We start from the raw sequence: 57,003 nt of genomic DNA, 5'->3' as shown, positions 1-57,003 counted from the left end.
CCGAACTCGTCGAGCTGGGCCTTCTGGGACTCCGACAGGTAGTTCAGGTCGGCGTTCTGCTCCAGCAGGCTCTCGGGGCCGTCGGAGGAGAGGATGTTGGACATGGAGTCCAGGTCGCCGGACTGGTAGGTGGCGCTGGCGAGCTCCTGCACCTTGGCGCGCAGCTCCTCGTAGCGCTCCTCCTCGTCGCCGACCTGCTCGTCGAGGTCCTCGTAGAGGGTCTCGGCGACGTCGTAGTCTTCCTCGGCCTGGTTGTACTCCTCGACCGCGGTGGAGACCTCCTCGCGCAGCTCCTCGATCTTGTCTTCGACCTCGTCCTGGGTCGGCTCCGCGTAGGCGGTGCCCGGGACGAGCATGGTGCCCGCGACGACCGCGCTGATTCCGGTCGTGGCGGCGAATCGGCGAGCCGTACGTCGTCCACCGGGGTTCTTCATGGCGGTCCACGCTCCTTGGGGTCGGGCAAGTCCGCATAGGGGTGCGGGGAGAACAGGGACGGGCCCGCGCGGGGGCGCGGGCGGGTGAGTGTGCGGGTCCCGACCGGCGGGCTCAGTCGCGGCCTTGCTGTCCGGTGGAGCACTCACGTTCCGGGAAGAACCTAGCGGACCGTCCTGCGCAGCTCAACCACGGGACCCCGTACGTGCCGGTGTTCACAGTGCGTGCCGCGGTCCGCGGCCGGTGTGTCGCTCCTGGGAGGGGGCCGTGGACCGAATGGGGTAACGAAGGGATAACGTCTGGGGCGGGGGCGTTCCCGCGACGCCCGGACCGGGCCGCGCCCGCCCGCGCGGCGGGCGCCCGGCCCCGTCAGCCGTGCGACTCCAGGCGGCGCAGGAAGATCGTCGAGGGCACCGCGCGGGCCCCCGCGCGGCGCACCGCCGTCACGATCTCCCGGTCGGAGGTGACCACCGCGATCGGCCGCCCCGGGGGTTCGGCGCGCACCAGCCGCACGATCAGCTCGTCCGCGGTCTCCCCGGGCGCGCTGAACAGCAGCCGCACCCGGCGCGCCGCCGCCATCACCGGCGGGGTGTCCACGTCCGCGCCGTCGAACACGCACGTGATCTCGGCCTTGGTCCGGCTGGCCAGCCCCTCCAGGGAGTTCATCAGCCGGGTGCGCTGGTCGGCCAGGGGGAGGGTCCCGTAGCCGGTCTTGGTGACGTTGTAGCCGTCCACCAGCAGGTGCACCCGGGGTGCGGTGAGCAGGTGCTCCAGCAGACCGGGGTCGTCGTCGGGCAGTCCGCCCAGCGACACCCGGCGCTGCTGCTCGGTCTCGGCCACCAGGTCGGCCGGGCTGTCCAGGACGGTGGGCAGCGCCAGTTCCCGGCGCAGGCCGTGGGAGGCCTCCACCAGCACGTCCAGGAGCACGCGCAGGCGCGCCTCGTCGGCGTTGCGTCCGGCGCGCACCGCACGCCGGGCGTTGTCCAGCTGGGCCTCGGCAGCGGCCAGCCGCGATCTCAGCCGCCGGTTCTGCGACTCCAGCGCGCCGACCTGAGCGGCCGACTCCGACTCGCGTCCGGCCGTCTCGCTCAGTGCCCGAGAGGCCTGTTCCGTGGCCTCCCTGGCGCGCTGCCGCTCGGTGTGCACCTTGCGGCGCAGCTCGGCGATCTCGGTGCGCTGGGCCTTGATCTGGGACCGCAGGCGCTCCAGTTCCTCCTGGTGGCCGTGCCGGGTCTCGTCCAGCTGGCGGCGGGCGGCGTCCAGTGCCTCCGACGCCAGGTCCGCCTCCTTGGCGCTGGTCTGGCGCTCCAGCTCCCGGTGGACGTCCTCGACGATGCCGGGCCACCCCGGGGGCCGCAGCAGGTAGGCGCAGGCCGCCACGGCCACGGGGTCGGCCGCGGGGGGCACCAGGCCCGCGCGCAGGCCCTCGGCCAGCTCGGGCCACACCTGGTCGACGCGGGCCGCGACCATGCCCCGGAAGGCCTCGTCGCTCTCCAGCTGGGCGGCGATCTGCGGTCCGGCGAGCCGGGCCCTGCGGCGCGGCTCGAACCTGGCGACCCTGCGCAGCAGCGGCGGCAGGTCGCTCGCGCGCATGCCGCCGAGCACGTCCGAGCCGTACTCGACGACCCGGGCGCGCACCGGCTCGGGCAGCGGCCGGGCCAGCCGCTCGCCGCCGTCGCTGTCACCGCCGCCGTCGCTGCCGTCACCGCTGTGGCCGCCGCCGTCATCGCTGACGCCGTGGCCGCCGTCGTCCGCCGGGCGGACGTCCCCGTCGAGCGGGTCGCCGCCGTCGGAGTCGCCGCCCGCACCGGGGCGGGCGCTCATGCCCGACCCGTCGGGCTCTCCGCCGAGGAACCGGGAACCGACCGGTCGGCGTCGGGGCGGGCGATGATCTCGACGCTGTCGGTGGCGCCGCACCAGCGGCACCGCACCCGTTCGATGGTCTCAGAGAGCACGGTGCGCTCCTCGACGCCGCCCTCACCGGCCAGGTCCAGGTGGACGTAGTCCTGGGAGCGCACGGTCCGGGTCACGTCGAACCGCGTGAGATTGCCGCATCCGGTGCACCGCCACCGCTCACTGTCACCCGGCATCGCGATCCCCACGGTTCCTCCCTCGTGTCGTGCTCTGGCGGGGCGGCGGTCCGGCCGCCGCCCCGATGACCCACATCTTTGCATGTCGGGCAGGTCAGACCGTATTCCGACGGGTTGTCCCCGCCGCCGACTACCCTGACCGGGTGATTCGACAAGCGGCGCCCGCCGGCGTCCAGACCAGCATCAGCGACCTCGGTACGCCGTTGGCCGCGGCGACCTTCGTGGTGCTGGACCTGGAGACCACCGGCACCAGCGCGAGCGGCTCCCGGATCACGGAGGTCGGCGCGGTCAGGGTGCGCGGCGGCGAGGTCGTCGGCGAGTTCACCACCCTGGTGGATCCCGGTACCCCCATACCGGCCAACATCACCCTCCTGACGGGGATCACCCAGTCGATGGTGGCCTCGGCCCCGCCGATGGAGGAGGTCCTGCCCCGGCTGTTGGCCTTCCTGGACGCCGAACCGGACACCGTGCTGGTGGCCCACAACGCGCCCTTCGACACCGGCTTCCTCAAGGCCGCGTGCGAGCGCCACGGGACGGACTGGCCGGGCTACCCGGTCGTGGACACGCTGCGCCTGGCCCGCGCCGTGCTCGCGCGCGGCGAGACGCGCAACCACCGGCTGGCCACGCTGGCCGCCTACTTCGGGGTCCCGGTCGCGCCCAACCACCGCGCCCTGGAGGACGCCCGCGCCACCGTCGGCGTCCTGCACGGCCTCGTGGAGCGCCTGCGCCCCATGGGCGTGTCCAGCGTGGAGGAGCTGCGGGCGGTCAACAAACCGCCCACCAAGGCCCAGCGCAGCAGGCGCCACCTGGCCGAGGGCCTGCCCGAGGAACCGGGCGTGTACGTGTTCACCGACGCCCGTGGGGAGAGCCTCTACGTCGGCAAGAGCAAGAACCTGCGCCGCCGGGTGCGCACCTACTTCACCGCGGCCGAGAGCCGCCAGCGCATCCGTGAGATGGCGGGCCTGGTGGCGGGCGTGACCCCCATCGTGTGCTCCAGCGAGCTGGAGGCCTCCGTCCGCGAGCTGCGCATCATCGCCGAACGCAAACCGCCCTACAACCGGCGTTCGCGCAACCCCGAGCGCGCCTCGTGGGTCCGGCTCACCGCCGACGCCTTCCCGCGCCTGTCCGTGGTGCGCGCGGTCAGCGGCGACGGCGCGGCCCACATCGGCCCCTACGCCTCGCCCCGCGAGGCCGAGCGCGCCAGGGAGGCGCTCCTCCACGTCTTCCCGCTGCGCCAGTGCGCACACACCTTCCGGCCGCCGAAGGCGACCGTCGGGGGAAGCGGCGGCGGGGGCCGCGCCGCCCCGGAGGTGGTCACCTCGGGCGCGCGGTGGACGGGCCCGTGCGTGCTGGCCCAGCTGGGCCGCTGCGGCGCGCCCTGCGACGGCAGCGAGAGCGAGGCCGAGTACGCGGTGCACGCCGAGGCCGCACACGTGGCGATGACCGGGGACCCCGCCGCCGTGGTGGACGCGCACACCGCGCGCATCGGCGAGCTGGCCGCCGACCTGCGCTACGAGGAGGCCGCGCACCTGCGCGACCGCCTCACCGCGTTCCTGCGCGGCGCCAGACGGGCCCAGCGCCTGTCGGCCATCGCCTCGGTCGCGCACCTGGTCGCCTCCCGCCGCACCGCCGCGGGCTGGGAGACCTGCGTGGTCCGCCACGGACGCCTGGCGGCCAGCGCCGTGCTGCGCCCGGGCACCGACCCAGCCGCGTTCCTGGCCTCCCTCGTGGCCACCGCCGAGTACGTGCCCGCCGGGCACGGGCCCGGCCCCGGCACCCTGCCGGGGGAGACCGAGCTGGTCCTGGACTGGCTCGCCGACCCCGCCACGCGGCTGGTCGAGATCGACGGGGAGTGGACATGCCCGTTGCGCAGCGCCGAGGCGCACACCGGGATGACACACTGGGCGCATGGCCGCGATTCCGCTCAATGACGACTACCCCGTCCGCCGCGTCCCCGTCGTCTCGTACACGCTGGTCGCGGTCAACGTCCTCGTCTACCTGGTGTCGCCGCAGGCGCTGACCGCGGTGTGGTACCCGGCGGACATGTTCGAGCGCTTCTGTGCGATCCAGGACTACTTCATGTACTGGGGGGCGGTACCCGCCGAGATCACGGGCCGCACCGACCTGGTCCCGCACGCGGTCCCCGAGTGCGGGCGGCTCGACGGCAAGCCGGTGTGGTTCTCGGTGTTCAGCTCGATGTTCCTGCACAGCGGGCCGGGGCACCTGATCGGCAACCTGGTGTACCTGTTCGTGTTCGGGCCCGTGGTGGAGGACCGGATCGGCAAGCTGCGCTTCACGGGGCTGTACCTGGCCACCGGGGTCGCCGCCGCCTACGGCTTCGCGCTGACCGACGTCGACGCCACCATGCCCATGGTCGGCGCGTCCGGGGCCATCTCGGGGGTGCTGGGCGCCTACCTGGTCGTGCAGTTCCGCAGCCGGGTGACCACGCTGGTGTTCGGGGTGATCCCGATGCGCCTGCCCGGGTGGGCCGTGGTGGGCAGCTACTTCGCTCTTCAGTATCTTCTCTACGTCACCACATCGAGCGCCCCCGGCGCCGGAGGCGGCGTCGCCTACGCGGCGCACGTGTACGGGTTCGTCGCGGGGGTGGTCGTGGGACTGGTGGTCTACCGGCTGCGATGGCGCTCCGGGACGCGGCTCTCCGACGTCTACTAGGCATACGCCCCGGTGCGCCCCGGCGGGGTCGTCGCGCCCGTCCCGATATTTTCCGAGGAACCGTCCTGGAGGCACAGTGATCACCGCGATCGTCATGATCAAGGCCGACGTCCACCGCATCCCCGAGGTCGCCGGGGCGATCGCGGAGATCGACGGGGTGAGCGAGGTCTACTCGGTCACCGGCGGCGTCGACCTCATCGCCATGGTGCGGGTCCGCAAGCACGAGGACCTGGCCGAGGTGATCCCCGGTCGGGTGAACAAGGTGCCCGGCGTGCTCTCCTCCGACACCCACATCTCCTTCCAGGCCTACTCCCGGCACGACCTGGAGTCGGCCTTCGCCCTGGGCTGGTAGCCGGTCGCGGCCGGTTCCCGGCCGGGGCGCACGGGCCCCCGTGGACTCCGAGCCCCGCTGCGGGCACACCACCGGACCCGCCGGGGAGAACACCGGGGGCGCGGCGCCGGACCCTCCCCGGCGCCGCGCCCCCGTTCCGCGCCTACAGCGCCTTGGCGTACTGCTGGCTGGTCTCCACCCAGCGCTCCAGCGCGCGCTCGGCGGCGCCGCTGTCCACCGCCGCCGCAGCCCGCTCGTAGCCGGTGCGCACCGCCTCCAGCAGGGAATCCCCGACTCCGTCCACGGCGGCCAGCGCGGCGCCCGCGTTGAGCAGTACGGCGTCGCGCACCGGGCCGGTGTGGCCCGCCAACAGGTCGCGCACGGCCTGGGCGTTGAACCCGACGTCGCCGCCGCGCAGGTCCTCGGGCCGGGAGCGGGCGATGCCCAGGTCGGCCGGGTCGAGCGTCTCGCGCCGGGCCCCGCCGTCGCGCACCACCCACACCGTGGAGGTGGTCGTGGTGGTCAGCTCGTCCAGCCCGTCGTCGCCCCGGAACACCAGTGCCGAGGAGCCGCGGCGGGCGAACACCCCGGCGATCACCTCGCACATGCGCTCGTCGAACACCCCGATGGCCGAGGTGGTGGGCTGGGCGGGGTTGGTCAGCGGGCCCAGGAAGTTGAACACCGTGGGCACCGCCAGCTCGCGGCGGGGCTTGGCGGTGAAGCGGAACGAGGGGTGGAAGACCGGGGCGAAGCAGAAGGCGATGCCCGCCTCCTCCGCCACCCGCACGGTCAGCTCCGGCGGCAGGTCCAGGACCACGCCCAGGCGCTCCAGCACGTCGGCGGTGCCGCAGGAGGAGGACGCCGCCCGGTTGCCGTGCTTGACCACGCGGGCGCCCGCGGCCGAGGCCACGATCGCCGCCATCGTCGACACGTTCACGGTGTGCGCGCGGTCGCCGCCGGTGCCGACGATGTCCAGGGTGGGGCCGGGGACGTGGATGCGCACGGCGTTGTCGAGCATGCCGCGGGCCAGCCCGGTCACCTCCGACACGCTCTCGCCCTTGGCGCGCAGCGCGATGGCGAACCCGGCGATCTGGGCGTCGGTCGCGGCCTCGGACATGATCTCGTTCATCGCCCACGCGGTGTCGTCGGCGCTCAGGGTCCGTCCGCCCAGCAGGGCGGTGATGAGGCTGGACCAGGTCCGCTCGGTGACGGCGGACCGCTCGTCGGAGCCCGCGGCTCCGGAGTCGGCGGGGGAGTTCGCGGCGGGGACGTTCATCTCGGTTGCTCCACGGTGAAGGAACGGGCACGGAGGGGCCTGGGCGCGGCGCGTGGGCGGACCGCCCTCAGGCGCTGGGAGGGAGGGGCGTGGCGTGCGTGCGCCATCGCCCGATGTCGGCGCCGTGGTGCAGGGCCGCGCCCACCGCGCGGCGGCGGCGCGGCTCCACGTCGCCGTGGTGACCCGTTCCGAGACCGTGTCGCACCCGTGTCACCCGCTCAGGGCCGCGACCCGCTGGCGCATGAGCTCGGCCAGGGCCTCGGCGAGCGCGACGGGGTCGATCGGGTGGCTGACGACCTGCTCGGCCTGGGACCAGGTGGCCAGCCAGCCGTCGTCGCGCCGTCCCACCAGCAGCAGGACCGGCGGGCAGCGGTAGATCTCGTCCTTGACCTGGCGGCACAGGCCCATCCCGCCGACGGGGGAGGCCTCGCCGTCGAAGATGGCCACGTCCACGCGCGCGGCGGGGTCGGTGTCCTCCAGCCTGCGCAGGACCATGGGCGCGGTCGCGCACTCGACGAACTCCACGCGGGGGACGTCGAGGGCCGGGCGGCGGCCGACCGCCAGCCGCACCTGCTCGCGGGTGTCGGCGTTGTCGCTGTAGACCAGCACGCGCATCCTGGCACCCGTGTCCGTACCGCTGACCACCATCGCGCAACCGTCCCATCGCGTCTGTCCGCGGCCGCCGCCGTGGGGGGTGCGGCCGAGGCGTTCGTTGGCTGTATGCCCTCTGACTGTATTGCCTCACGGCCCCGCTGCACAGAAGCGGCCCGGAGGCCGTGCCCGGCACTGAGACCTTCGACACCAAGGATGCCAGCACCCCGGGGCCGCCCGTTCACCCGCCCCCGGCTCGGCGTTATGCAACAGTGATGCTTTCGATGCCTGGGCGTTGACCGGCCGAGGTTGAGGCGTCATCCGCGGGGGTAGAGAAGGCCACAGAAGGCCTCAGCCGCCCCGGATCGCGATTTTCGGTCCTCCTCGGTGCGCCACGGGGCCCGGCGGGGCCGCCGGGCCGCTACAGTAACGTCCCAGTCACGGCGAACAGGACGTCAGCGGCGTCGAAAGCACCCCGAGTCGGTGCTGATCCGCCGCGTTACGGGGGGTCGGGTACGGCCCTCCGCGAGATGCCGTAATAATGCTCCCGTGGCGACAGCAACCGCGAACCCAAAATCAGCACCGACACCAGCACATGGTGCGGCAAAGCGTCCTGACCTGGTGAGCGTTGGCACCATCGTTTGGTTGGCCAACGAGCTCATGTTCTTCGCTGCGCTGTTCGCGATGTACTTCACCATCCGATCGGTGACCAACGGAAACCCCGATCTGGGGCAGTGGCCCGACACCCACCTCAACGTGCCGTGGGCGTCGGCCATCACCGTGGTCCTGGTGGCTTCCAGCTTCACCGCGCAGGCAGGCGTCTGGGCCGCCGAGCGCGGCGACGTCAAGAAGCTGCGCATGTGGTTCTTCATCACGTTCTTCATGGGCCTGTTCTTCGTCCTTGGACAGGCCTACGAGTACTACGAGCTCATCTTCCACGGGGGCCTGACTCTCCAGTCGAGCGCCTACGGGTCGATGTTCTACCTGACCACGGGCTTCCACGGACTCCACGTCATCGGTGGGCTGATCGCGTTCCTCATCATGCTGGGACGCACGTACGCCGCGAAGCGCTTCACCCACCAGCAGGCGACCAGCGCGATCGTCGTGTCCTACTACTGGCACTTCGTCGACGTGGTCTGGATCGCTTTGTTCTTCACCATCTACTTCATCCAGTAACCCGAAACGGGGAAACCGTGAAATGGATTACCGCGCGGCGGCGGCATCCCCTGGCGGGGTATGTCGTCGTCATCCTCGCGCTAGCCCTGTTCGGGGTGGGGTACGCCGCCCTGGCGCCCACCGCGGACCAGGCCCAGGCGCAGACCCTCGCCGCTGACACTCCTCCGTCGCCGGACGACGTCGACGTGGCCAACGGCGAGGACATCTTCAACCAGACGTGCGCGACCTGCCACAACTACGACGGCAGCGGCACGTACGGCGAGGACGGGGAGTACACCCGGGGTCCGGACCTCCGTGACTCCGGCGCCGCGGCCATCGACTTCCAGGTCAGCACCGGGCGCATGCCGTCCATGAACCCCGACGCGCAGATGCCGCGCAAGCCGATGGCGATGTCGGAGGAGGACCTCCAGGACCTGATCGCGTACTACAACGCGGAGATCAGGACCGGCGGGCCCGACATTCCCTACGACGTCCCCGGCGAGGCGCCCGAGCGCGACCAGTTCGAGGACGAGGCCGCCTACGAGGCCGCGCTCGAGGAGTACGAGGCCGAGTACGACGCCTTCGTCGAGGGCGCCGACGACACCGACATGGGCATGCGCCTGTACCTGACCAACTGCGCGCACTGCCACGGTTGGTCCGGCGGCGGCGGCGCGCTCACCGACGGCCGCTGGGCTCCCGAGATCCACGACGCGTCTCCGCGCCAGATCTACGAGGCCATGGTCAGCGGCCCCGGCGCCATGCCGATGTTCAGCGACACCGTCATCGAGCCGGAGGAGAAGCAGGAGCTCATCTCCTACATCAAGACCCTCCAGGCGGAACCCAACGCCGGAGGCATCTTCGACCTCGACCGTGTCGGCCAGGTCGCTGAGGGCTTCATCGGCTGGGTCGTCGGCCTTGCCCTGATCATTGCCTGCGCGATCTGGATCACCGCGAAGCAGCGAGCCCATGACTGAGAACAACACCAACGACAACAACGGGGGGGACCCCGCGCCCGAGCGCGTGGTCGGCACCCCCAAGGCCGGGGACCCCGTGGTCTCCGGCACCTCCACGACTTCGGAGGGGGGCCACGAGGGCCCGTATAAGGCCTCCGAGACGCACGCGCGGCCGGAGGAGACGCAGCGCCGGGGTGAGAAGGTCGCCTCGGTGTGGTTCGTGATCGCCTTCCTGGCCGGGATCGGCTTCCTGGTCGCCTACTTCCTGTTCGGCCCGAGCCAGATCGCCGACCCGCAGATCGCCCAGTACTCGAACATGCTGCTGGGCGGCACGCTGACGCTGGCGATGTTCGGCATCGGCGCGGGCATGACGGTCTGGGCCCGTCAGGTGATGCCGCACTACGAGGTGGCCTCGCCCTACGACGAGCTGCCCTCGGACGAGAAGGAGAAGGGCTCCTTCAGCGCCTTCTTCATGCGGGGCGCCGACGAGAGCGGCTTCACCAAGCGTCCCCTGATGCGTCGCACGCTCATCCTGGCGATGCTGCCGCTGGGCCTGGCCCCGATCGTGCTGCTGCGCGACACCGGCCCGCTGCCCGGCGACAAGCTCAAGACCACGCCGTGGCAGAACGGCCGCCGGATGTACGTCGAGGGCACCCACCGCGCGATCCGCGCGGAGGACTTCGAGAACGATCCCAACGGGATGATCTCGGCGCTGCCCGCGATCGACGACGAGCACCACCCGCACGGGATCAGCCTCGACGACCAGGCCAAGTCCGTCATCCTCCTGATCAAGGTCCCGGAGGAGGACTGGCAGGAGCGGATGACCGAGGAGATCGAGGGCACCGACGGCCAGACGCGTCTGAACTGGACGCACAACGGCGTCGTCGCCTACTCCAAGATCTGCACCCACGTGGGCTGCCCGGCGGCCCTGTACGAGCGCACGACGCACCGCATCCTGTGCCCGTGCCACCAGTCGACCTTCGACGCGTCCAACGCGGCCGAGGTCGTGTTCGGTCCGGCGCACCGGCCGCTGCCGCAGCTGCCGATCGGTGTCGACGACGAGGGTTACCTCATCGCGACCGGCGACTTCGTCGCGCCTCCCGGTCCGACGTTCTGGGACTACGCGAAGGACTAGTCGATGAGTAAGACCACGCAAGCACCCAAGGCGCTTCGCGGCGTCGGCAACTTCATCGACGACCGCTTCCACCTGGCCAAGACCGGCGAGAAGAACCTGCGCAAGGTCTTCCCGAACCACTGGTCGTTCATGCTGGGCGAGATCGCGCTGTACTCGTTCATCATCCTGCTGCTCACGGGTGTCTTCCTCACGCTCTGGTTCAAGCCGAGCATGGTGGAGGTCATCTACGACGGCTCCTACGAGCGCCTCCAGGGCGTTCCCATGTCGGAGGCCTACGCCTCCACGCTCCACATCACCTTCGAGGTGCGCGGCGGGCTCCTGGTCCGCCAGATCCACCACTGGGCCGCGCTGATCTTCGTGGCCTCGCTCGTCGTGCACATGCTCCGGGTGTTCTTCACCGGCGCGTTCCGCAAGCCGCGCGAGATCAACTGGCTGATCGGCGTCGCGATCTTCACCCTGGCGATGCTCGAGGGCCTCTTCGGCTACTCGCTGCCCGACGACCTGCCCTCGGGCATGGGCGTGCGCATCCTCCAGGGCGTGATGATGGCGCTGCCGCTCGTCGGCCCGTACGTGTCGATGTTCCTCTTCGGCGGGGAGTTCCCCGGCGAGGACATCATCACGCGGCTGTACATGCTGCACGTGCTGGCGATCCCGGCCCTGCTGCTGGGTCTGATCGTGGCGCACTTCATGATCCTGTGGCACCAGAAGCACACCCAGTACCCAGGTACCGGGCGCACGGACAAGACCGTGGTCGGAACACCCATGTTCCCGGCCTTCGCGGTCAAGGCCGGCGGGTTCTTCTTCTTCACGTTCGCCGTGATCGCCCTGCTGAGCGCGTTCGTCCAGATCAACCCGATCCACCTGTTCGGGCCCTTCACCCCGACGTCCATCACCTCCGGGCTCCAGCCCGACTGGTACATGGGCTTCATGGAGGGGTCGCTGCGCATCTTCCCGAACTGGTTCGACATCGCGCCCTTCGGTTACGCGATCCCGACGGCCGTGCTGGTGCCGGGCCTGGTCATCCCGGGTCTGGTCTTCGGCGGCCTGGCCGCCTGGCCGTTCATCGAGCAGTGGATCACCGGTGACAAGCGCGCGCGCAACGTCGCCGACCGTCCGCGCAACGCGCCGGTGCGCACCGGCGTGGGCGCCATGGGCATCACCTTCTACGGTCTGCTCTGGCTGGCCGGGTCCAACGACATCCTGTCGGAGACCTTCTCGATCAACCTGTACCTGACCACGTACATCTTCCGTGTGCTGGTCATCGTCGGTCCGATCGCGGCCTTCTTCATCACCAAGCGGATCTGCCTGGGGCTCCAGCGCCGTGACCGGGAGACCCTGGAGCACGGTTACGAGAGCGGCACGATCCAGCAGCTGCCCAGTGGTGAGTTCGTGGAGGTGCACAAGCACAGCTCCCCGGAGACGGTCCACGTCCTGGAGAGCAAGCCGGTCATCACCTCGACGGCGCTGGCCGACGACGCCGACGTCGACGACAAGGGTGTGGAGAACCCCGAGGCCCGCAAGGGCAGCGGCAGGCTCCGCAAGGCCCTGGCGCGTTGGTACACCAAGGACGACGTGTCCCTGGAAGGGGTGGAGGCGCACAACGGCCACCACCTGCACCACTCCTCCTCGTCGGAGGTTGAGAAGGAGGCGGCCCACTAGGGCTTTCTCCCTCTTGTCGACGGACCCGGTCGCGGTGCGGCCGGGTCCGTCGTGTTGCCGGTCCCTGTGGGGGGAGGGATCGGACTGCGGGGAGGGGAGGGTGCGGATCGTGAGGGGGAGGGAGCGAACTGCGGGGGGAAGGGCACGGGCTGCGGGTGTGTGGTTGTTGACGCAGGGATGTTCTACGCCGTCCCCGCTGGGTCCAGTGTCAGCCCGGGTTCTACGGGTGCGTGGTGCCCCGCCAGCCCGGGCTCTACGGGTGCGTGGTTGCTGACGCAGCGATGCTCTACAACGTGCGGGTCCCCTACGACGCGCGGTCACGTGCGGGGCTTGGTGGCTGATGTTGGTCTGAACCGTGTACCCCCCGCCCCCGGATGGCTGAGGGGTCACTCCCGGTGGGCGTTCCTCCTGGTGTTCTTCCGAACGCCTTCGTGACGCCCACCAGACCCCTGGAGTGACCGGAGTCAAGGGATCTCCTTCGCCAAGTTCGCTAGGCGAACTTGCCCTCAGTCGGTCCCCGCCCCCAGCACTGACTGTTGGAGCCAGTGCCCACCACGACCGCCCACCCCCCAGGGGCGGGCGGGGAACCCGCACGCTCTACGGGTGCCTGGTTGGGGTCGTCTGGAAAGGGTCACCCCCTGCGGCGGGCCGTCAGCCCGGGCTCTACGGGTACCTGGTTGAGGTCGCCTGCCCTCTGGTCAACCCCCGGGGGCCGTCACCGGACCGGTTTCCTCGACCCCACGGGCGTGTGGGTTCTGCAAACGGCGGGAGCCGGTCACCCCGAGGGGGACCGGCTCCCGCGGGCTCGGTGATCAGCCGGCGTAGATGTCGTCGATCTCGCTGCTCCACTGCTTGCTGACCACGTGGCGCTTGACCTTCAGGGAGGCGGTCATCTGACCGCTCTCCTCGGTGAAGTCGCTGGGCAGGATCTTGAACTTCTTGATCCCCTCGGCCTTGGACACCGCGTTGTTGGCGTTGTCCACGGCCTCCTGGATGGCGGCGTTCAGGTCGGCGTCCCCGGTCAGGTCGGCGATCTCGCCGCTCTTGCCGTTGGCCTCGCGCCACTGGACGAAGGACTCGGGGTCGATCGTGATCAGCGCGGCGATGAACTTGCGGTTGTCGCCGACCACCATGCACTGGCTGACCAGGGCGTGGGCGCGGATGCGGTCCTCCAGGACGGCCGGGGCGACGTTCTTGCCGCCCGCGGTCACGATGATCTCCTTCTTGCGGCCGGTGACGCTCAGGAAGCCGTCGTCGTCCAGCGCGCCGAGGTCGCCGGTGCGGTAGAAGCCGTCCTCGGTGAAGGCCTCCTTGGTGGCCTTCTCGTTCTTCCAGTAGCCGACCATGATGTGGTCGCCCTTGAGGAGGATCTCGCCGTCCTCGGCGATCTTGATGGTGGTGCCGGGCAGCGGCTGGCCCACGGTGCCGATCTTGTTGAACTCGGGGCTGTTCACCGACGTGGGGGCGGTGGTCTCGGTGAGGCCGTAGCCCTCGATGATGGTGAAGCCGATGCCGCGGAAGAAGTGGCCCAGGCGCGCGCCCAGCGCGGAGCCGCCGGAGACGGCGTACTCGGCGTTGCCGCCCAGGGCGGCCAGGAGCTTGCCGTAGACCAGCTTGCTGAACAGCGCGTGTTTGAGTTTGAGGCCCAGGGGGATCCGGCCGGTGGGCAGGGCCTTGCTGTAGGCGATGGCGGTCTCGGCGGCGGCGTTGAAGATCCTGCCCTTGCCCTCGGCCGTGGCCTTCTGCTCGGCCTTGGTGTAGACCTTCTCGAACACGCGGGGGACCGCGAGCAGGAAGGTGGGCCGGAACGCCGAGAACTGCTCGATCAGCTCGGGGCCTGTGGAGGGGAAGTGGCCGAGGGTGGCCTTGGCCTCGATGACCATGACCTGGACGAAGCGGGCGAAGACGTGGGCCAGCGGCAGGAACAGCAGCGTGGAGGGGTTCTCCTTGCTGCGCAGGACCTGGCGGGCCGGGCCCTCCAGTGCGTTGTGGGAGATGAACAGGAAGTTGCGGTGGGTGAGCTCGCAGCCCTTGGGGCGGCCGGTGGTGCCCGAGGTGTAGATGAGGGTGGCGATGTCGTCGGCCTTGACCGCGGTGCGGCGCTTCTCCAGCGCCCCGTCGTCCACCTCGGAGCCCGCGGAGCGCAGCGTGGCGTACTCGGGGTCGTCGAACCGCCAGACGGGGCCGAGCTCGGGGGTCCGGGCGCGGACCGACTCGACGCGCTCGGCGTGGGCGGCGTTCTCCACGAACGCGGCCTTGGCGCCGGAGTCGGAGAGGATCCACTCGATCTGCTCGGCGGAGGAGGTCTCGTAGATCGGGACGGTCACGCCGCCGACGGACCAGATGGCGTAGTCGACGACCGTCCACTCGTAACGGGTGCGCGACATCAGGGCGACGCGGTCGCCGTGCTCGATGCCCGCGTCGATCAGGGCCTTGGCGTACGCGGCGATGTCGGCGTGCAGCTCCGCCACGGTGACGTCGTGCCACTGGCCGGACTCCTGGCGACGGGCGGTGACGGCGTTGGGCTCGCTGGCCGCGCGCGCGTAGAGCGTGTCGGTCAGTCGCGCGTCGTCGGAGATCTCAGCCTTCGCGGGAGAGCTGTATTCGCGCACGTGGTGCTCCTGGACGTGTACGGGTTCGGGTAGTACGGGACGTGATGACCGTAACAACACCACCCTACTCATGAGTAGAACACGTTGTCGTTCGGTATCCAACGGTGACCCTGGGTCGTGGAGACGGGGATCCGGATCACTCCCCGTACGCACGCGAGACTATACGCCCGACGTAGCGTTTGCGCACGTCGTGAGATCTATGTGATGTATGTGCATTTTGTGGGGTTTAAGGGTTATTGCGGTTTCTCTCGGTACCGCGGCCCGCATCCCTGGTTCGCCCCTGAACCTGCCCTGAGAAACCTCCCCGGCGCCTGGGCGGCCGGTTACCGTGAAGCAGAACGCGGCGCGAAGGAGGAAGCTGACATGACGGAGAACACCGGTCGCAACGGCGGTCCGGGTGCGGGCAGGGGTGAGGACCCCGACCTCATCGACGACGCGCTGAAGCTGGTGACCACACTGCAGCGCAGGCTGCTGACGGCCGGAGTCAAGCGCGGGGTGAGCGCGGTGACCTCGCCGCCCCCGAGTAAGGGCGACGTGTGGGAGGAGGCCATCCGCCTGGAGACGGGCGACCGGCGCCCCCCGCTGGAGGAGCTCCTCGACATCGTGCGCACGTCCGGTCCCGAGGTCGTCGGACACCTCGGCCGCGCCGGACTGGCCGCGGTCGGCGCCCTGGGCCGTACCTGGGACGTGGTCGAGCGCTCCCTGGAACAGACCCGCGCCGACGACGCCGCCGGGCGCCGTCCGCAGGGTGGCGAAGGCAATGCGGAAGGTGAGGAACGCCAGGTCACCGCGGGGTGAACGGGAGGAGATCACGGTTCGACTCCGGGGGTGTCGGGGGTCGCCTCATGCCTGGTTTAATCAGATGGCACACATCATCTGAAAACACTTTGCCATGAACCTTGAGACTTATGTCAGAGTTCGGGCGTAAGTACGAAGGAGCTGCCCCCATGCTGACCATCGGCGTAGACATCGGCGGGACCAAGGTCGCCGCCGGGGTCGTCGACCCCGAAGGGCAGATCCTCGACAAGGTCAAGTACCCCACCCCCTCCAACGACCCGCAGGCCCTGGCCGACGTCGTGGCCAGGGCCTGCGGGGAACTGCGCGGCCGACAGGACGCCGACGCCGTCCAGGCCGTCGGGGTGGGTGTGGCGGGGTTCGTGGACGAGGACCGCGCCACCGTCCAGGTCGCCGTCAACCTCGGCCTGCGCGACGAGCCCCTCCGGGACCACGTCCAGGAGCGCGTCGGGCTGCCCGTGGTCATCGAGAACGACGCCAACGCCGCCGCCTGGGCTGAGGCCAGGTTCGGCGCCGGGCGCGGCAGCGACCACATCGTGTGCATCACCCTGGGCACCGGCATCGGCGGCGGCCTGGTCATCGGCGGCGCCCTGCACCGCGGCCGCTACGGCGTGGCCGCGGAGGTCGGGCACTACCGGATGGTCCCGCACGGGCGCCGCTGCGCCTGCGGCAACCACGGCTGCTGGGAGCAGTACGCCAGCGGCCGCGCCCTGGTCGCCGAGGCCCAGGACCTGGCGCTGACCGACCCCGTGGCCGCCGAGCGCATGCTCAAGCTCGCCGACGGCGTCATCGACCAGGTCGAGGGCCACGTCATCACCCAGGCGGCGCTGGAGGGGGACAGGGCAGCCCTGGAGTGCTTCGCCAAGGTCGGGGAGTGGGCCGGACACGGCCTGGCCGACCTCGCCGCCATCCTCGACCCCGAGTGCTTCGTCCTGGGCGGCGGCGTCTCCGACGCCGGGTCCATCCTGCTGGACCCGGTCCGCGCCTCCTTCGCGCGCAACGTCCCGGGCCGCCCCGGGCGCCGCATGGCCGAGGTGCGCCTGGCCGAGCTCGGCGGCGAGGCGGGCATCGTCGGCGCGGGAGACCTCGCCCGGCACTGACCCGGCCACCGGAGAGCGGACGGCCCCCGCGACCTCCCCAGGGAGGACGCGGGGGCCGTCCGGCGTGTCGGGCTACTCCTGGGCGGAGTCCGCGTCCTTGTCCCTGCGCGCGGCCCGCTTCTCCTCGCGTCGGGTCCGGCGGTCCTCCTTGCGCCGCTCGCGCTCGCTCCGCCTGCGGTCCTTGTCGCTGGCGTGCTGCTCGCGCTTGGCCTCCTTGGCCTCCGCCTCCAGCTCGGCCTTGACCGACTGCGCGTAGCGGTCCACGTACTCCTGGCCGGACAGCTCCATCAGCGCGTACATGATCTCGTCGGTGACGGCCCGCAGCACGCGCGGGTCCTTCTCCATGCCGTGGTAGCGGGAGAAGTCCAGCGGCTTGCCGAACTTGACCTTGGGGCGCACGCCCAGCCTGGGCACGGTGCGGCCGGGGGGCATGATCTTCTCCAGGTTGATCATCGCCATCGGTACCACCGGGGCCTTGGCCTCCAGCGCCAGCCGGGCCACACCCGTCCGGCCGCGGTAGAGCTTGCCGTCGGGGGAGCGGGTGCCCTCGGGGTAGATGCCCAGGAGCTCACCGCGCTTGAGCACCCTCAGACCCGTGCGCAGCGCCGCCTCGCTGGCCTTGCCGCCCGAGCGGTCGATGGGGATCTGCCCCACACCGGTGAAGAACGCCCGACTCAGCAGGCCCTTGACGCCCGTGCCGGTGAAGTACTCGGCCTTGGCCAGGAAGGTGATCCTGCGCGGCAGCGGCAGCGGACCGAAGAAGTGGTCGGAGAAGGACAGGTGATTGCTCACCATGATCGCCGGGCCGCGGCGCGGCACGTTCTCCACACCCTCGGCCCGCGGTTGCCACAGCACGGCCAGAACCGGCCCCAGGATCGCCTTGACCACCCAGTAGAACATCGCTCAGATCACCCCTGCACACGCGGGGAGCACTGGGCAGGGTCTGCCACGATTCACCGTCCCGCTCTGCCGACATTGCCAGGAGGGCTCGCGCCCGGAGAGTGGGGGAGGAGCCGCCGCCTGACGTGCGCCATCCTCCCACCGTGCGAGCGCAAGTGCCAAAGCGCCCCCGAACGGGCCGTCGGCCCGACGCAGAAGAGGATACTCAGTCGGCCCGCGTGGCGGGTGCCTGCCTCCGGTCGCGGAGGACGGGGACGTTACTGTGCACTCATGGCGAACGGACCGCCGAACGGCTAGCCTCACGGCAGGAGCCAGGGTTTCTCGTGCCTCCGCTCCTGCCACCGCAACCCCCGTTCCCGCGCACCGCACGACTCCTGGAGCCGCTCCGTGAGACCGACCGACGCCCCTCCCCTGATCCCGGGCGCTGAGCCGTTCAGTCACCGCGGGTCGGGCACGGGCGTCCTGCTCTGCCACGGTTTCACCGGCTCCCCGTACTCGATGCGCCCCTGGGGCGAGCACCTGGCCGCCGCGGGGCTCAGCGTCGAGGCGCCCCTGCTGCCCGGTCACGGCACGGTCTGGCACGACATGAACCTCACCACCAGCGACGACTGGCTCGCCGAGGCCGAACGAACCCTGCTGGACCTGGCCTCGCGCTGCGAGGAGGTGTTCGTCATGGGACTGTCCATGGGCGGCGCCCTCAGTCTGCGCCTGGCCCAGAGGCACCCCGGCCTCGTGCGCGGGGCCGTGCTCGTCAACCCCTCCCTGGCGGTGGAGGACCGGCGCCTGCCCGTCATCGCCCCGGTCCGCCGCCTGGTCTCCCGGGTCATGCCCTCCACGCCCGGTCTGGGCTGCGACGTCTCCAAGGACGACACCACCGAGGGCGGGTACGACCGCGTCCCCACCGCGGCCGCGGCGACACTCCCGAAGCTGTGGCGCGAGGTTCAGGAGGGCATGTCCGGTTTGCGAGCGCCGATCCTGGCCTACCGGAGCACCCAGGACCACGTTGTCGGACCGCGCAGTCTGCGTATCCTCGCTAGGAGAGCGGTCAACACCGGGCTGACGATCCACCTGCTCCACGACAGCTACCACGTGGCGACCCTCGACCATGACGCCGCCGTCGTCTTCGACGGGAGCCTCGCCTTCGTGCGAGAGCACAGTAGAAGCGGGGAAGGAGCCGACCGATGACGCAACGTCGGGGAAACGGCCTGCTCGCCGACGCCTACGTTCCGCTGATCCTGCTCGCGCCCTCGCACGCCGACCTCATGCTGGAGGCGCTCCGGCGCAGCGGTATCGCCGCCTACGCCGTGCCGCTGGACGAGGACGTCCTGGAGCCCGCGGGCAGCCAGGCCGACGACCCGCCCACCGACCACCTGTACGTGGACGCGGAGGAGCGGACCGCCGCCGAGAGGGTCCTGGGCACCGAACTGCCCGACCTGGACGGAGAGCCCGGGACGGCCCCCGACCTGCTGGCGTCGCGCGGCGAGCCCCGCTCCGACACCGACGCCGAGGAGGGCGGGGAGGCCGCCGCGCACGAGGCCTCCGACGCGCCGGTCGGCGGCGACCTGCTGGACGGCCCGCCCGCCAACGTCGACCCCGACGCCGCGCCCGCCCGGCCCGCGGACGAGGACGAGGTCTGGAACGACCTTGTCGCCCGCTTCTACGACGACGCCGACACCCGGGGGCAGCGCCGCCGCGCCGCCTGGCCCGACGCCGAGAACCTCAGCGCCTCGGGAGGGGACGCCTCCTCCGGCGGTGACCTCCTGGCCGGAGGGGCCGTCGGCGCCGGGGACGGGAAGGACCGCGACGCGGAGGGGGAGGAGGCCCGCCGCCGGACCGAGGCCGACCTGGAGGGCCACTACGAGCCGCCACCGCCGCCGCCCCTGCTCCAGGGCGACCGGGTGGGCATCGCCGCCTGGCTGTGCCTGCTGGGCGCGCCGGTGCTGGTGTTCGGGGCCGCCTTCGTCGGCGTCACCCTGCCCAACTGGCTGATGTTCGCCGCGGTGCTGGCCTTCCTGGTCAGCTTCGTCGTGCTCATCCTGCGCATGACCGACTCCCGTCCGCCCGGAGACGGCGGGCCCGACAACGGGGCGGTGGTCTGACCCCTGGGCTTCGACTTCCCCCTCTGGCGCGCCTTCGCCGTCTTCCGCGCAGCGTCCCTGGTCTACGCCCTGCTCCTCCTCGTCCAGCACCACGTGCACCTGACCCGGCCCTGGCTGGCCTGGACGGTGTTGGCGGTCATGGTCGTGTGGACGGTGTTCACCACCCGCGCCTACGCCCGTCCGCACCTGCGCGACTGGCGCCTGCTCACCGCCGACCTCGCGGTGGCCTTCGCGTGCCTGTTCGCCACCGCGCTGGCGGCCACGCCGTTCTACCTCACCCAGGCCCCGCCGCTGAGCGGCTACTGGTTCGCGGGCACCGCGCTGGCGGCCAGCGTCATCTGGGGCGGGCGCGCCGCCGCCGCCGTCGCCGTGCTCTACGGCATCGCCGACCTCACCCTGCGCACGGTCATGGACGCCGCCGTCACCGCCGCGACCGCACGCGGGGTGGTCCTGCTGCTCCTGGCCGGACTGGCGGTCGGGTACATGTCCTGGATGTCGGAGCGGGCCGAACGGCGTTTCGCGCAGGCGGTCGCGCTGGAGGCGCGCACCCGCGAGCGCGAGCAGCTGGCCCGCTCGATCCACGACTCGGTGCTCCAGGTGCTGTCCCTGGTGAGCAGGCGCGGCGCCGAGGCCGGAGGAGAGGCCGCCGAACTGGGCCGGATGGCCGGTGAACAGGAGGCGCGTCTGCGCGCGCTGGTCGCGATCGGGCTGTCGGAGGGCGCCCCCTCTGGGACGGACGGGGGAAGCGGGACCCGCGGGGCCGGTGGTGCGGCGCTGCCTCCTGCGGGGCGGGCCGCTCCGGGGCGCTGGGGCCCCGGACGCGCTGCCGCTGGGGCCGGGAGTTCCGGACGTGCGGCCGCGTCCGGGGCCGAGGACGCGGTGGACCTGCGCGAGCCGCTGCGCCGCGCCGAGTCGGTCCGCGTGTCGGTGTCCGCGCCCGCCACACCCGTCACCCTGCCCGCGCACACCGCCGACGAGCTGGCCGCCGCCGTCCTCGCCGCCCTGGACAACGTGGAGCGGCACTGCCCCGAGGGCACGCGCGCCTGGGTGCTGGTGGAGGACGAGGGCGACGCGGTGACCGTGTCCGTCCGCGACGAGGGCCCCGGCATCGAGTCCGGCCGTCTGGAGCGGGCCCGCGCCGAGGGGCGCATCGGCGTGGCCCAGTCCGTGCTCGGCCGTGTGCGCGACCTGGGCGGCACCGTCGAGTACGTGTCGGTCCCCGGCCAGGGCACCGAGGTGGAGATGCGCGTCCCGCGCCGCTGAGGCCCCGCACGGCTCACCGCTGCGGGCTCCGGCCCGGCTCCTCCTCTTCCTCCTGGTAGGAGAACCGCTGCTCCCGCCAGGGGTCGCCCCGGTTGTGGTAGCCGCGCTCCTCCCAGAAACCGCGGCGGTCCGCGGCCATGTACTCCACCGCGCGCAGCCACTTCACGCTCTTCCACCCGTACAGGTGCGGCACCACCAGGCGCACCGGCGCGCCGTGCTCGGGGGCGAGCGGCTCGCCGTCGCGGTGGGTCGCCAGCAGCACCCCCTCCGCCAGGAAGTCGTCCATGCGCAGGTTCGCACCGTAGCCGTACTCGCCCCAGGCCATCACGTGCGTGGCCTCCGGCGCGGGCGGGGCCGCGGCGACCAGGTCGACGGCGCGCACCCCGCGCCAGGGCACGTCCGGGGCGCTGAACCGCATCACGCAGTGGAAGTCGCTCACGAAGTCCGTGCGGGGCAGCCGCGCGAACTCCTCCCAGGTCCAGCGGTAGGCCCCCAGGCCCTCGGTCGCCCCCATGACCCGAAGGTCCCACCGCTGCGGGCGGAAGGCGGGCACCGGCCCGTAGTGCAGAGGCTTGTGCTCGTGGCGCACCGCCTGCCCGGGAGGCATCCGGGACCGGGTCCCGCCCGTATCGTCCTCGTCCGTTCCCTCGGACACTTCCGTCCCCCTGCTCGTCTCTGGGCCCCCGCGGCGCGCCCGGCCGGCCGGGCGGAGCGAACGCCCTCCCCGGGGGGAGAACGTGCGTCCGGCCATCCTGTCAGGCGCCGACGAGAGGCAGGTCACTCACCCCGGGTGTGCGGACACGCGGCGACCGTGCGCTATAGTTCCAGCCATGCAGCGGAACTTCTGGCGCTTTTATGGCTACCGGCCCGACACCCCGGTCGCCTGTAAAGCGCTGCGCTGACACAGACGACTTGAGCCCCGGGCCGGTAGAGCCCGGGGCTTTTCTCGTTCCGGGCGCCGGTCGGCTCGTTCACCCAACCGACAAGCAGCTAGGGACAACGCACATGGTCATCGTGATGGCGCCGGACGCCACCCCCGAGAACATCGACGATCTGGTCGAGCTGGTCTCCTCCGCAGGAGGCGAGGCCTACGTGACGCGCGGCGTGAGCCGCACGATCATCGGCCTCGTCGGTGATGTCGAGCGCTTCCAGGACCTGGGTCTGGCCGCCAAGCCGGGTGTCAGCGACGTCCTGCGCATCTCCGCCCCCTACAAGCTCGTCAGCCGCGAGAACCACGACAGCCGCACCGTCGTCAGCGTGCGCGGCGTGCCGATCGGCGGCGACAACGTCACCGTGATCGCCGGGCCGTGCGCCGTCGAGACCCCCGAGCAGACCCTGGCCGCGGCCGAGATGGCGCTGGCCGCGGGGGCGTCCCTGCTGCGCGGCGGCGCCTACAAGCCCCGCACCTCCCCCTACGCCTTCCAGGGCCTGGGCGAGGAGGGCCTGAGGATCCTCGCCGACGTGCGCGAGGAGACCGGCCTTCCCATCGTCACCGAGGTCGTGGACGCCGCCGACGTCGAGCTCGTCGCCTCCTACGCCGACATGCTCCAGATCGGCACCCGCAACATGCAGAACTTCGCCCTCCTCCAGGCCGCGGGCGACGCGGGCAAGCCGGTCCTGCTCAAGCGCGGCATGAGCGCCACCATCGAGGAGTGGTTGATGGCCGCCGAGTACATCGCCCAGCGCGGCAACCTCGACATCGTCCTGTGCGAGCGCGGCATCCGCACCTTCGAGAAGGCCACCCGCAACACCCTGGACATCAGCGCCGTCCCGGTCGCCCAGAACCTGTCCCACCTGCCGGTGATCGTCGACCCGTCCCACTCGGGAGGCAGGCGCGAGCTGGTGCTGCCGCTCTCCCGCGCGGCCGTGGCGGTCGGCGCGGACGGCGTCATCGTCGACGTGCACCCCCACCCGGAGAACGCCCTGTGCGACGGCCCGCAGGCCCTCCTGGGCGAGGACCTGGCCGAACTGCGGGACCTGGCGGGCACCCTGGCCGCCCTGACCGGCCGCACCCTCACCCCGGCACCCGGCCGCGAGCTGGCCGGTCTGTGAGACCGGGGGGCTGAACACGACGGCGCCCCGGCCCAGCCCCGCGTGCGGGGAGCGGCCGGGGCACCGTCGCCGTGTCCTCTAGGCGGTGGCGGCCACCGACGCGGACGCGGGCGCCACGCGCTTGGGCGCGGCGTCGCCCAGGAAGCTGGGCTTGTGCACCTGCGCGGTGGTGACCAGGTGCTCGGCCAGCTCCTCGGCGTCCAGGCGCTTCTCGATCTGGCGCAGGTCCGGGATCTTGGCCGCGGTCTCCACCTGGCGCGGGGTCAGCATGGTGCAGCAGTCCTCGTCGGGCAGCTCCGAGATGGCCAGGGTCCCGATCCGGCGGGCCTGGTCCATGATCTCGGTCTTGTCCATGCCGATGAGCGGACGCAGGATCGGCAGGTCCACCGCGTCGTCCAGGGCGGTCAGGTTGGTCATGGTCTGGCTGGACACCTGGCCCAGCGCGTCACCGGTGACCAGGCACTCCGCGCCCAGGTCGTCGGCCAGGGCCTCGGCGGTCTTGAGCATGAGGCGGCGCTGGGCGACGATCTGGAGCCGCTCGATCCCCGAGCTCTTCAGCTGCTGCTGGGCCTTGCCGAAGGGGATGACGAACAGCCGCGAGCCCACCTGGTAGCGGTCCAGCTGGCGGACGAGGCTGTAGGCCTTGTAGATCGACTCCGGGCCGGTGAACGGCATGCCGGAGAAGTGCAGGAAGTCGACCTTGAGCCCGCGCCGGATCATCCGGTGCGCGGCGACGGGGGAGTCGATCCCGCCCGACATCAGTACCAGGCCGCGGCCGCTCATCCCCGCGGGCAGGCCGCCCTGGCCGGGCACGCCGTCGGTGAACACGAACGCCTCGTCCTTGTCCACCTCGACGAACAGGGTGTTGTCGGGGCGCTTGAGGTTGACCTTGTAGCCGTGCGCCTCGATGATCTTCGAGCCCAGGTACCCGGCCAGCTCCGACGAGGTCATCTCGAAGCGCTTGTCGCGGCGCCGGGCGCGCACGGCGAAGGTGCCCTCGCGGCCCTCCATGACGCGCACGCCGATGTCGGTGACGGCGTCCAGGTCCTTGGGCACGCGGCGGACCAGGTGCACCCAGACCACGCCCATGACGTTGGCCATGCGGTCGGCGATCTCGGCGACCTCCAGGTCGGAGGCGCCGGGCTTGCGCACGATGATCACGCCCGCGCCGCGCTGGGAGAGGCGGACCTCGCCCAGGTCGCGCACGGAGGAGCGGATGTTGTTGTGCAGCCGCCGCTCGAACAGCTTGCGGTTGGAGCCCTTGAGGACGATCTCGCCGAGCTTCATGAGCACGCAGAGCTCGCCGAGCCCGGCGTCGGCCCCGGCCAGGGCTGCGGGGGGCGGCGCGGACTCAAGCGACGCGGACATGGTGCTACCTCCGGTGGATACCTTCGTGTCCCGGTGTGAGGTGGGAGTGGCGGTGACGGGGCCGGGAGCGTTCATCGCCACCCTCCAGTATCGAACATCCCGTCCACCGCTCCGTCCGTTTCCGGACGGGACGGGTGGGAGGCGGTGGGCACACGGCGGCAGCTCACCGAACGCGGCGCGCCCCCCTCCCTGGGAGCTGGGAGGGGGGCGCGGACCGTTCCGGCAGGGGTCGGCGCACGTGGCCGGTGGCCGGCGTCCGGGGGAGCCTCGGGAGAATCCGGTTCCCGGGCTCCGGGTCGCGGGGTGTGCCTAGGGTCTGTTTTTTTGAACCGGTCTCAGCTGTGGGGGGTTGGTTCGGGCGCCCACGGGGTTCTGGAGGTGGTGGAGGCGGGTTCGTGAGGAACGAGCGAACCCGCCGGAGACACCGAAGGTTCCCGTGCTTCGGGCGTCCGAACACGGACCGAAGCGGAGCGGAGGTCCAAAAAACACTGTCTAGCCGAAGAAGACCTCGGCCTCCTCGTAGCGCGCGGAGGGCACCGTCTTGAGGGTGTCGGTCGCCTCGGCCAGGTTCACGCGGACGATGTCCGTGCCCTGGAGGCCGACCATCTTGCCGAACGCCTTGTCGTGCACGGCCTCGATGGCGTTCACGCCCAGACGGGTGGCCAGCACGCGGTCGAACGCGGTGGGCGTACCGCCGCGCTGCACGTGGCCCAGGACCACCGAGCGGGCCTCCTTGCCGGTGCGCTTCTCGATCTCCTCGGCCAGCCGCTGGCCGATGCCGCCCAGGCGCACGTGGCCGAAGGAGTCCGTCTCCCCGGTGGCCAGTTCCATCTGGCCCTCCTTGGGGTGCGCGCCCTCGGCGACCACGATGATCGGCGCGTACTGGGTCTCGAAGCGGCTCTCGACGTGCTTGACGACCTCGTCGATGTCGAAGGGCCGCTCGGGGATGAGGATGACGTTGGCGCCCGCGGCCATGCCCGAGTGCAGCGCGATCCACCCGGCGTGGCGGCCCATGACCTCCACCACCAGCGCGCGGTGGTGCGACTCGGCGGTGGTGTGCAGGCGGTCGATCGCCTCCATCGCGATGTTCACGGCCGTGTCGAAACCGAAGGTGTAGTCGGTCGCGTTGAGGTCGTTGTCGATGGTCTTGGGCACGCCGACGACGTTGACGCCGCGGTCGTGCAGCTGGCGGGCCACGCCGAGGGTGTCCTCGCCGCCGATGGCGACCAGGGCGTCGACGCCCAGCCCGGCCATGTTGTCCTTGACCCGCTCGACGCCGCCCTCGATCTTCATGAGGTTGGTGCGCGAGGAGCCCAGGATCGTACCGCCCCTGGGCAGGATGCCGCGCACGGCGGTCACGTCCAGCGGCATGGTGTCGCCCTCCAGCGGACCGCGCCAACCGTCCCGGAAGCCGACGAACTCGTAGCCGTAGTCCTTGATGCCCTTGCGGACCACTGCACGGATGACCGCGTTCAGACCAGGGCAGTCCCCACCGCCGGTCAGCACCCCGACTCGCATACGAATTCTCCTCGACGTTGTGTGCTTTACGACGCATGGCGCCATATGGTCTAGACCATAGTGGGAGCGGTGATCCGGGTCCAACCCGGGGAGGCGAATAGGCCGTGAACGCTCCCGGCGCGTACGGGGCAGACGGCGCGGACCGCGCGAAGCGGACGCGCGGACGCGGCGTGGGGAGGCGCGGGTCAGTCGTCCAGGCCCCGGTCGATGGCGTACCGCACCAGTTCCACCCTGTTGTGCAGGTGGAGCTTGGTGAGGGTGTTCTGCACGTGGTTCTGCACGGTGCGGTGGGAGATGCCCAGCCGCTGCGCGATCTGCTTGTAGGCCAGCCCCTTGGCGACCAGGCGCAGCACCTCGGTCTCGCGGGGGGTCAGCTCGGGTGCCTCCGGCTCCCCGGAGTGGTCCGCCGACGAGAGCCTGCGGTACTCGCCCAGAACCAGCCCGGCCAGTCCCGGGGTGTAGACGGCCTCGCCCGCGTGCACCCGGCGCACCGCGTCCAGCAGTTCCTCCCGCCCCGCCGACTTGACCAGGTAGCCGGTCGCCCCGGCCTTCACCGCGGCCAGGACGTCGTCGCTGGCGCCGCTCGCCGACAGCACCAGCACCCGCGGGGGCGGGGACAGGGCCACCAGGCCCGCGGTCAGCTCGACCCCGCTCATGTCGGGCAGGTGCAGGTCCACGACGGCCAGAGTGGGACGCGCGGCCGGGGCGATGCGCAGCGCCTTGGCGCCGTCGCCCGCGGTGCCCACGACCTCGATCCCGGCCTCGCCGAGGTCGCGCGCGACCGCGTCGCGCCACATGGGGTGGTCGTCCACCACCAGTACCCGGACCGCCTCGCTCGTCATGCAGGTGACCTTATCCCGGGCGGACGGCGCCCACGGCACGGTCTGGGGCGGCGGAGCGGGTCGGGGCGGACGGGTCGTGCTCACCCGCCGGGCGGACAGCGCCCAAGGAACGGGTCGGCGGGCGGGGGCGGGCGGACCGCGCCGACCCCGCCGGGTGGGCGGCGCCCACGGCGAGGGGGCGGGACCGGACCCGGTCCCGCCCCCTCGCTTGTCCCTCAGGCGCCGGGCCCGGGCCGGTCAGTCGTCATCGTCGTCACCGCGGCCGTTGCCGTTGCCGTTGCCGAAGTCACCCAGGTCGATGCCGCCCGGGGTCGCGGTGATCGTGATCTCCGTGTCCCCGGGCGCCCTGCCGGTGTGCGACTGGTGAGCCACCTCGCGGCCGCCGAGGACGCGCTCGACCTTGACCTTGAAACCGGCCCCCTCCAGCGCCTCACGCGCCTCGTCCACACGCATGCCGACCACGTCGGGGACGTCCACGCCGGGCGGGCCGGTGGAGACGGTCAGGGTGACGGTGCCGCCGGAGCCGATGCTGGAGCCGCTGTCGGGGCTCTGCTGGATGACCTTGCCCTCCTCGACGTCCGCGCTCTCCTCCTCGACCACCTCGACGGACAGGCCCTCGCCCTCCAGCATCTGGCGGGCGGTGTCCAGGTCCTCGCCGACCACCGCGGGCACCGGGACGCCCTGGCTGACGGTGATGGTGACCGGTTCCTCCCGGTCGGCCTCCGCGCCCGCCTCAGGAGAGGTGGAGACCACCGCGCCGGGCTCGAACTCGGTGGAGCTCACGTCCTCCTGGACGATGTTGTCCGGGGCGAAGCCGAGGTCCTCCAGCTCCTTGAGGGCGTTGGCGGCGTCCATCTCGACCAGGTCGGGCATCTCCACCGTCTGCGGGCCCTTGGACAGGTACACGGTGACCACGTCGTCGGGGGACAGACGGGCGCCCACCTCGGGGTCGGTCTCGCCGACCGTGCCCGGTTCGGCGTCGCTGTAGACGGCCTCGGCGGACAGGTCGTAGCGCAGGCCCTCGTCGCGGATCATCTGGCTCGCGGCCTCGGGGTCGCGACCCACCACGTCCGGGACGTTCTCGTACTGGCCGACGAGGAACCACCAGCCCGCGCCGAGCAGGACGATCGCCAGGACCGCCGCGCCGATCCCGATCAGCAGGTTGCGTCGGCGCCGGTCGTCGGGACCGTCCCGGTAGTCGTCGTACCCGTCGTCGTCGCCGTCGTAGCCGTCCTTGTCGCGGTCGTACCCGTCGTAGCGGCCGCCGTCCAGGCCGGCGGAGGCCATGTCCACGACCATGGTCGCGTTCTCGGTGCCCGGACCGGCGCCCCCGGCGATGAGCTGGGGCGCGGTCACCGAGGCCGTGGCCGCCGCGGCCGGGGCGACGGGCGTCAGCGGGGCCTGGTCCGCGGCGGAGGCGGCGGGGGTCTCGGGCAGGCTGTTGAGCACCGCCAGGACCTTGGCCAGGTACTGGCCAGCGTTGCTGGGACGGTACCTGGGGTCGCGCTCGGTGGCCTTGGTGACCAGCGCGTCGACCTCCGCGGGCAGGCCGGGCAGGAAGTGCGAGGGACGCGGGACGTCCTCGTTGACGTGCTGGTAGGCGATCGCGATGGGCGTCTCGCCGGTGTGCGGCTGACTTCCGGTGAGCAGCTCGTAGAACATGATGCCCGCCGCGTACACGTCGCTGCGGGCGTCGGCGACGCCCTTCTCGATCTGCTCGGGGGCCAGGTAGGCGGCGGTGCCCATGAGGGTGCCCGTGCGGGTCAGCCCCTGGTTGGACTGCTCCACGGCGCGCGCCAGGCCGAAGTCGGCGACCTTGACCCGGCCGTCCTCGGTGATGAGGACGTTCTCGGGTTTGACGTCGCGGTGCACCATGCCCGCCTGGTGGGCGGCGCCGAGCGCGGCCAGCACCGGGGCCATGGCGTTCAGGGCGTCGCGGGCGCCGAGCCTGCCCCGGGACTTGAGCAGGTCGCGCAGGGTGCGTCCGGGCACGTACTCCATGGCCAGGAAGACGTGCCCCTGGTCCTCGCCCTGGTCGAAGACCTGCACGACGTTGGGGTGGGAGAGCTTGGCGACGGAGTGCGCCTCGTTGATGAAGCGCTGCACGAAGGTCGGGTCCTGGGCCAGCGAAGGGTGCATCACCTTCAGGGCCAGCCGTCGGTCCAACCTCAGGTCGTGGGCGACGTAGACGGTCGCCATCCCGCCTCCGGCGATCCTGGACTCCACGAAGTAACGTCGGTCCAGGGTGGCGCCTACGAGCGGGTCGGAAGTCGTCATGTCCACGGCGGAGTAGTGTCCTTGCTGCGGGGAGCGCGGGCTGTCGCGGCCGGTGGCGCGTACCCGACACCGGGTGTCGAACCGACACGATAGCGGAAGCCCACGCCAGGTCTGCCCCGCGGTTCGCGGTCGCGCCGTCCCGTTCCAGTGTCGGTGGGGCCCGTGGGGCCCCGGGGAGGCCTGCTCGGCCTCCCGGGGGGTGGGTCCGGTCCCCGGCCGGGGCTTTCCCGGTCCGGGTGGTGTGTGCTTCACCGGTCGGTGGGTCGTCCCGTTCCCGGTGAGGCCCGCTCTGTTAGCGGTGGGACGCTCGCGCCTGGGTTGTCGTGGTGTGTGGGGTGTTCCCTTCCGGGCCGCACACTCGTTCCACGGTAGAGGACGGCACCAAACGCCCCAGGTGGGACGCACCGGCCCGCGGGGATCCGGGAGCGGGACACGGGGTCGAGGTGGCCTAATTCACGGACGGCGAGGAGGCCTGGGCGTGGCGCCGCACCGGGATGCGCCCCGCCAGGCGGGCGCCGCGGCCCGCGCGGACGGCGTCGCGCATCGCGGCGGCCATGCGCACCGGGTCCTGGGCGCGGGTCACGGCCGTGGCCAGCAGGACCGCGTCGCAGCCCAGTTCCATGGCCAGGGCGGCGTCGCTGGCGGTGCCGATCCCCGCGTCCACGATGACCGGCACGCCGGCCCGCTCGACGATCAGCTCCAGGTTGTGCGGGTTGCGGATGCCCAGCCCCGAGCCGATCGGGGCGGCCAGCGGCATCACCGCGGCGCAGCCCACCTGCTCCAGCCGCCGGGCCAGCACGGGGTCGTCGTTGGTGTAGGGCAGCACGGTGAAGCCCTCGTCCACCAGCTGTTCGGCGGCGTCCAGCAGCTCGACGGGGTCGGGCAGCAGCGTGTGCTCGTCCGCCACCACCTCCAGCTTCACCCAGTCGGTGTCCAGCGCCTCGCGGCCCAGGCGGGCGGTGCGCACCGCGTCGACGGCGGTGAAGCACCCGGCGGTGTTGGGCAGCGCCCGGATCCTGTTGCGGGTCAGGACGTCCCACACCGACCCCTGGGTGCCGGGGGAGACCCGGCGCATCGCCACGGTGGTCAGCTCGGTGCCGGAGGCGATCAGGGCCTCCTCCAGGACCTCCAGGGAGGGGGCCCCTCCGGTTCCGGTGATCAGTCGGGACCCGAAGGAGGTTCCCGCGATCACGAGGTCGTCGTTCAAGTTCAGCCTCCCTGTACTGCGGTGAGGACGTCCACGCGGTCGCCCTGGTTGAGCGGGCTCGCGGCCCACGCGGCCCGGCGCACCACCTCGTCGTTGACGGCCACGGCGATACCGCCGGGGACCTCGGTGCCGGTCAGGTCGCGTACGACCGCTTCCACGGTCGTGTCGTCGGTGAACTCGCGGCGGTCGCCGTTGATGATCAGTTCCACTGCTACTACCTACTTGCGCGTCGTGCCGTGAAGCGGCGGGCGTACTCCGGCAGGTCTCCGTCGGTCAGGGCGCGGGCCATGGCCTCACCGGTCACCGGGGCCAGCAGCACCCCGTGCCGGAAGTGCCCGGCGGCCAGGTGCAGTCCCGGAACCCGGGTGGGTCCCAGGAGGGGTTCGTTGTCGGGGGAGCCGGGGCGCAGCCCGACGCAGGTCTCGGTGACCTCCAGCTCGCTCACCCCGGGGACGAGTTCGCGCGCGTCCCGCAGCACCTGCCAGAGCCCCCCGACGGTGAGGGAGGTGTCGTGGCCCAGCTCCTCCTGGGTGGCACCGATGACGACCTCGCCGTCGGCGCGCGGAACCAGGTAGGTCGGAAAGCCCCGGACCAGGCCGCGGACGGTCCGGCTGACGAGCGGCGGCCCGCCGTCGGGCACCCGGGCGCGCAGCAGCTGTCCCTTGACCGGGCGCAGCGGCGGGACCACGGGCTCGGGGACCCCGACGGCGTTGCCCCAGCAGCCCGCGGCCAGCACCACCTGGTGCGCGGGCAGGGTCTCCCGGGCCGTGGCGCCCGAGGCCGGGGTCTCCCCGGCCAGGAGCACGCCCAGCCGGGCGCCTCCGGGACCGGGGGAGAGGACCTCCTGGACCCGCCCGCGGACCTCGGTGACGCCCGCGCGCTCGCCCGCCGCCGTCAGGGCGCGCAGCAGCCGCCGCGGGTCCACGGAGTGGTCGTCGGGCGCCAGGACGCCGCCGCGCACGGACGGGGCGAGCATGGGCTCCAGACGGCGGCACTCGCGGCCGGTGAGGCGCTCGGCGGCGATGCCCAGCCGCTGCTGGAGCGCGTGCAGTTCGGTGAGGACGGCGAGGTCGTCGCGGTCGAAGGCGACCAGGAGCGTGCCGGTGGCGCGGTGGCCCACGTCCAGGCCGCTGGCCTCCTCCAGTTCGGCGACGAAGTCCGCGTACATGCGGGCCGAGCGGAGGCCCAGCTCCATGAGGGGCTCCTCACCGAACACCGCCTCGGTGGCGGGTGTCAGCATGCCCGCCGCCACGGTGGAGGCGGCGCGGGTCGGGTCGGACTCGACCAGGGTGACGCGCAGTCCGCGTTGGGCGGCGCGCCAGGCGGTGACCCGCCCGACGAGGCCGCCGCCGACCACGACGACGCGGTCGCGGTGGGAATCGTTGGAGGTGCGCACGGCTGTGGCTTCCACTCCCTTCGCCGGCATGATCCGGATCAGGTTCGTGCGGTCGGAGGCTCACAGCCTCCCTCTCAGCCGGGTCCCACCCGGCTCCCGCGGGATGTAGGGGTCTGTCCCCATTCTAGGACCCGTCCCCGACGCGCCCCCTGCCGGGGGGAAGGAGGTGCGCGGATGTGGCAGATTGGTGGTGTGACACAACGCGACATCGACACGCTCATCGGCGACTGGCTGACCCTCAAGGAGGCGGCTGCGCCGCTGGGCGTGAGCCCGAACCGGATCAAGACGCTGATCCGCGAGAACCGCATGATGGGTGTGGTCCGCGACGGCGAACTGTCCATCCCCGCCGCCTTCATCGACGGTGACGACCTGGTGAAGGGCCTGCCGGGAACACTGCTGCTGCTCACCGACGCGGGCTTCTCCTCCGAGGAGGCCCTGCGCTGGCTGTTCACCCCCGACGACTCCCTGCCGGGCACGCCGATCCAGGCCATGCGCGAGAACCGGGGCACCGAGGTGCGCCGCCGGGCCCAGAGCATGGCCTTCTAGTCCGCGGGCTCCGGTCCGCGACCTCGCGGATCCGGTCGGGGGCCGGGTGGGAACGGGGGGAGGGGCGCGCCGCCGCGTCCCTCCCCCTTGGGCCCGAACGCGCCAGGGCCTAGGGTGGACTGTGTGAGGACCAGCCACGGAACCAGCCTGCGCAAGCGCCTGGACGCATCGCTTCTGTACCTGTGCACCGACGCCCGGACCGGTCGGGGCGATCTCGCCGAGTTCGCCGACGCCGCCCTGGCCGGGGGAGTGGACATCATCCAGCTCCGGGACAAGGGCCTGGAGGCGCGCGAGGAGATCGCGGCCCTGGAGGTGATGAAGGAGGCGTGCGAGCGGTACGGCGCCCTGCTCGCGGTCAACGACCGCGCCGACATCGCCCGCGCCGTGCGCGCCGACGTCCTCCACCTGGGCCAGCGCGACCTGCCCGTGCCCATGGCCCGAGACATCATCGGCGCGGACCCCGTGATCGGCCGCTCCAACAACGACGTCGCCGCCGCGGCAGCCTCCGCCGAGGAGCCGGGCAGCGACTACTTCTGCGTCGGCCCGACCTGGGCGACCCCCACCAAGCCGGGCCGCCCGGCCGCCGGGCTGGAGCTGGTGGAGGAGGCGGCCTCGCTGGGCACCGACCGCCCCTGGTTCGCCATCGGCGGGATCGACGCCGACAACATCGACCGCGTGCTGGACGCCGGGGCCCGCCGGGTCGTGGTCGTGCGCGCGATCACGGAGGCGGAGGACCCCCGGGCCGCCGCCGCCGCTCTGCGCCAGCGCCTGGCGGCCCGCGCCGGGGACTGACGGGCGGCCGGCACCGGAGGCCCGTCGGAGCCGCTCCGCCGGGGCCCGGCCGCCCAGCGCCGCGCGGCCTTAGGGAAGCAGCAGGACCTTGCCGAGCACCGTGCGCCCCTCCAGCGCGGCGTGCGCCTCGGCGGCCCGCTCCAACGGCAGGGTCAGCCCCACGTGCGGGGTGATCCTGCCCATGCGGGCCATCTCCAGCGCCATCCGCAGGGCGTCCTGCCGGTCGCCGTCGGCCGCCTTGAGGTCGAACAGGCCCAGGACCTCGATCCCGCGGCGCCCGGCCTCCTCCGCGTCCACCTCGGTGAAGCTCCCGCCCGCGGAACCGTAGCCGACGAACCGGCCGCCGTCGGCCAGGGTCTCGAAGGCCGCCGCGCCCAGCGCGCCCCCGGCGCCGTCCAGGACCACGTCGACCCCGGCGCCACCGGTCAGCGCGCGCACCCGCTCCGGCCAGCCCGGCTCGGAGTAGTCCACGGTCTCCTGCGCGCCCAGTTCGCGGACCAGGGCCAGCTTGGCCCCGCCCCTGGCCGCGCCGATGACCCGGGCCCCGGCCGTGCGGGCCAGTTGGACGGCCAGGGTGCCCGCCCCTCCGGCGGCCGCGGCGACCAGGACCGTGGTGCTGGGGCCGAAGCCCGCCGCCCGCTCCAGCGCCAGCGCGGTCGGCCCGTCGTGCAGCAGGGCCAGTGCCGCGCGGGGGTCCACCTCATCGGGAACCCTGACCAGAGCCGACTCCGGGACCACGGCCCGCTCGGCGTAACCGTCCACGGGCAGGGTGGGCCCTTCCGGCGTCGCGTCCGTGTGCCCGGTGTCGGCGACCACCGTGGCCCCCTCCCAGCCCGGGTCCACGCCCTGACCGATCCGGACCACCCGCCCGGCCACGCCCGCGCCGGGGACGTAGGGGGGAGTCACGGGGAAGTAGTCCAGCCCCCAACCGCCGCGGACCAGGGTGTCCAGGTACATCACGTTCGCCGCGGCGACCTCCACCAGTGCCTGACCCGGTCCCACCCAGGGCTCGGGCACATCCCGGACCACCAGGACCTCCGGGCCGCCGAACCCCTCGACCTGTACCGCTCGCATGTCGTTCTCCCTCGGTGCGCACTGCCTGTCTCCAACACCGCCCAGCCTCTTACCTCAACATTTATTGAGGTCAAGGATCGGGTGGAGATGAGACCCGCGGCACAGGGAGGCCGCCGCGCGCGGGGCGCGGCGGAGGGGAGGGGACGCGGTCAGACCGCGACGTGCGACAGGGCGCTGGGATGGCGCCGCAGGAAGCCCTCGATGGACTGGGCGGGATGGCCGGTCAGGTCGGGGACGGCGGGCGAGACCACGTCGAGCTCCCCGGCGGCGATCGCGGCGTAGGAGGTCACCCAGCCCTCGACCGCCCAGTCGGGGGCACCGCTGGGGCGGCGCGACTCCAACGCCTCCTCCCGTGTCTGGGGCACGTAGCGCACAGAGCGCCCGGTGAGCACGCCCAGCCTCTCCGCCGTCGCGCCCAGGGACAGCGCCTCCGGACCGGTGACGTCGTGGCTGGTGTTGTGCGAGGCGAGCGCGGCCGCCGGGTCGGTCAGCACCGCCGTGGCCACGTCCGCCACGTCGTCGCGCGAGACCCACGCGATCCGGCCGTCACCGGCCGGACCCCGTACCGCACCCCCGTCGTCCACCCAGTCGGGCAGCAGGTCCAGGTACAGGCTGGGTCTGAGGAAGGTGTACCGCACCCCCGTCGAGCGGATGTGTGCCTCGGTGAAGAAGTGCGTGCGCGCGAACGTGAAGGTCGACGCCGGCCCCGCCCTCAGGAAGGACAGGTAGACGATCCGGGAGACCCCCGCCTTGACCGCCGCGTCCACCGCGCTCACGTGGACGTCGATCCGGTCCTCGGACTCGGTGGCCGAGACCAGGAACAGCGTGTCGACCCCCCGGCACGCCCGCTCGAAGCCCGTCGAGTCCTCGTAGGCCGCCATCGCCGCGCTGCTGCCGGGATACTCGGGAGCGCGGTTGATGTCGCGTACGATGAGCCGCTGGGGTCTGCCCAGCCGCGCGATCCGCGCGGCGACCCGCCCGCCCAGCGCCCCGGTCGCCCCCGTCACCCCTATGGTGTGGTTTGTCGTGTGATCGTCGCCCATGACACCCCATCCTGCGTTACGAGGGCCTGCCGGGCGCTGAGCGGCACGCGCCTTTTTGCGCCGCGGGGATGGGCGCGGTGCGGTCGGCGCTGTGGTTGCGCCGAGGTCAGGGCGCGGGGCGCTCGCCGCCCGCGGGCCCTCGGGCCGGTCCGTGCCCGACCCCCTGACCCGGTCCGCGCCCGGGCTCCTCCGCCTCCCGAGCCCCCCGCGCGACCGGGCGCCGGTAGGCCAGGCGGCGCAGCAGCGCCTCGGCCGGTCCGCGCCTGCCCGCGCGCTCCAGCGCGTAGGACGCCGCCACGGTCACCAGCCACACGCCCACCGCGAACAGGGCCATCGACCAGGAGGTGAGCTCGCCGCCCAGCCCCAGGCCCCAGGCCGCCAGGACCGGCGCGCACAGCACCGACTGGGCCAGGTAGGCCGACAGCGAGCGCTTGCCGGTCGCCGACAGAGCTCCGACCACCGCGCCCGGTGCGCGACCGCGCCCCTGGATCCGGTGCGCCGCCAGCGCGATCAGCGCCACGTAGCCCAGGCCGCAGGCCAGCCCGGTCACCATGTGCGGCATGGTCAGCATGCCCGCCTGCGCGGGGGACAGGTCCCAGACCCCGATCTGGGCCAGGGCCAGGGGGAGTCCGCCCAGCCAGCCCACGCCGATGCCCAAGGCCGCGGTCCAGCGCAGCAGGCCCAGGTGCCCGCCCGGCTCCTCCAGGGTCCGGTGGCGCGCGGCCCAGTAGCCGAGCAGGATCGCCGCGGGCACGACCATGCCCAGCAGACCCTGGCCCAGCGTGATCAGCGGCCAGTCCAGGACGCGGCCCAGCGCGGCGCCCAGGACCGAGGTGTTGCCTATGCTGTCGGCCATCAGGTCCGTGCTGAACGCGGCCGAGGAGGAGGTGTCCGCGGGCATGAAGGCCAGGCCCAGCAGGCTGAACGCCGCCAGCAGCGCGGCCAGCCCGGTGAACACGCCCGCCCACACCAGCAGTGTGACGTCCCTGCGCCGCAGGAACAGCCAGCCCAGGAGCAGTCCGGCCAGACCGTAGGCGCCCAGGATGTCGCCCATCCACAGCAGCAGGGCGTGGACGAACCCGAACGCGAGCAGCCACAGGTTGCGGCGGCGCAGCAGCGCGTTCACCTCCCGCACGGACGAGCCCGCCGCCTCCTGGCGCCGGGCCAGCTGCACCATGCCGTACCCGAACAGGAAGGCGAACATCGGATAACTGCGCATGTCCACCGCCATGACGACGAAGAACTGCGCGATCCGGTCCAGCGCGCCGCCCGGCTCGGGGTGGACGCCGCCCCCGCTCCCCGGAAGCGCCCACAGGTACCAGACGGTGTTGGCGAGCGCGATGAACAAAAGCATGAACCCGCGCGCCAGGTCCGGCGCGAGGGCTCTCTCGCCCGCGCCGACCGGACCGCGGGAAACGGTGTGCCCAGACATGGGAGACCCCCCGGTTTCGCGATATGTCGTGTCAGCGATTCAACCGGAGCGGGCAGCCGGGCACAATACGCCCCCGGCGGGCGCGGACCCGGGAAAGCCCCCTAGGGAAGGACCCTCAGAAGGAGCGCGAGGTGGCGGCCACCGCCAGTGCGCGCAGCGGCTCGCGGGCGGAGGCGTCCAGTCCGGGGCTCTCCAGGGCCGCGACGGCCCGGTCGGTGTACTCCGAGATCAGCTCCTCGCACGCGGACAGCGCGCCCGACTCCTCGATCAGGGAGCACATCCACTCCACCGAGGCCAACGACAGGTCCGGCGCACCCAGCAGCGAGCGGAACCGCTCGGCGTCGGCCGCCCCCGCGCGCGCCAGGGTCTCGGCCACGACCAGTGTCCGCTTGCCCTCGCGCAGATCGTCCCCGGCGGGCTTGCCGGTGGTGGACGGGTCGCCGAACACGCCCAGCACGTCGTCGCGCAGCTGGAAGGCGATCCCCAGCGGGATGCCGTAGGAGGTGTAGACCCCGGCCAGCTCCTCGTGGCGGCCCGCCAGGGCCGCGCCCAGGTGCAGCGGGCGCTCCACCGTGTACTTGGCGGACTTGTAGCGCATCACGCGCAGCGCGGCCTCGCGGGTGCCGGTACCCCGCACCTGCTCCAGGGTGTCCAGGTACTGCCCGGCCATGACCTCGGTGCGCATCGCGTCGAAGGGGCGCCGCCCCCGGCCCAGTACCTCGGTCGGGAAGCCGCTGGCCTGGTACATCTCGTCCGACCAGGCCAGGCACAGGTCGCCGATGAGGATGGCCGCGCCCTGGCCGAAGCCCTCGCTGTCGCCACCCCATCCCTGGTCGGTGTGCAGCTCGGCCAGCCGCTTGTGCGTGGCGGGCAGCCCGCGCCGGGTGTCGCTGTTGTCGATCACGTCGTCGTGGACGAGTGCGCACGCCTGGAGGAACTCCAGGGAGGCCGCAGCCCGCACCACCCGCTCGTCGTCGGCCGCGCCGCCCGCGCCCCGCCAGCCCCAGTAGCAGAAGGTCGGGCGCAGGCGCTTGCCGCCGGAGACCATCGCCTCCAGCGCGTCCATGGCCGGGGCCAGCTCCTCCCCGATCTCCAGCAGCTGGGCGCGGTGGTCGGCGCAGAAGGAGGTCAGCTCGCGGTCCACGCCGGAGCGGACCGCGGAGACGGCGGGGGCGGACGGGGAAGAGGAAGGCACCATGACCCGCAGATTATCGGCTGTCGGGCCCGGTCCGGTCCCGGTTCGTCCGACCGGGCCGCTTCCGGTCGGCCACCAGCACGGACGGCACCGTCACCAGCAGCGCCCACGCGCCCGGCCGGGACGGGGCCACGACGCGTCCTCGCACGTCGCGCCGCGCGCGTCAGGCGCGGGAGTGGCGCGCGCCACGGATCTCACAGGATGGGACGCAGCCCCCACCGCGTGGAGTGTCTGACCTAAGCTGGTGCGCATGCTGGCTGCACCGACACTCCCTGTGGCGCCCCGAGGCCCGGCCCCCAGGCCGCGCCATATCCGCGAACTCCTCGACGCGGGCGAGCCGATGTTCTCCTTCGAGTTCTTCCCGCCCCGCACGCCCCAGGCGCAGGAGCGCCTGTGGCGTGCGATCAGGGAGATCGAGGCCCTCGGCCCCGCCTTCGTCTCGGTCACCTACGGCGCGGGCGGCAGCACGCGCGGACTGACCGTGGAGACCACCGAGCGCATCGCGACCGACACCACACTGCTGCCGGTCGCGCACATGACCCTGGTCGACCACTCCGTCGCGGAGCTGCGCCACCTCGTCGGCCGCCTCGCCGACGCGGGCGTGTCCAACATGCTCGCCGTGCGCGGCGACCCGCCCGGCGACCCCGACGGGGAGTGGGTCTCCCATCCCCAGGGGCTGACCTACGCCGAGGAACTGGTGCGCCTGATCAAGGACAGCGGCGACTTCTGCGTGGGTGTGGCCGCCTTCCCCTTCAAGCACCCGCGTTCGGCCGACGTCGAGACCGACACCGACCACTTCGTGCGCAAGTGCGAGGCGGGCGCCGACTACGCCATCACGCAGATGTTCTTCGACCCCGAGGACTACCTGCGCCTGCGCGACCGGGTGGCCGCGCGCGGCTGCGAGGTGCCGATCATCCCCGAGGTCTTCCCGGTGGTGCGCACCTCGTTCATCCCGCGCTCGGAACAGCTCTCCGGCGCGCCCTTCCCCGCCGACCTGGCGGAGAGGTTCGCCTCCTTCGGCGACGACGCCGAGTCCGTGCGGGCCTTCGGCATCGAGCACGCCCAGCGCATGTGCGAGCGGCTGCTGGCCGAGGGCGCGCCGGGCATCCACTTCATCACCTCGAACCGGTCCACGGCCACCAGGCAGATCTACCGGGAGGTCTCCGGCCACCGGAGCCCGTCAGAGGGAGCCGGGCGGCCATGATCGAGAAGGGCTGACCGGGGCTGCCGGGGAAGCGGAAGTCCTCCAGCACCTCGGTGAACCCGCAGGAGCGGTACAGGTGGCGCGCCGCGGAGGGTCCCGAACGCGTGGACAGCACCGCGGTGCGCTCCGGCCTGTCCCGGCACAGGGCGTGGAGCAGGGCGCGGCCCACGCCCCGGTTCTGCGCGTCCGGGTGGACGTGCACCTCGGCGACCTCCAGGGCGTCGGACAGGCAGCGGCGCGCCTGGCGGGCCCCCGCGCCCGCGCGCAGCCCCTCCGCCACCGTGTCGTGCCACCACTGGCCGCCGTGCCCGTGGAAGCCGTAGGCGAAGCCGACCGGGAGGCCGCCGCGCACGGCCACCACAGCGCGAAAGCCCGGGTTGCGGGCGTGGCCGTTCATGACGGAGGCGCGCCCGGGCAGCTGCTCCGGGGGCGGCCGCATGGCCGCCTCGTACACCTGGAGCAGCGCGGGGACGGCGTGCGTGAAGGCGGGTGGGGCCAGCTCGCGCAACTCGGTATCGGCTACCACGGGCCAAGGGTAGTTCCCCGGCGTCCCCGCGTCCCGGGTTTTCGGCGCGGACGGGGTGCGCGCGGTGCCGCGCGGGGTTCTTGACGGGTCCGGCGGCCTGGGGTTAACTGGATCACGTCGAACAGGAGTTCGACGCGCTCCGTCGGACCCCCCTCCGGCGGGAGGGCGGCGCGGCCGGGTTGGGGAGGGGAAGCCCCACGTCCGGTCGCGCCGCTCCGGGGAGTGTTCCGCTGGAGGCTTTCGAGCCCGAGAGGCTCCGGGAACACGACCCGGCCCCGTCCGCCGGCCAGTCCCCGGCCTGTCGGACACGACGAGAACCGGCGCCCCGTCGGGGCCGCCGGTTCTCGTCGAGCGGGTGTGGATCTCTTCGGTCGTCCCGGTTTCGGGTACCGGTCAGAAGGCGTCGACCGCGCGGCGCGCCTCGGGGTCGAGGACGCCCCAGTTGATGAGCTCCTCGGTCAGGTCGCCGGGCGACTTGTCGTAGATGACCGCGAGTGAACGCAGGTCCTCCTGGCGGATGGAGAGCACCCGCCCGTTGTAGTCACCCCGCTGGCTCTGGATCGTGGCGACGTAGCGGGACAGCGGTCCGGCCTTCTCCTGCGGCAGCTGCTGCATGCGCTCCAGGTCGATGACCAGCTTGGGCGTGGGGCCCAGCGGGGTGGGAGCCGCGCCGCCCGGCAGCAGCTCCGACATCGGCACGCCGTAGAAGTCCGCCAGCTCGGCGAGCTTCTGGACGGTGACGGCGCGGTCGCCGCGCTCGTAGGAGCCCACCACGACGGCCTTCCAGCGACCGTGGGACTTCTCTTCCACCCCGTGCAGGGACAGGCCCTGCTGGGTGCGGATGGCACGCAGTCGCGCACCGAGGGACTTCGCGTATTCGGATGGCATCTTCTTGTCGCTCCCGGCCGTGACAGTGGCTGGCGTGGTGGGGGGACGTCCGCTCGTACTCGGCGGGCCGCCTGGGCGGTCCAGCGGATGGTCACGGGATGCAACCCCACCCGGCAGTGGTTACAGACAGTGACGGTAGGGGGGTCTGCCTTCCAGGTCAAGCCGTTGGTGTGAAACGCGACTAATCAGTGGCCAAACCGTGCGTAAGTGAGACACCTCTCATGTCCGGACCGAACGGGGCGAGTCGTGCGTCACGATGGCATGAAAAGCCCGCTCCTCCTGGGTATTTCAGGTTTCAGCCCCTTCGTTGCCGTATCCAATGGGTGGCGACATGACCACATTTCAGGGGATACATGTTCGCTTGGGGTGTGACCAGAGTCACATTTGTAACCTCGGGTCATCGACCGCCTCGCGGGGGTCGCGGGCGCCGCTGGTAGCGTGGATCCGATCGACATCCTTTAACGACCTGTTCAGTGAGGCAGGGAAGGGGGTCACTACTTTGCGTGCACAAAAACCGACGTCCGGTGACGCCGGTGGCGGTCCCTCCGCACCCGAGGTGCCCGAGGGCACCCGCGCCGTCCTCGACGGCAACGAGATCAACCGGGCGCTGACCCGCATCGCCCACGAGGTGCTCGAACGCACCAAGGGCGGCCGGGGCGTCACACTCCTGGGCATCCCCTCGCGCGGGGTCCCGCTCGCCCACCGCCTGGCGCGGCGCATCGAACGGGTGGAGGACCTCACCGTCCCCGCGGGCTCGCTCGACATCACCATGTACCGCGACGACCTGCGCTCCGCCCCCGTCCGTGCCCTCGGCCGGACCGAGATCCCCCACGGCGGGCTCGACGACCGCGTCGTCGTCCTCGTCGACGACGTCCTCTTCTCCGGCCGCACCGTCCGCGCCGCCCTGGACGCCCTCGGCGACCTGGGGCGCCCCCGCGCCGTCCAGCTCGCGGTCCTGGTCGACCGGGGCCACCGCGAACTGCCCATCCGCGCCGACTACGTGGGCAAGAACCTGCCCACCTCGCTGCGCGAGAGCGTCACCGTGCGCCTGGAGGAGACCGACGGACACGACGCGGTGCTGCTCGGCCCGTCCCGCCCCCGCCCCGGCACCGACGAGGTGAACGACTGATGCGCCACCTGCTCTCCGCCGGCGACCTCTCCCGCGACGAGGCCACCCTCGTCCTGGACACCGCCGCCGAGCTCGCCCAGGTCGGCGACCGCTCCGTCAAGAAGCTGCCCACCCTGCGCGGGCGCACCGTGGTCAACCTCTTCTACGAGGACTCCACCCGCACCCGCACCTCCTTCGAGCTGGCCGCCAAGCGCCTGTCCGCGGACGTCATCAACTTCTCCGCCAAGGGCTCCAGCGTCTCCAAGGGCGAGAGCCTCAAGGACACCGCGCTGACCCTCCAGGCCATGGGCGCCGACGGCGTCGTCATCCGGCACAGCGCCTCAGGCGCCGCCCACCGCCTCGCCAACTGGGTGGACGGGTCCGTCCTCAACGCGGGCGACGGCACCCACGAACACCCCACCCAGGCCCTGCTGGACGCCTTCACCATGCGCTCGCGCCTGGGGCGCCTGGAAGGGTTGCGGGTGGCCGTCGTCGGCGACATCCTGCACAGCCGGGTCGCCCGCTCCAACGTGCTGCTGCTCACCACCCTGGGCGCGCACGTCACCCTGGTCGCGCCGCCCACCCTGCTGCCGGTCTCGGTGCACACCTGGCCGTGCGAGGTCTCCTACGACCTCGACGGCGTCCTGCCCAAGTCCGACGTCGTCATGATGCTGCGCGTACAGGCCGAGCGCATGCACGAGTCCTTCTTCCCGTCCACGCGCGAGTACAGCCGCAACTACGGCCTGGACGGCGAGCGCCTGTCCCGCATGCCCGAGGACGCGATCGTCATGCACCCCGGCCCGATGGTCCGCGGCATGGAGATCTCCGCCGAGGTCGCCGACTCACCCCGCTGCACCGTCACCGAGCAGGTCGCCAACGGCGTCAGCCTGCGCATGGCCGTGCTCTACCTGCTGCTCAGCGGCTCCTGACGGCCCAGCCGCGGGGCCCGCCCCCGCGGCCCCGCGCCACCGCATCCGAGGGACGCGAGGCCCCGCCGCGGGTCCGGAGACCCCGGTCCCCGCGGCGCCCGAACCGCCCGGCCCCGGCCCCGCGCCGCCCCTCCCCATCCCAGAACACGAGGAAGCCAACACCGCGATGCCCGACACCCACGGACCGCACCTGATCCGCGGCGCCCGCCCGCTCGGCGGCGACCCCGTCGACCTGCTCCTGGCCGACGGCCGCATCGCCGCGACCGGCCGGGACCTGGACGCCCCCGAGGACGTCCGGACCGTCGACGCCACCGGCCTGATCGCCCTGCCCGGCCTGGTGGACCTGCACACCCACCTGCGCGAGCCCGGCCGCGAGGACGCCGAGACCGTCGCCACCGGCTCCCGCTCCGCCGCCATGGGCGGCTACACCGCCGTCCACGCCATGGCCAACACCGACCCCGTCGCCGACACCGCCGGGGTCGTCGAACAGGTCTGGCGCCTGGGCCGCGAGGCCGGGTACTGCGACGTGCGCCCCGTCGGCGCCGTCACCGTCGGCCTGGCCGGGCAGCGCCTCTCCGAGATCGGCGCCATGGCCGACTCCGCCGCGGGCGTGCGCGTCTTCTCCGACGACGGCATCTGCGTCTCCGACGCCCTGCTCATGCGCCGCGCCCTGGAGTACGTCAAGGCCTTCGACGGCGTCGTCGCCCAGCACGCCCAGGAGCCGCGCCTGACCCAGGGCGCCCAGATGAACGAGGGCCGCGTCTCCGACCGTCTGGGCCTGCCCGGCTGGCCCGCGGTCGCCGAGGAGGCGATCATCGCCCGGGACTGCCTGCTCGCCCAGCACGTGGGCTCGCGCCTGCACGTGTGTCACGTCTCGACCAAGGGCTCGGTCGACATCATCCGCTGGGCCAAGGCCCGCGGCTGCGACGTCACCGCCGAGGTCACACCCCACCACCTCCTGCTGACCGACGAGCTGGTGGAGGGTTACGATCCCGTCTACAAGGTCAACCCGCCCCTGCGCACCGCCGAGGACGTCCAGGCGCTGCGCGAGGGCCTGGCCGACGGCACCATCGACATCGTCGCCACCGACCACGCCCCCCACCCCGCGGAGGCCAAGGAGACCGAGTGGTCCACCGCCGCCATGGGAATGGTCGGACTGGAGACGGCGTTGGCGGTCGTGCAGCGCACGATGGTCGACACCGGTCTCCTGACCTGGGCCGACGTGGCCGACCGCATGTCCGCGGCACCGGCCCGTATCGGCCGCGTCCACGACCACGGGCATGACCTGGCCGTCGGCCAGCCCGCCAACGTGGTCCTGTACGACCCGGCCGCCGCCGTCGACGTGGACGGCGCGGCCATGGCCAGCAAGAGCGGCAACACGCCCTTCCGGGGCATGACCCTGCCCGGTCAGGTGCGCGCCACGTTCCTGCGCGGCGCCCCGACCGTCCTGGAGGGGAAGATCCAGTGAGCACAGAACAGAACACCCGGGCCGCCGACGGCCCGGCGGAGGAGGGGGCGAACGTGTCCGAGAGCGGACCCGCGATTCTGGTACTCGAGGACGGCCGGGTCTTCCACGGCCGCTCCTTCGGCGCCACCGGGGAGACCTTCGGCGAGGCGGTCTTCAACACCGGCATGACCGGCTACCAGGAGACCCTCACCGACCCCTCCTACCACCGCCAGATCGTGGTGATGACCGCCCCCCACATCGGCAACACCGGCGTCAACGACGACGACCCCGAGTCCGGCCGCGTCTGGGTCGCCGGGTACGTCGTGCGCGAGCCCGCCCGCATCACCTCCAACTGGCGGGCCGAGCGCACCCTGGACGAGGAGCTGCGCCGCCAGGGAGTGGTCGGCATCGCCCTCACCGGCACCCGCGCCCTCACCCGCCACCTGCGCGACAGGGGCGCCATGCGCGCCGCCATCAGCACCACCGAGACCGACCCGCGGGCCCTGCTGGAGCGCGTGCGCCAGCAGCCCGCCATGGCCGGGGCCGACCTGGCCGCCGAGGTCAGCACCCGCGAGCCCTACGAGGTTCTGCCGCCCGAGGGCGTGCCCGCCCGCTTCCACGTCGCCGCCGTGGACCTGGGCATCAAGGCCATGACCCCCCAGCGCCTGGCCGAACGGGGGTGCCGGGTCACCGTGCTGCCCTCCACCGCCACCACCGAGGACATCCTCGCCCTGGACCCGGACGGGGTGTTCTTCAGCAACGGCCCCGGCGACCCCGCCACCGCCGACGGGCCCGTCGCCGCCATGCGCGGCGTCCTGGAGGCGGGACGGCCGCTCTTCGGGATCTGCTTCGGCAACCAGATCCTGGGCCGCGCCCTGGACCTGGGCACCTACAAGCTGCCCTTCGGGCACCGGGGCGTCAACCAGCCGGTGATCGACACCCGCTCCGGCAGGGTCGCCATCACCAGCCAGAACCACGGCTTCGCCGTCGACGCCCCCCTCGACACGCCCTTCGACACCCCCTACGGCCGGGCCGAGGTCAGCCACATCGGCCTCAACGACCGCGTCGTCGAGGGCCTGCGGCTGCTGGACCGCCCCGCGTTCAGCGTCCAGTTCCACCCGGAGGCCGCCGCCGGCCCCCACGACGCCGCCGAACTCTTCGACGCGTTCGTCGACCTGATGTCCGCCCAGCCCGCTCCGGCTGCCAAGTAGCAAGAGGAAGCAGAGCATGCCGCGCCGTAGTGACCTTTCATCCGTCCTCGTGATCGGCTCCGGCCCGATCGTGATCGGGCAGGCGGCCGAGTTCGACTACTCGGGCACCCAGGCCTGCCGGGTTCTGCGGGCCGAGGGCCTGCGGGTCATCCTGGTCAACTCCAACCCGGCCACGATCATGACCGACCCGGAGATCGCCGACGCCACCTACGTGGAGCCGATCACCACCGAGATGATCGAGAAGATCATCGCCAAGGAGCGCCCCGACGCGCTCCTGCCCACCCTGGGCGGCCAGACCGCCCTCAACGCCGCCGTCGCCCTGGACGAGGCGGGCATCCTCGACAAGTACGGCGTCGAGCTCATCGGCGCCAACATCGAGGCCATCCAGTCCGGCGAGGACCGCGAGAGCTTCAAGGGCATCGTCGAGCGCATCGGCGGCGAGTCCGCCCGCTCGCGCATCTGCCACACCCTGGAGGAGTGCCTGGCCGCGGCCGAGGAGCTCTCCTACCCCGTCGTCGTGCGTCCCTCCTTCACCATGGGCGGCGCGGGCTCGGGCTTCGCCCACGACGAGGCCGAGCTGCGCCGCATCGCCGGGCAGGGGCTGGCGCTCTCCCCGACCACCGAGGTGCTCCTGGAGGAGTCCATCCTCGGCTGGAAGGAGTACGAGCTGGAGCTGATGCGCGACACCAACGACAACGTCGTGGTCGTGTGCTCCATCGAGAACCTCGACCCCATGGGCGTGCACACCGGCGACTCCATCACCGTCGCCCCCGCCATGACCCTCACCGACCGCGAGTACCAGAAGCTGCGCGACATCGGCATCGCCGTCATCCGCGAGGTCGGCGTGGACACCGGCGGCTGCAACATCCAGTTCGCCGTCCACCCCACCACCGGCCGGGTCATCGTCATCGAGATGAACCCGCGCGTGTCGCGCTCCTCGGCGCTGGCCTCCAAGGCCACCGGCTTCCCGATCGCCAAGATCGCCGCCAAGCTCGCCGTCGGCTACACCCTGGACGAGATCCCCAACGACATCACCCGGGAGACCCCGGCCAGCTTCGAGCCCACGCTCGACTACGTCGTCGTCAAGGTGCCCCGCTTCGCCTTCGAGAAGTTCCCCGGAGCCGACCCCGGCCTGACCACCACCATGAAGTCGGTGGGCGAGGCCATGGCCATCGGCCGCTCCTTCCCCGAGGCCCTCCAGAAGGCCATGCGCTCCCTGGAGAAGAAGGGCGTCGGCCTGACCTGGGAGGGTCAGCCCGGCGACAAGGACGAGCTGCTGCGCCTGGCCGCCACCCCCACCGAGCACCGCCTGCGCCAGGTCCAGCAGGCCCTGCGCGCCGGGGCCACCGTCGAGGAGGTCCACGAGGCCACCCGCATCGACCCCTGGTTCGTGGACCAGATGCTGCGCCTGGAGGAGGCGGCCCGCGTCCTGGCCGACGCCCCCAAGCTCGACGCCGACCTGCTGCGCCAGGTCAAGGGGCTGGGCTTCTCCGACCTCCAGATCGGCCAGATCACCGGCCGCAGCGAGGACGTGGTCCGCGAACTGCGCCACGCCCTGGGCGTCCACCCCGTCTACCTGACCGTGGACACCTGCGCCGCCGAGTTCGAGGCCCGCACGCCCTACCTGTACTCCAGCTACGACGAGGAGACCGAGGTCCCCACGGGCGACCGCCCCAAGATCATCATCCTGGGTTCGGGGCCCAACCGGATCGGCCAGGGCGTGGAGTTCGACTACTCCTGCGTCCACGCCTCCTTCGCCCTCTCCGACGCCGGGTACGAGACCGTGATGGTCAACTGCAACCCCGAGACGGTCTCCACCGACTACGACACCAGCGACCGGCTCTACTTCGAGCCGCTCACCCTGGAGGACGTGCTGGAGGTCGTGCGCGCCGAGCAGGCCGCCGGACCGGTCGCCGGGGTCATCGTCCAGCTGGGCGGCCAGACCCCGCTCGGCCTGGCCCGCCGCCTCAAGGACGCCGGGGTGCCCATCATCGGCACCAGCCCCGAGGCCATCGACCTGGCCGAGGACCGCGGCGAGTTCGGCAAGGTCCTGGCCGCCGCCGGGCTGCCCGCGCCCAAGTACGGCACCGCCCACTCCTTCGCCGAGGCCAAGGCCGCCGCGGACGAGATCGGCTACCCCGTCATGGTCCGCCCCTCCTACGTGCTGGGCGGCCGCGGCATGGAGATCGTCTACAGCGAGACGATGCTCGCCGACTACATCGAGCGCAACGCCGAGGTCAGCCCCGAGCACCCGGTGCTCATCGACCGCTTCCTCGACGACGCCATCGAGATCGACGTCGACGCCCTCTACGACGGCCGCGACCTGTACCTGGGCGGGGTCATGGAGCACATCGAGGAGGCCGGGATCCACTCCGGCGACTCGGCGTGCACCCTGCCCTCCATCACCCTGGGCCGCGAGGACATCGAGCGCATCCGCTACTCCACCGAGGCCATCGCCCGGGGCACGGGCGTGCGCGGGCTGATCAACGTCCAGTACGCGCTCGCCTCCGGCGTGCTCAACGTCCTGGAGGCCAACCCGCGCGCCTCGCGCACCGTGCCGTTCGTGTCCAAGGCCACCGCGGTGCCGCTGGCCAAGGCCGCCGCCCGAGTCATGGCCGGGAGCACCATCGCCGAACTGCGCGAGGAGGGCATGCTGCCCGCCAGCGGCGACGGCGGCGACCTGCCCGCGGACGCCCCGGTGTCGGTGAAGGAGGCGGTGCTGCCCTTCAACCGCTTCATCGACAAGGAGGGTGAGGGGGTCGACACCATCCTCGGCCCCGAGATGCGCTCCACCGGCGAGGTCATGGGCCTGGACACCGAGTTCGGCGCCGCGTACGCCAAGTCGCAGCTGGCCGTCAACGGCTCCCTGCCCGAACGGGGCCGGGTGTTCGTCTCGGTGGCCAACCGCGACAAGCGGTCGATGATCTTCCCGGTCAAGCGCCTGGCCGACCTCGGCTTCGAGATCCTGGCCACCGAGGGCACCGCCGTGGTCCTGCGCCGCAACGGCGTGCACGCCACCGTGGTGCGCAAGCACAGCGAGGGCAGCGGTCCGGCGGGCGAGCCCACCATCGTCCAGCTCATCCACGCCGGGGGCGTCGACCTCATCGTCAACACGCCCTTCGGCAGCGCCGGGCAGGCCGGTCCGCGCCTGGACGGCTACGAGATCCGCACCGCGGCCGTGGTGCGCGGCGTGCCCAGCGTGACCACCGTGCAGGGCCTGGCCGCCGCGGTCCAGGCCATCGAGGCGCGGGTGCGCGGCGACGTCGGCGTGCGCTCCCTCCAGGAGCACGCGAGCACCCTCACCGCCAGCCGGGCCTGAGCAGCGTTTCTGGGGGCCTCCGCGCCGCCCGCCCGTCGCCGCCACCGCCCGCGGGGGCGCTTCGCGCCGGGCGGGCTGCCGCCCCCAACGGACGCTACGCGCAGTACCTTCCTTTGTCCGGGCGCCCGAAGAGCGGGAAGCGGGTTGTAGCAGGCACGGCGGTGTCTCCGGCGGGTTCGCGAGGAACGGGCGAACCCGCCTCCGCCACCTCCAGAACCCCGCGGGGGCCCGAACCAGCCGGGCCGCGGACGGGGGTGCCGTGGACGGTGTGTCCACGGCGCCCCCGCCTATACGGTTGGCGCACAGGAGACGACGCAGGAATCCCAGAGGGGGGAGGGCGGCGCCGACGCCCCGGTGTCCGCGACACCGGGCTCGGGCGCCACGACCTGATGAGCGACAACGGACCGGTGCAGACCAGGTGCCCCGTGCTGAACGTGCGCAGGGTGGACGCCTACTACGCCATCACCGTGGTCGCCCCGGGCATAGCCGAGCGGTTCCGCTCCGGGCAGTTCGTGTCGGTGGCCGTCGGCGGCGACCACTCCAGCACCCTGCTGCGCCGCCCCTTCGCCATCCACGACGTCAAGCCCGACTACGGCGGCACCGTCGAGTTCCTGTTCTCGGTGCGCGGCACCGGCACCGCCTGGCTGTCCGAGCGCCGCTCGCGCGACCTGCTGGACGTGGTCGGCCCCCTGGGCCGCCCCTTCCCGCTGCCCCGCGAGCCGGTCAACTGCGTGCTGGTGGGCGGGGGCTCGGGCAGCGCCCCGCTGTTCCCGCTCGCCCAGTCGCTGCGCAGGCGCGGCTGCCGGGTGGACTTCGTGCTGGGCGCCGCCTCCGCCGACCGGGTGTTCAGCGCCATCACCGCCCGCCGCATCGCCGAGACGGCCGCCTTCACCACCGACGACGGCTCCTTCGGCACCCGCGGCCGCGTCACCGACGTCCTGGGCAGGGTGATCGAGGACTGCCGCTCCGACGCCGTCTACGCCTGCGGCCCCATGCCGATGCTGCGCGCGGTCACCTCCGTGGCGGCCAGCCACGGCATCCCCGTCCAGGTGGCGGTGGAGGAGACCATGGCCTGCGGCACCGGGATCTGCATGACCTGCGTCATCCCGGTGGTGGGCGAGGACGGCATCACCCGCATGGTGCGCTCCTGCGTGGACGGCCCGGTCTTCCGGGGCGAGCAGGTGCGCTTCGACGACGTGGGCACGATCCCCTTCGACGCCCTGGGCGCCCCGGGCTGGAAGGGCTCCAGCGCGGCCCGCGCCGCGGAGACGGCCCGCGACATCGCCTGAGGGTCCCGGCCCCGCCCCGGGCCCGACCACCACCAGACAGTGGGTGAGAAAGTGAACGCAGACCTCAGGACCCGGATGGGCGGCTGGGAGCTGCCCAACCCCGTGGTGACCGCCGCCGGGTGCGCCGGAGCGGGCCGCGAGCTGGCCCAGTTCCTCGACATCGCCTCGATCGGCGCCGTCACCACCAAGTCGGTGATGCTGGAGCCCCACGCCGGGCGCCCGGCCCCGCGCATGGCGGAGACGCCCAGCGGGATGCTCAGCACGACGGGCATGCAGGGCCCGGGCGTGGACGTGTTCCTCCAACGGGACCTGCCCTGGCTGCTCTCCCGCGGCGGCCGGGCGATCGTCTCCGTCGCGGGCACCGGCATGGGTGAGTTCGGCGAGCTCGCCAGACGCGTCTCCGCCGCCGAGGGGGTCAGCGCGATCGAGGTCAACCTCTCCAGCCCGGACCCGTCCGACCCCGCGGGGCGCCGCTACGTCGACGACGCCGCCCAGGCCGCGGCGGTGGTGCGCACGGTGCGCTCCCACACCCGCTCGGGCCTGCCGGTGCTGGCCAAGCTCGCCGCCGACGTCCCCGACGTGGTGGAGCTGGCGGCCGCGTGCGTGGAGGCGCGCGCGGACGGGCTGTCCATGGTCAACACCGTGCGCGGCATGGCCGTGGACACCCGCACGCTGCGCCCGGCGGTCGCCGGGGGGATGGGCGGGCTGTCGGGACCGGCGATCCGCCCGCTGGCGGTGGGGTGCGTCTACCGGGTGCACGAGGCGATGCCGGACGTGCCCATCATCGGGATGGGCGGGGTCCGCACGGGCGCCGACGTGATGGAGTTCATGGCGGCCGGGGCCTCCGCCGTGGCGGTCGGCACGGTCAACTTCTCCGACCCCTCGGCGTGCGCCCGCGTGCTCCGCGAGTTCACCGAACTGCTGGAGGCCCGCGGGCTGAGACGGGCCGCCGACCTGGTGGGCGCCGCCCACCGGACGGGTGTGGGGGCGTGACAGGCCGGGCACGGGGCGCACAAGGGCCCTGACCGGCCTGAACGGCGTTCAGATGGCGCTGTGCGACCAAACACGCGCAAGTGGTCTCTACCACTGTCCTGGTCACTGCGACCCGTCTGCGGCCGCCTGGGAGGCCGTTACGGGGAAGTGACACGGGTGGGGCGCATGAAGCGGCTCATCCGGGGAACCGCACACCTTGATGGTGTGCACATGACAGCGAACGTGCATTCTCAGGTGCCGCGGTAAGCACGTCCGCAAGTACGTCCGTGCCTTGCACGCGCCGACTCCGGTCGGCGGCACACGATGGGAGATACCGACATGACCGAGACCACCACGCCCTCCGCGCCCATCGCCGTGGCGCTCGACGCCAGGGACCTGGAGACCGCGGCCACCTGGGCCTCCGCGGTCGCGCCGCACGTGAGCACGGTCAAGGTGGGCCTGGAGCTGTACCTGCGCTACGGGCCCGACGTGGTCAGCGCGGTGCGCGGCGCCAGCCGGCTGGGGGTCTTCCTCGACCTGAAGCTGCACGACATCCCGGCCACGGTCGCCGGTGCCGCGCGCAGCGTCGCGGGCCTGCGGCCCTCGATCCTGACCGTGCACGCCGGGGGAGGGGCGGACATGGTCCGGGCCGCGGTGGAGGCCGCGCCCGAGACCAGGATCGCCGCCGTGACGGTGCTCACCTCGATGGACGAGGAAGACCTGGAGCAGGTGGGGCTGCTCGGCCCGGCGCGCGACGCGGTGCGGCGCCTGGCGGTCCTGGCGGTGGGCGCCGGGGCCCGCGCGCTGGTCTGCTCGCCGCAGGAGGTGGCCCTGCTCCGCTCCGAGGTCGGGCCGGACATCACCCTCATCACGCCGGGAGTGCGCCCGGCGGGGGCGGACAGGGGCGACCAGTCGCGCGTGGCGACCCCGGAGGAGGCCGTGGCGGCCGGTGCGGACCTGTTGGTCATCGGCCGTCCCATCACCCGCGCGCCGGACCCGGGGGCGGCGGCGGCCTCCCTCGCGGCGGCCGTGCGGAGGGCGGGTGTCCGCGTCTAGGGAGCGAAGGGGTCGGGGGCCGCGCGGGCGCCCTTCGACGGTGTCGGGAGGCTTTGGGCGAAGGGATCGACGGAACGGGGAGACGAACCAGTGCACGGGGTCCTGCGGGTCCGATTATGTGTCACTGTCGGTCACTGATTTGGCATGTCCGAAATTCGCCGAGCACTGCCGAGAGTGACCCGCGTCACCCCTGTGTGACCTGCGCTGGTGGCACCCTCCGCGCCTCCTCTAATCGGGACCAAAGTCCTGGTTTTCGTCTCCGAATGCAGTCGGCTAACAACTCTCAGTAGTTAGTTCGACGAAATAGCCGTTGAAAGGGCACTTTGCGTTGCCTAACAGGGGTCAGACCTACTAACTTGCGCAGGCGTCCGCCCTCTACAAACGAGTAGAAATCCGAGGTGACCCGGCGTGGCCCTTCCTCCCCTGACACCCGAACAGCGCACCGCGGCTCTGGCCAAGGCCGCCAAGGCCAGAAAAGAGCGCGCGGAGGTCAAGAACAAGCTGAAGAACGGCGGCATCTCGCTGTCCGAGGTCCTTTCCAACGGCCTCAAGGACGACGTCATCGGCAAGATGAAGGTTTCGGCTCTGCTCGAATCCCTTCCCGGCGTCGGCAAGGTCCGGGCCAAGCAGATCATGGAGCGGCTCAACATCGCTGAGTCGCGCCGTGTCCGCGGTCTGGGAACCAACCAGCGCGCCGCCCTCGAGGCCGAGTTCGGCGACCTCACCAAGTAGCACCAGGCAGTACCCGCAGTACCCGCAGTACCGAGCAGCACCTGAACGCAGTGCACCGGTCCGCCGCGTCCCCCACAGTCGCGGCGCACACCACGCCGCGACAGCGGCCGACCCCCGGTGAGCTCTGGCCGGGCCGCGGCCGGCGGACGGGTGGCCCCAGGTCACGACCGTCCGCCGCGCCGCGGCCCGGTGGTATAAAGGAAGCTTCCCGCGACCGTACGCGGACACCCCGCACACCAGACCGCCCGCACGGTGACGGCGCCCGGACCGGCTCCGGCCCGCCGGAGCGCGACGCGAGGGCCACGGCCCCGCCCGTGACGGACGGGCCCGAAGGGAAGCCTCGAACACACATGCCCGATCCCGGATCCCAGTCCCGCCCGGCACAGAAGCGGTTGACCGTTCTGTCCGGACCCTCGGGTGTGGGCAAGAGCACGGTGGTGGCCCACCTGCGCCGTGAGAACCCCGACGTGTGGCTCTCGGTCTCGGTCACCACGCGCGGGCCCCGCCCGGGCGAACAGGACGGCGTCCAGTACCACTTCGTCACCGACGAGGAGTTCGACCGCCTCGTCGCCGAGGACCAGCTCCTGGAGTGGGCCCAGTTCGCGGGCAACCGCTACGGCACCCCGCGTCGGCCCGTCGAGGAGCGCCTGCGCGCCGGAGTGCCCGTCCTGCTGGAGATCGAGCTCCAGGGCGCCCGCCAGGTGCGCGCTTCCATGCCCGACGCCCTGCACGTCTTCCTCGCTCCGCCCTCCTGGGAGGAGCTGGTGCGCCGCCTCACCGGACGCGGCACCGAGTCCGACGAGGTCATCCAGCGCCGCCTGGACGTGGCCAGGGTCGAGCTGGCCGCCGAGAAGGAGTTCGACACCACCCTCGTCAACACGTCCGTGCAGGACGTGGGCGACGAGCTGCTAGCGTTGATCACCGCGCCCAAGGTGTGATAGCGGCCGGGCCCGAGGCCCGCGCCACCCGCGCCGCGCCGGGAACCGTCCCGACGGCGCCCCAACGTCCGTCCACCGCGGCTCCGCGACGAGCCGCGGACCATTCCTGGGGGTAATGAAGTGGCTGGTACCGAGCCCGTCGCCGAAGGCATCACCAACCCGCCGATCGATGATCTGCTGGAGCTGGTGGACAGCAAGTACAGCCTGGTCACCATGGCCTCCAAGCGGGCCCGCCAGATCAACGCCTACTACGCCCAGCTGGGCGAGGGCCTGCTGGAGTACGTCGGCCCGCTGGTGGAGACCCAGGTCCAGGAGAAGTCGCTGTCCATCGCCCTGCGCGAGGTCAGGTCGGGCCTGCTCACCGCTGAGCCCTACGAAGGTTCCTGAGCTGTTCCTCCGCGTGCTCGCAAGCTCGCACGGGGCTCGGGGCGCGGAGAACCGGGTCGCGCGCCTGAGGGGGCACAGTGCCTTCGCCAGCGCCCGGCTCGTTCCTCGCTGACGGCTCGACCCGTCTCGCGGAACCCGGTACGCCCCTCGCGTCCCGCCCGCCGCGCCCCTGGCGCGCGCGGGGCGGCCGGGGGCTGGTAGAACTCCTTCCTGTGAGTGACACAAACGTTCCCCGCGTGGTCCTCGGCGTCGGCGGCGGCATCGCCGCCTACAAGGTCTGCGAACTGCTGCGCCGCCTGACCGAGTCCGGCCACCGGGTCCGGGTCGTGCCCACCGCCGAGGCCCTGCGCTTCGTCGGTGAGCCCACCTGGGCCGCCCTGTCCGGCCAGCCCGTCGCCACCGGAGTGTGGGACGGGGTACACGAGGTCCCGCACGTGCGCATCGGCCAGGAGGCCGACCTGGTGTTCGTCGCCCCGGCCACCGCCAACATCCTGGCCAGGGCCGCCGCGGGGCTGGCCGACGACCTGCTCACCAACACCCTGCTCACCGCGCGCTGTCCGGTGGTGTTCGCGCCAGCGATGCACACCGAGATGTGGGAGCACCCCGCCACGCAGGCCAACGTGGCCACCCTGCGCTCGCGCGGCGCCGTCGTCCTCGACCCGGCCGTGGGCCGCCTGACCGGCGCCGACACCGGACGGGGGCGCCTGCCCGAGCCCTCCGAGCTGTTCGAGGCCGCCCGCCTCGTGCTGCGCCGCGGTGCGGCCGTCCCCGACCTCGCCGGACGGCGCGTGGTGGTCTCCGCGGGCGGCACCCGCGAGGCCGTCGACCCGGTCCGCTTCCTGGGCAACCACTCCTCGGGCAAGCAGGGGTACGCCCTGGCGCGCACCGCCGCCGCACGCGGCGCCGACGTGACCCTGGTCGCCGCCAACGTCTCCCTGCCCGACCCGGCCGGGGTGCGGGTGGTGCGCGCGGGCTCGGCCGTGGAACTGGCCGAGGCCATGGAGGCCGAACGCGTCGGCGCGGACGCGATCGTGATGAGCGCCGCGGTGGCCGACTTCCGTCCGGTCGCCAGTGCCGCCTCCAAGATCAAGAAGAGGCCCGGCGCGGCGCCCGCGCCCATCGAACTGGCCGAGAACCCCGACATCCTCGCCGGGCTGGTCGCCTCCCGCGACGCCGAGGGACTGGCGCAGACCGTCGTGGGCTTCGCCGCCGAGACCGACGACGTGATCGCCAACGGCCGCGCCAAACTGGCCCGCAAGGGCTGCGACCTGCTCGTGGTCAACCAGGTCGGCGGCGGGCGCGCGTTCGGCACCGAGGACAACCAGGCCGTCATCCTGGGCTCGGACGGCACCGCGGTGGACGTGCCCACCGGGCCCAAGGAGGACCTCGCCGACCGGATCTGGGACCTGATCCTGCCGCGCCTGGGCTAGGTACCGCGCGTCCCCGGCGCCCCGGCGCGGGCGGGCGGCCGCCGGGACCCGGCCCGGCCGAACCACGCGTGCCCAGGACTGGATTCCCACCGCCGAGTACGTCAGACTTCGACGTGCACCCGTGACGACCGGGGAGGTCGGCCGCGGGGTGCCCGCCCCCAGCAGTCCCGTTACAGTGGACCAATAACCAACCCCGTCGGTCGGTATTGGCCGCCCCGGCAGGCAGCCGGGGGCGCCCGTGCCGCACCGGTACATGTCAGCCAGCAGCCGCTGCAAGGAGTCACGCAACGTGTCCCGCCGCCTTTTCACCTCCGAGTCGGTCACCGAAGGCCATCCCGACAAGATGGCCGACCAGATCAGTGACGCGATCCTCGACGCGATGCTCACCCACGACCCGCGCAGCCGGGTCGCGGTCGAGACGCTGATCACCACCGGTCAGGTCCACATCGCGGGCGAGGTCACCACCCAGACCTACGTCGACATCCCCGCCATCGTGCGCGGAAAGATCCTCGAGATCGGCTACGACTCCTCCGCCAAGGGGTTCGACGGTGACTCCTGCGGGGTCAACGTCTCCATCGACGCGCAGTCCCCCGACATCGCCCAGGGCGTCGACACCGCCTACGAGGCGCGAGTCGACAACGAGGACGACGCCCTCAACCGGCAGGGCGCGGGCGACCAGGGCCTGATGTTCGGCTACGCCAACCGCGAGACCCCCGAGCTCATGCCGCTGCCGATCAAGCTGGCGCACTCCCTCTCCGAGCGCCTGGCCGGGGTCCGCCGCAACGGCACGGTGCCCTACCTGCGCCCGGACGGCAAGACCCAGGTCACGGTCGAGTACGACGGCCAGACCCCGGTCCGCCTGGACACCGTCGTGGTCTCCAGCCAGCACTCGGCCGACATCAACCTCGACGAGATGCTCGCCCCCGACATCCGCGAGCACGTCATCGAGCCGGTCGTGGCCGCCTACGGCCTGGAGTCCGACGACTACCGGCTCCTGGTCAACCCGACCGGCCGGTTCGAGATCGGCGGCCCCATGGGCGACGCCGGGCTCACGGGCCGCAAGATCATCGTGGACACCTACGGCGGCTACGCCCGCCACGGCGGCGGTGCCTTCTCCGGCAAGGACCCGTCGAAGGTGGACCGCTCGGCCGCCTACGCCACCCGCTGGGTCGCCAAGAACATCGTCGCGGCCGAGCTCGCCGAGCGCGCCGAGGTCCAGGTCGCCTACGCCATCGGCAAGGCGCACCCGGTCGGCGTGTTCATCGAGACCTTCGGCACGGAGAAGGTCGCCCCGGAGCTGATCGAGAAGGCCGTCAAGGAGGTCTTCGACCTGCGTCCGGCCGCCATCGTGCGCGACCTGGACCTGCTGCGCCCGATCTACTCCCGGACCGCCGCCTACGGCCACTTCGGCCGTGAACTGCCCGAGTTCACGTGGGAGAGCACCGAGCGCGCCGCCGCGCTGCGCTCCTTCGTGGGCGCCTGACCCGCACCCGTGGCGCCGGCCCCCGCGGGGCCTCCAGGGCGCGTACGGCCGTCACCGGCCGTGCGCGCCCTCGCGCGTGTTCCGGGTTCCTCCGCATGGCGCACGATCGAAGTGACTACTCCGTGTTATTCCGTATAGACGTAATGTCATTTCTGTGCTCGTACGCGGAGGAGACCATGGCCGTAGCAACGGCGGTGTCTGCGGTGGGGCTGATGGCCCTGCTCACCCTGCCCGGCGCCCACCACGCACCCGGCGAGACGGGCGGCGGCGGAGGGGAG

At 72.3% G+C, this 57,003-nt stretch carries 51 protein-coding genes and 1 riboswitch (2 of these 52 running past the window's edge); of the genes, 30 read left to right on the top strand and 21 right to left on the bottom strand.

The features are described from left to right. The 3 genes from FYW99_RS26855 to FYW99_RS26845 all read right to left on the bottom strand — a co-directional run. On the bottom strand, window positions 1-434 hold the 5' portion of the coding sequence (locus FYW99_RS26855; protein ID WP_223839608.1) for a C40 family peptidase. It extends 571 nt beyond the left edge of the window; 434 of the gene's 1,005 nt are visible here — the first part of the coding sequence; the start codon lies at window positions 432-434; its stop codon lies beyond the left edge, outside the window. Between the two features lie 367 nt (window positions 435-801). Continuing rightward, complete coding sequence (locus FYW99_RS26850) at window positions 802-2,256, bottom strand: NYN domain-containing protein (protein WP_150254805.1); 1,455 nt, start codon at window positions 2,254-2,256, stop codon at window positions 802-804. Further along, complete coding sequence (locus tag FYW99_RS26845) at window positions 2,253-2,534, bottom strand: hypothetical protein (RefSeq protein ID WP_013154158.1); 282 nt, start codon at window positions 2,532-2,534, stop codon at window positions 2,253-2,255. Before FYW99_RS26845 ends, FYW99_RS26850 begins: the two co-directional genes overlap by 4 nt. A 131-nt stretch (window positions 2,535-2,665) precedes the next feature. Between FYW99_RS26845 and FYW99_RS26840 the strand changes: the two genes are divergently transcribed. The 3 genes from FYW99_RS26840 (at window position 2,666) to FYW99_RS26830 (ending at window position 5,547) form a co-directional block, all read left to right on the top strand. Continuing rightward, complete coding sequence (locus FYW99_RS26840) at window positions 2,666-4,453, top strand: DEDD exonuclease domain-containing protein (RefSeq protein ID WP_150254804.1); 1,788 nt, start codon at window positions 2,666-2,668, stop codon at window positions 4,451-4,453. Further along, on the top strand, window positions 4,431-5,195 hold the full coding sequence (locus FYW99_RS26835) for a rhomboid family intramembrane serine protease (protein WP_150254803.1): 765 nt from the start codon (window positions 4,431-4,433) through the stop codon (window positions 5,193-5,195). The genes FYW99_RS26840 and FYW99_RS26835 overlap by 23 nt, the downstream gene beginning before the upstream one ends. A gap of 76 nt (window positions 5,196-5,271) precedes the next feature. After that, entirely contained in the window at window positions 5,272-5,547 is a 276-nt protein-coding gene (locus FYW99_RS26830) for an Lrp/AsnC family transcriptional regulator (RefSeq protein WP_013154155.1), read from the top strand. Window positions 5,548-5,689: 142 nt separating this feature from the next. On the opposite strand, the gene trpD is transcribed toward FYW99_RS26830, so the two are convergent. Beyond that, complete coding sequence (gene trpD, locus FYW99_RS26825) at window positions 5,690-6,802, bottom strand: anthranilate phosphoribosyltransferase (RefSeq protein ID WP_150254802.1); 1,113 nt, start codon at window positions 6,800-6,802, stop codon at window positions 5,690-5,692. A 210-nt stretch (window positions 6,803-7,012) separates the two neighbouring features. Further along, on the bottom strand, window positions 7,013-7,450 hold the full coding sequence (locus FYW99_RS26820; protein WP_150254801.1) for a response regulator transcription factor: 438 nt from the start codon (window positions 7,448-7,450) through the stop codon (window positions 7,013-7,015). Window positions 7,451-7,942: 492 nt separating this feature from the next. Here FYW99_RS26820 and ctaE point away from each other — a divergent pair, with 492 nt between their 5' ends. The 4 genes from ctaE to qcrB are packed head-to-tail and all read left to right on the top strand — an operon-like array spanning window position 7,943 to window position 12,295. Further along, window positions 7,943-8,569, top strand: coding sequence for an aa3-type cytochrome oxidase subunit III (gene ctaE, locus FYW99_RS26815; RefSeq protein ID WP_013154151.1), 627 nt, complete (start codon window positions 7,943-7,945; stop codon window positions 8,567-8,569). A 17-nt stretch (window positions 8,570-8,586) separates the two neighbouring features. Further along, window positions 8,587-9,522 carry a cytochrome bc1 complex diheme cytochrome c subunit gene (qcrC, locus tag FYW99_RS26810; protein WP_150254800.1) on the top strand — a complete coding sequence of 312 codons (936 nt, stop codon included), beginning with the start codon at window positions 8,587-8,589 and terminating at the stop codon, window positions 9,520-9,522. Next, complete coding sequence (gene qcrA / locus FYW99_RS26805) at window positions 9,515-10,636, top strand: cytochrome bc1 complex Rieske iron-sulfur subunit (protein WP_150254799.1); 1,122 nt, start codon at window positions 9,515-9,517, stop codon at window positions 10,634-10,636. Before qcrC ends, qcrA begins: the two co-directional genes overlap by 8 nt. A gap of 3 nt (window positions 10,637-10,639) precedes the next feature. Further along, window positions 10,640-12,295 carry a cytochrome bc1 complex cytochrome b subunit gene (gene qcrB, locus FYW99_RS26800; RefSeq protein ID WP_150254798.1) on the top strand — a complete coding sequence of 552 codons (1,656 nt, stop codon included), beginning with the start codon at window positions 10,640-10,642 and terminating at the stop codon, window positions 12,293-12,295. 812 nt (window positions 12,296-13,107) lie between these two features. Here the strand turns inward: qcrB and FYW99_RS26795 are convergent. Then, the gene (locus FYW99_RS26795) at window positions 13,108-14,907 is read right to left on the bottom strand and encodes an AMP-dependent synthetase/ligase (RefSeq protein WP_150254797.1); all 1,800 of its coding nucleotides are present in this window, start codon (window positions 14,905-14,907) and stop codon (window positions 13,108-13,110) included. Between the two features lie 363 nt (window positions 14,908-15,270). Between FYW99_RS26795 and FYW99_RS26790 the strand changes: the two genes are divergently transcribed. Both FYW99_RS26790 and FYW99_RS26785 read left to right on the top strand, forming a co-directional pair. Further along, window positions 15,271-15,705 carry a hypothetical protein gene (locus FYW99_RS26790; protein ID WP_150254796.1) on the top strand — a complete coding sequence of 145 codons (435 nt, stop codon included), beginning with the start codon at window positions 15,271-15,273 and terminating at the stop codon, window positions 15,703-15,705. Window positions 15,706-15,854: 149 nt separating this feature from the next. After that, on the top strand, window positions 15,855-16,802 hold the full coding sequence (locus tag FYW99_RS26785; protein ID WP_150254795.1) for an ROK family glucokinase: 948 nt from the start codon (window positions 15,855-15,857) through the stop codon (window positions 16,800-16,802). 72 nt (window positions 16,803-16,874) lie between these two features. Here the strand turns inward: FYW99_RS26785 and FYW99_RS26780 are convergent, their stop codons facing one another. Continuing rightward, on the bottom strand, window positions 16,875-17,702 hold the full coding sequence (locus FYW99_RS26780; protein WP_150254794.1) for a lysophospholipid acyltransferase family protein: 828 nt from the start codon (window positions 17,700-17,702) through the stop codon (window positions 16,875-16,877). A 387-nt stretch (window positions 17,703-18,089) separates the two neighbouring features. On the opposite strand from FYW99_RS26780, the gene FYW99_RS26775 reads away from it, so the two are divergent. From FYW99_RS26775 to macS, 3 genes are read left to right on the top strand one after another with little or no spacing between them, the layout of a single operon-like run. Beyond that, window positions 18,090-18,887 (top strand): alpha/beta hydrolase, encoded by a 798-nt coding sequence (locus tag FYW99_RS26775; protein ID WP_150254793.1) that lies wholly within the window; start codon window positions 18,090-18,092, stop codon window positions 18,885-18,887. Beyond that, on the top strand, window positions 18,884-19,801 hold the full coding sequence (locus FYW99_RS26770; protein WP_150254792.1) for a hypothetical protein: 918 nt from the start codon (window positions 18,884-18,886) through the stop codon (window positions 19,799-19,801). Before FYW99_RS26775 ends, FYW99_RS26770 begins: the two co-directional genes overlap by 4 nt. Before the next feature lie 3 nt (window positions 19,802-19,804). Next, window positions 19,805-21,064, top strand: coding sequence for a MacS family sensor histidine kinase (gene macS / locus FYW99_RS26765; protein ID WP_223839620.1), 1,260 nt, complete (start codon window positions 19,805-19,807; stop codon window positions 21,062-21,064). Window positions 21,065-21,077: 13 nt separating this feature from the next. On the opposite strand, the gene FYW99_RS26760 is transcribed toward macS, so the two are convergent. Next, window positions 21,078-21,671, bottom strand: a complete 594-nt coding sequence (locus FYW99_RS26760; protein ID WP_190394822.1) for a molybdopterin-dependent oxidoreductase — start codon at window positions 21,669-21,671, stop codon at window positions 21,078-21,080. Window positions 21,672-22,069: 398 nt separating this feature from the next. Here FYW99_RS26760 and aroF point away from each other — a divergent pair, with 398 nt between their 5' ends. Then, window positions 22,070-23,116: a 3-deoxy-7-phosphoheptulonate synthase gene (gene aroF, locus FYW99_RS26755; RefSeq protein ID WP_150254790.1), complete on the top strand. Its 1,047-nt coding sequence runs from the start codon at window positions 22,070-22,072 to the stop codon at window positions 23,114-23,116. A gap of 78 nt (window positions 23,117-23,194) precedes the next feature. On the opposite strand, the gene thiI is transcribed toward aroF, so the two are convergent. The 7 genes from thiI to thiO all read right to left on the bottom strand — a co-directional run bounded on the left by thiI (window position 23,195) and on the right by thiO (window position 31,754). After that, on the bottom strand, window positions 23,195-24,484 hold the full coding sequence (thiI, locus tag FYW99_RS26750; protein ID WP_150254789.1) for a tRNA uracil 4-sulfurtransferase ThiI: 1,290 nt from the start codon (window positions 24,482-24,484) through the stop codon (window positions 23,195-23,197). A 492-nt stretch (window positions 24,485-24,976) separates the two neighbouring features. After that, window positions 24,977-26,002 (bottom strand): 6-phosphofructokinase, encoded by a 1,026-nt coding sequence (locus FYW99_RS26745; protein ID WP_061080932.1) that lies wholly within the window; start codon window positions 26,000-26,002, stop codon window positions 24,977-24,979. Between the two features lie 185 nt (window positions 26,003-26,187). Further along, complete coding sequence (locus FYW99_RS26740; protein ID WP_150254788.1) at window positions 26,188-26,844, bottom strand: response regulator; 657 nt, start codon at window positions 26,842-26,844, stop codon at window positions 26,188-26,190. Between the two features lie 237 nt (window positions 26,845-27,081). After that, window positions 27,082-29,127: a Stk1 family PASTA domain-containing Ser/Thr kinase gene (pknB, locus tag FYW99_RS26735; protein ID WP_150254787.1), complete on the bottom strand. Its 2,046-nt coding sequence runs from the start codon at window positions 29,125-29,127 to the stop codon at window positions 27,082-27,084. A gap of 442 nt (window positions 29,128-29,569) precedes the next feature. Beyond that, window positions 29,570-30,328: a thiazole synthase gene (locus FYW99_RS26730; RefSeq protein WP_150254786.1), complete on the bottom strand. Its 759-nt coding sequence runs from the start codon at window positions 30,326-30,328 to the stop codon at window positions 29,570-29,572. 2 nt (window positions 30,329-30,330) lie between these two features. Further along, window positions 30,331-30,537 (bottom strand): sulfur carrier protein ThiS, encoded by a 207-nt coding sequence (gene thiS, locus FYW99_RS26725; protein WP_017565075.1) that lies wholly within the window; start codon window positions 30,535-30,537, stop codon window positions 30,331-30,333. 5 nt (window positions 30,538-30,542) lie between these two features. Then, window positions 30,543-31,754, bottom strand: a complete 1,212-nt coding sequence (thiO, locus tag FYW99_RS26720; protein ID WP_150254785.1) for a glycine oxidase ThiO — start codon at window positions 31,752-31,754, stop codon at window positions 30,543-30,545. Beyond that, window positions 31,723-31,834: riboswitch (TPP riboswitch) on the bottom strand. It overlaps the preceding gene by 32 nt. An 82-nt stretch (window positions 31,835-31,916) precedes the next feature. Between thiO and FYW99_RS26715 the strand changes: the two genes are divergently transcribed. Together FYW99_RS26715 and thiE are read left to right on the top strand one after the other, a co-directional pair. Then, window positions 31,917-32,270 carry an Rv2175c family DNA-binding protein gene (locus FYW99_RS26715; protein WP_150254784.1) on the top strand — a complete coding sequence of 118 codons (354 nt, stop codon included), beginning with the start codon at window positions 31,917-31,919 and terminating at the stop codon, window positions 32,268-32,270. 123 nt (window positions 32,271-32,393) lie between these two features. Then, window positions 32,394-33,062 (top strand): thiamine phosphate synthase, encoded by a 669-nt coding sequence (thiE, locus tag FYW99_RS26710; protein ID WP_150254783.1) that lies wholly within the window; start codon window positions 32,394-32,396, stop codon window positions 33,060-33,062. A 69-nt stretch (window positions 33,063-33,131) separates the two neighbouring features. Here thiE and FYW99_RS26705 read toward each other — a convergent pair whose 3' ends face one another. The 4 genes from FYW99_RS26705 to FYW99_RS26690 all read right to left on the bottom strand — a co-directional run bounded on the left by FYW99_RS26705 (window position 33,132) and on the right by FYW99_RS26690 (window position 37,809). Beyond that, window positions 33,132-34,136: a zinc-binding dehydrogenase gene (locus FYW99_RS26705; protein WP_150254782.1), complete on the bottom strand. Its 1,005-nt coding sequence runs from the start codon at window positions 34,134-34,136 to the stop codon at window positions 33,132-33,134. Window positions 34,137-34,285: 149 nt separating this feature from the next. Next, on the bottom strand, window positions 34,286-35,179 hold the full coding sequence (locus FYW99_RS26700) for an SDR family oxidoreductase (protein WP_150254781.1): 894 nt from the start codon (window positions 35,177-35,179) through the stop codon (window positions 34,286-34,288). 106 nt (window positions 35,180-35,285) lie between these two features. Beyond that, complete coding sequence (locus FYW99_RS26695) at window positions 35,286-36,611, bottom strand: DUF418 domain-containing protein (RefSeq protein ID WP_150254780.1); 1,326 nt, start codon at window positions 36,609-36,611, stop codon at window positions 35,286-35,288. Between the two features lie 115 nt (window positions 36,612-36,726). After that, on the bottom strand, window positions 36,727-37,809 hold the full coding sequence (locus tag FYW99_RS26690; protein ID WP_150254779.1) for a polyprenyl synthetase family protein: 1,083 nt from the start codon (window positions 37,807-37,809) through the stop codon (window positions 36,727-36,729). A gap of 271 nt (window positions 37,810-38,080) precedes the next feature. Between FYW99_RS26690 and metF the strand changes: the two genes are divergently transcribed. Then, window positions 38,081-39,010 (top strand): methylenetetrahydrofolate reductase [NAD(P)H], encoded by a 930-nt coding sequence (metF, locus tag FYW99_RS26685; protein WP_150254817.1) that lies wholly within the window; start codon window positions 38,081-38,083, stop codon window positions 39,008-39,010. Here the strand turns inward: metF and FYW99_RS26680 are convergent. Together FYW99_RS26680 and bldD are read right to left on the bottom strand one after the other, a co-directional pair. Further along, entirely contained in the window at window positions 38,922-39,536 is a 615-nt protein-coding gene (locus FYW99_RS26680; protein WP_190394821.1) for a GNAT family N-acetyltransferase, read from the bottom strand. The genes metF and FYW99_RS26680 overlap by 89 nt on opposite strands. A gap of 393 nt (window positions 39,537-39,929) precedes the next feature. Next, window positions 39,930-40,424 carry a transcriptional regulator BldD gene (bldD, locus tag FYW99_RS26675; protein ID WP_013154123.1) on the bottom strand — a complete coding sequence of 165 codons (495 nt, stop codon included), beginning with the start codon at window positions 40,422-40,424 and terminating at the stop codon, window positions 39,930-39,932. A gap of 499 nt (window positions 40,425-40,923) precedes the next feature. Between bldD and pyrR the strand changes: the two genes are divergently transcribed. The 14 genes from pyrR to FYW99_RS26605 all read left to right on the top strand — a co-directional run. Then, window positions 40,924-41,553, top strand: a complete 630-nt coding sequence (gene pyrR, locus FYW99_RS26670; protein WP_150254778.1) for a bifunctional pyr operon transcriptional regulator/uracil phosphoribosyltransferase PyrR — start codon at window positions 40,924-40,926, stop codon at window positions 41,551-41,553. Continuing rightward, entirely contained in the window at window positions 41,553-42,461 is a 909-nt protein-coding gene (locus tag FYW99_RS26665; protein WP_150254777.1) for an aspartate carbamoyltransferase catalytic subunit, read from the top strand. Before pyrR ends, FYW99_RS26665 begins: the two co-directional genes overlap by 1 nt. Before the next feature lie 166 nt (window positions 42,462-42,627). Beyond that, the gene (locus FYW99_RS26660) at window positions 42,628-43,929 is read left to right on the top strand and encodes a dihydroorotase (protein WP_150254776.1); all 1,302 of its coding nucleotides are present in this window, start codon (window positions 42,628-42,630) and stop codon (window positions 43,927-43,929) included. Between the two features lie 53 nt (window positions 43,930-43,982). Next, window positions 43,983-45,119 (top strand): glutamine-hydrolyzing carbamoyl-phosphate synthase small subunit, encoded by a 1,137-nt coding sequence (gene carA, locus FYW99_RS26655; RefSeq protein ID WP_150254815.1) that lies wholly within the window; start codon window positions 43,983-43,985, stop codon window positions 45,117-45,119. Between the two features lie 16 nt (window positions 45,120-45,135). Then, window positions 45,136-48,438 (top strand): carbamoyl-phosphate synthase large subunit, encoded by a 3,303-nt coding sequence (carB, locus tag FYW99_RS26650; RefSeq protein WP_150254775.1) that lies wholly within the window; start codon window positions 45,136-45,138, stop codon window positions 48,436-48,438. Between the two features lie 389 nt (window positions 48,439-48,827). Beyond that, window positions 48,828-49,727: a dihydroorotate dehydrogenase electron transfer subunit gene (locus tag FYW99_RS26645; protein ID WP_130394540.1), complete on the top strand. Its 900-nt coding sequence runs from the start codon at window positions 48,828-48,830 to the stop codon at window positions 49,725-49,727. Window positions 49,728-49,778: 51 nt separating this feature from the next. Further along, window positions 49,779-50,720, top strand: a complete 942-nt coding sequence (locus FYW99_RS26640) for a dihydroorotate dehydrogenase (protein WP_150254774.1) — start codon at window positions 49,779-49,781, stop codon at window positions 50,718-50,720. A 318-nt stretch (window positions 50,721-51,038) separates the two neighbouring features. Next, a complete protein-coding gene (pyrF, locus tag FYW99_RS26635; protein ID WP_150254773.1) occupies window positions 51,039-51,755 on the top strand; it encodes an orotidine-5'-phosphate decarboxylase in 717 nt (238 codons plus the stop codon). A gap of 408 nt (window positions 51,756-52,163) precedes the next feature. Further along, window positions 52,164-52,487, top strand: a complete 324-nt coding sequence (gene mihF / locus FYW99_RS26630) for an integration host factor, actinobacterial type (RefSeq protein ID WP_017565056.1) — start codon at window positions 52,164-52,166, stop codon at window positions 52,485-52,487. A 350-nt stretch (window positions 52,488-52,837) separates the two neighbouring features. Further along, complete coding sequence (gene gmk / locus FYW99_RS26625) at window positions 52,838-53,425, top strand: guanylate kinase (protein ID WP_150254772.1); 588 nt, start codon at window positions 52,838-52,840, stop codon at window positions 53,423-53,425. Between the two features lie 120 nt (window positions 53,426-53,545). Beyond that, entirely contained in the window at window positions 53,546-53,812 is a 267-nt protein-coding gene (gene rpoZ, locus FYW99_RS26620) for a DNA-directed RNA polymerase subunit omega (RefSeq protein WP_013154112.1), read from the top strand. 236 nt (window positions 53,813-54,048) lie between these two features. Continuing rightward, window positions 54,049-55,242, top strand: a complete 1,194-nt coding sequence (gene coaBC, locus FYW99_RS26615) for a bifunctional phosphopantothenoylcysteine decarboxylase/phosphopantothenate--cysteine ligase CoaBC (protein WP_150254814.1) — start codon at window positions 54,049-54,051, stop codon at window positions 55,240-55,242. A gap of 289 nt (window positions 55,243-55,531) precedes the next feature. After that, on the top strand, window positions 55,532-56,725 hold the full coding sequence (metK, locus tag FYW99_RS26610; protein WP_150254771.1) for a methionine adenosyltransferase: 1,194 nt from the start codon (window positions 55,532-55,534) through the stop codon (window positions 56,723-56,725). 176 nt (window positions 56,726-56,901) lie between these two features. Further along, a protein-coding gene (locus FYW99_RS26605) for a DUF11 domain-containing protein (protein ID WP_150254770.1) crosses the window boundary here: on the top strand, window positions 56,902-57,003 show its start. The gene runs 921 nt beyond the window's last position; only the first 102 of its 1,023 coding nucleotides appear in the window; the start codon lies at window positions 56,902-56,904; its stop codon lies beyond the right edge, outside the window.

It is taken from the genome of Nocardiopsis deserti (assembly GCF_008638355.1).
In the GTDB taxonomy this organism is placed as follows: domain Bacteria; phylum Actinomycetota; class Actinomycetes; order Streptosporangiales; family Streptosporangiaceae; genus Nocardiopsis; species Nocardiopsis alborubida.
Note: the sequence above shows the minus strand (reverse complement) of the source record. Positions and strands in the feature narration are given on the sequence as shown.

What these genes read in the sequence shown, in the direction of transcription:
- carB (WP_150254775.1), top strand. Translation starts at nt 45,136, where the DNA reads ATGCCGCGCCGTAGTGACCTTTCATCCGTCCTCGTGATCGGCTCCGGC.
- thiO (WP_150254785.1), bottom strand. Translation starts at nt 31,754, where the DNA reads ATGCCGGCGAAGGGAGTGGAAGCCACAGCCGTGCGCACCTCCAACGAT.
- qcrB (WP_150254798.1), top strand. Translation starts at nt 10,640, where the DNA reads ATGAGTAAGACCACGCAAGCACCCAAGGCGCTTCGCGGCGTCGGCAAC.
- FYW99_RS26695 (WP_150254780.1), bottom strand. Translation starts at nt 36,611, where the DNA reads ATGTCTGGGCACACCGTTTCCCGCGGTCCGGTCGGCGCGGGCGAGAGA.
- FYW99_RS26790 (WP_150254796.1), top strand. Translation starts at nt 15,271, where the DNA reads ATGACGGAGAACACCGGTCGCAACGGCGGTCCGGGTGCGGGCAGGGGT.
- FYW99_RS26780 (WP_150254794.1), bottom strand. Translation starts at nt 17,702, where the DNA reads ATGTTCTACTGGGTGGTCAAGGCGATCCTGGGGCCGGTTCTGGCCGTG.
- gmk (WP_150254772.1), top strand. Translation starts at nt 52,838, where the DNA reads ATGCCCGATCCCGGATCCCAGTCCCGCCCGGCACAGAAGCGGTTGACC.
- aroF (WP_150254790.1), top strand. Translation starts at nt 22,070, where the DNA reads ATGGTCATCGTGATGGCGCCGGACGCCACCCCCGAGAACATCGACGAT.
- FYW99_RS26705 (WP_150254782.1), bottom strand. Translation starts at nt 34,136, where the DNA reads ATGCGAGCGGTACAGGTCGAGGGGTTCGGCGGCCCGGAGGTCCTGGTG.
- FYW99_RS26660 (WP_150254776.1), top strand. Translation starts at nt 42,628, where the DNA reads ATGCCCGACACCCACGGACCGCACCTGATCCGCGGCGCCCGCCCGCTC.
- FYW99_RS26785 (WP_150254795.1), top strand. Translation starts at nt 15,855, where the DNA reads ATGCTGACCATCGGCGTAGACATCGGCGGGACCAAGGTCGCCGCCGGG.
- FYW99_RS26835 (WP_150254803.1), top strand. Translation starts at nt 4,431, where the DNA reads ATGGCCGCGATTCCGCTCAATGACGACTACCCCGTCCGCCGCGTCCCC.
- FYW99_RS26690 (WP_150254779.1), bottom strand. Translation starts at nt 37,809, where the DNA reads ATGGTGCCTTCCTCTTCCCCGTCCGCCCCCGCCGTCTCCGCGGTCCGC.
- thiI (WP_150254789.1), bottom strand. Translation starts at nt 24,484, where the DNA reads ATGTCCGCGTCGCTTGAGTCCGCGCCGCCCCCCGCAGCCCTGGCCGGG.
- FYW99_RS26645 (WP_130394540.1), top strand. Translation starts at nt 48,828, where the DNA reads ATGAGCGACAACGGACCGGTGCAGACCAGGTGCCCCGTGCTGAACGTG.
- FYW99_RS26850 (WP_150254805.1), bottom strand. Translation starts at nt 2,256, where the DNA reads ATGAGCGCCCGCCCCGGTGCGGGCGGCGACTCCGACGGCGGCGACCCG.
- FYW99_RS26820 (WP_150254801.1), bottom strand. Translation starts at nt 7,450, where the DNA reads ATGGTGGTCAGCGGTACGGACACGGGTGCCAGGATGCGCGTGCTGGTC.
- FYW99_RS26745 (WP_061080932.1), bottom strand. Translation starts at nt 26,002, where the DNA reads ATGCGAGTCGGGGTGCTGACCGGCGGTGGGGACTGCCCTGGTCTGAAC.
- FYW99_RS26760 (WP_190394822.1), bottom strand. Translation starts at nt 21,671, where the DNA reads ATGCCTCCCGGGCAGGCGGTGCGCCACGAGCACAAGCCTCTGCACTAC.
- trpD (WP_150254802.1), bottom strand. Translation starts at nt 6,802, where the DNA reads ATGAACGTCCCCGCCGCGAACTCCCCCGCCGACTCCGGAGCCGCGGGC.
- FYW99_RS26770 (WP_150254792.1), top strand. Translation starts at nt 18,884, where the DNA reads ATGACGCAACGTCGGGGAAACGGCCTGCTCGCCGACGCCTACGTTCCG.
- FYW99_RS26700 (WP_150254781.1), bottom strand. Translation starts at nt 35,179, where the DNA reads ATGGGCGACGATCACACGACAAACCACACCATAGGGGTGACGGGGGCG.
- FYW99_RS26740 (WP_150254788.1), bottom strand. Translation starts at nt 26,844, where the DNA reads ATGACGAGCGAGGCGGTCCGGGTACTGGTGGTGGACGACCACCCCATG.
- pyrF (WP_150254773.1), top strand. Translation starts at nt 51,039, where the DNA reads ATGACCGAGACCACCACGCCCTCCGCGCCCATCGCCGTGGCGCTCGAC.
- qcrA (WP_150254799.1), top strand. Translation starts at nt 9,515, where the DNA reads ATGACTGAGAACAACACCAACGACAACAACGGGGGGGACCCCGCGCCC.
- bldD (WP_013154123.1), bottom strand. Translation starts at nt 40,424, where the DNA reads ATGCCATCCGAATACGCGAAGTCCCTCGGTGCGCGACTGCGTGCCATC.
- FYW99_RS26665 (WP_150254777.1), top strand. Translation starts at nt 41,553, where the DNA reads ATGCGCCACCTGCTCTCCGCCGGCGACCTCTCCCGCGACGAGGCCACC.